The sequence below is a fragment of the Halomonas tibetensis genome, from assembly GCF_042643535.1.
Taxonomy (GTDB): Bacteria; Pseudomonadota; Gammaproteobacteria; order Pseudomonadales; family Halomonadaceae; genus Halomonas; species Halomonas tibetensis.
This window is the reverse complement of the sequence record NZ_JBHRSQ010000008.1, coordinates 170736-227804: the sequence shown is the minus strand read 5'-3', so window position 1 is coordinate 227804 and position 57069 is coordinate 170736. Positions and strand designations below refer to the sequence as shown.

General features: G+C 64.1%; 52 protein-coding genes (2 of these 52 running past the window's edge). 12 read left to right on the top strand and 40 right to left on the bottom strand.

Annotation, left to right across the window (positions count from 1 at the left end):
* The 5 genes in view from moaE to mobA are tightly spaced (at most 10 nt apart) and all read right to left on the bottom strand, a layout consistent with a single transcriptional unit that may run on beyond the window.
* Positions 1-310, bottom strand: partial view of a molybdopterin synthase catalytic subunit MoaE gene (gene moaE / locus ACFODV_RS06095; RefSeq protein WP_379756188.1) — the 5' portion only. The gene continues 170 nt to the left of window position 1, outside the view; 310 of the gene's 480 nt are visible here — the first part of the coding sequence; it begins with the start codon at positions 308-310; its stop codon lies off the left edge, out of view.
* A 4-nt stretch (positions 311-314) separates the two neighbouring features.
* Positions 315-1157 carry a cyclic pyranopterin monophosphate synthase MoaC gene (moaC, locus tag ACFODV_RS06090; protein ID WP_379756185.1) on the bottom strand — a complete coding sequence of 281 codons (843 nt, stop codon included), beginning with the start codon at positions 1155-1157 and terminating at the stop codon, positions 315-317.
* 10 nt (positions 1158-1167) lie between these two features.
* Positions 1168-2463: a molybdopterin molybdotransferase MoeA gene (gene moeA / locus ACFODV_RS06085; RefSeq protein ID WP_379756182.1), complete on the bottom strand. Its 1296-nt coding sequence runs from the start codon at positions 2461-2463 to the stop codon at positions 1168-1170.
* Positions 2460-3056 (bottom strand): molybdopterin-guanine dinucleotide biosynthesis protein B, encoded by a 597-nt coding sequence (gene mobB / locus ACFODV_RS06080; protein WP_379756179.1) that lies wholly within the window; start codon positions 3054-3056, stop codon positions 2460-2462. Before mobB ends, moeA begins: the two co-directional genes overlap by 4 nt.
* A 10-nt stretch (positions 3057-3066) precedes the next feature.
* Positions 3067-3681 carry a molybdenum cofactor guanylyltransferase MobA gene (gene mobA / locus ACFODV_RS06075; protein ID WP_379756176.1) on the bottom strand — a complete coding sequence of 205 codons (615 nt, stop codon included), beginning with the start codon at positions 3679-3681 and terminating at the stop codon, positions 3067-3069.
* 178 nt (positions 3682-3859) lie between these two features.
* Here mobA and ACFODV_RS06070 point away from each other — a divergent pair, with 178 nt between their 5' ends.
* Positions 3860-4462 (top strand): cupin domain-containing protein, encoded by a 603-nt coding sequence (locus ACFODV_RS06070; protein WP_379756173.1) that lies wholly within the window; start codon positions 3860-3862, stop codon positions 4460-4462.
* Here ACFODV_RS06070 and ACFODV_RS06065 read toward each other — a convergent pair.
* The 21 genes from ACFODV_RS06065 to leuC all read right to left on the bottom strand — a co-directional run bounded on the left by ACFODV_RS06065 (position 4453) and on the right by leuC (position 28399).
* Positions 4453-5748 (bottom strand): MATE family efflux transporter, encoded by a 1296-nt coding sequence (locus ACFODV_RS06065; protein ID WP_379756308.1) that lies wholly within the window; start codon positions 5746-5748, stop codon positions 4453-4455. The two genes, ACFODV_RS06070 and ACFODV_RS06065, sit on opposite strands and share 10 nt — an antisense overlap.
* A 115-nt stretch (positions 5749-5863) precedes the next feature.
* Positions 5864-7690: a putative bifunctional diguanylate cyclase/phosphodiesterase gene (locus tag ACFODV_RS06060; protein WP_379756170.1), complete on the bottom strand. Its 1827-nt coding sequence runs from the start codon at positions 7688-7690 to the stop codon at positions 5864-5866.
* 206 nt (positions 7691-7896) lie between these two features.
* Positions 7897-8496: a PAS domain S-box protein gene (locus tag ACFODV_RS06055; RefSeq protein WP_379756166.1), complete on the bottom strand. Its 600-nt coding sequence runs from the start codon at positions 8494-8496 to the stop codon at positions 7897-7899.
* Positions 8497-8611: 115 nt separating this feature from the next.
* Positions 8612-9196 carry a YceI family protein gene (locus ACFODV_RS06050; RefSeq protein ID WP_379756163.1) on the bottom strand — a complete coding sequence of 195 codons (585 nt, stop codon included), beginning with the start codon at positions 9194-9196 and terminating at the stop codon, positions 8612-8614.
* A 70-nt stretch (positions 9197-9266) separates the two neighbouring features.
* Positions 9267-9821, bottom strand: a complete 555-nt coding sequence (locus tag ACFODV_RS06045) for a cytochrome b (protein WP_379756160.1) — start codon at positions 9819-9821, stop codon at positions 9267-9269.
* A 111-nt stretch (positions 9822-9932) separates the two neighbouring features.
* The gene (locus ACFODV_RS06040; RefSeq protein WP_379756157.1) at positions 9933-10616 is read right to left on the bottom strand and encodes a type 1 glutamine amidotransferase domain-containing protein; all 684 of its coding nucleotides are present in this window, start codon (positions 10614-10616) and stop codon (positions 9933-9935) included.
* Positions 10617-10750: 134 nt separating this feature from the next.
* On the bottom strand, positions 10751-11977 hold the full coding sequence (locus ACFODV_RS06035) for an O-succinylhomoserine sulfhydrylase (protein ID WP_379756154.1): 1227 nt from the start codon (positions 11975-11977) through the stop codon (positions 10751-10753).
* Positions 11970-13490: an amidophosphoribosyltransferase gene (gene purF / locus ACFODV_RS06030; protein WP_379756151.1), complete on the bottom strand. Its 1521-nt coding sequence runs from the start codon at positions 13488-13490 to the stop codon at positions 11970-11972. The genes ACFODV_RS06035 and purF overlap by 8 nt, the downstream gene beginning before the upstream one ends.
* A 74-nt stretch (positions 13491-13564) precedes the next feature.
* Positions 13565-14134, bottom strand: coding sequence for a CvpA family protein (locus ACFODV_RS06025; RefSeq protein ID WP_379756148.1), 570 nt, complete (start codon positions 14132-14134; stop codon positions 13565-13567).
* Positions 14135-14136: 2 nt separating this feature from the next.
* Complete coding sequence (locus tag ACFODV_RS06020) at positions 14137-14790, bottom strand: SPOR domain-containing protein (protein WP_379756145.1); 654 nt, start codon at positions 14788-14790, stop codon at positions 14137-14139.
* The gene (gene folC, locus ACFODV_RS06015; RefSeq protein ID WP_379756142.1) at positions 14787-16109 is read right to left on the bottom strand and encodes a bifunctional tetrahydrofolate synthase/dihydrofolate synthase; all 1323 of its coding nucleotides are present in this window, start codon (positions 16107-16109) and stop codon (positions 14787-14789) included. Before folC ends, ACFODV_RS06020 begins: the two co-directional genes overlap by 4 nt.
* A gap of 4 nt (positions 16110-16113) precedes the next feature.
* Positions 16114-17139 carry an acetyl-CoA carboxylase, carboxyltransferase subunit beta gene (gene accD, locus ACFODV_RS06010; protein ID WP_379756139.1) on the bottom strand — a complete coding sequence of 342 codons (1026 nt, stop codon included), beginning with the start codon at positions 17137-17139 and terminating at the stop codon, positions 16114-16116.
* A 79-nt stretch (positions 17140-17218) separates the two neighbouring features.
* Positions 17219-18034 carry a tryptophan synthase subunit alpha gene (gene trpA, locus ACFODV_RS06005; protein ID WP_379756305.1) on the bottom strand — a complete coding sequence of 272 codons (816 nt, stop codon included), beginning with the start codon at positions 18032-18034 and terminating at the stop codon, positions 17219-17221.
* Positions 18035-18049: 15 nt separating this feature from the next.
* Positions 18050-19264: a tryptophan synthase subunit beta gene (gene trpB, locus ACFODV_RS06000; protein WP_379756136.1), complete on the bottom strand. Its 1215-nt coding sequence runs from the start codon at positions 19262-19264 to the stop codon at positions 18050-18052.
* 90 nt (positions 19265-19354) lie between these two features.
* Positions 19355-19993, bottom strand: a complete 639-nt coding sequence (locus ACFODV_RS05995; RefSeq protein ID WP_379756133.1) for a phosphoribosylanthranilate isomerase — start codon at positions 19991-19993, stop codon at positions 19355-19357.
* Positions 19990-20910: a tRNA pseudouridine(38-40) synthase TruA gene (gene truA, locus ACFODV_RS05990; RefSeq protein ID WP_379756130.1), complete on the bottom strand. Its 921-nt coding sequence runs from the start codon at positions 20908-20910 to the stop codon at positions 19990-19992. The genes ACFODV_RS05995 and truA overlap by 4 nt, the downstream gene beginning before the upstream one ends.
* A gap of 7 nt (positions 20911-20917) precedes the next feature.
* Complete coding sequence (locus ACFODV_RS05985) at positions 20918-23683, bottom strand: FimV/HubP family polar landmark protein (RefSeq protein ID WP_379756127.1); 2766 nt, start codon at positions 23681-23683, stop codon at positions 20918-20920.
* A gap of 266 nt (positions 23684-23949) precedes the next feature.
* Positions 23950-25062: an aspartate-semialdehyde dehydrogenase gene (gene asd / locus ACFODV_RS05980; protein WP_379756124.1), complete on the bottom strand. Its 1113-nt coding sequence runs from the start codon at positions 25060-25062 to the stop codon at positions 23950-23952.
* Between the two features lie 116 nt (positions 25063-25178).
* On the bottom strand, positions 25179-26258 hold the full coding sequence (gene leuB / locus ACFODV_RS05975; protein WP_379756121.1) for a 3-isopropylmalate dehydrogenase: 1080 nt from the start codon (positions 26256-26258) through the stop codon (positions 25179-25181).
* A gap of 26 nt (positions 26259-26284) precedes the next feature.
* Entirely contained in the window at positions 26285-26932 is a 648-nt protein-coding gene (gene leuD, locus ACFODV_RS05970) for a 3-isopropylmalate dehydratase small subunit (RefSeq protein ID WP_379756118.1), read from the bottom strand.
* A 3-nt stretch (positions 26933-26935) separates the two neighbouring features.
* A complete protein-coding gene (gene leuC, locus ACFODV_RS05965; RefSeq protein ID WP_379756115.1) occupies positions 26936-28399 on the bottom strand; it encodes a 3-isopropylmalate dehydratase large subunit in 1464 nt (487 codons plus the stop codon).
* A gap of 130 nt (positions 28400-28529) precedes the next feature.
* Here leuC and ACFODV_RS05960 point away from each other — a divergent pair, with 130 nt between their 5' ends.
* Positions 28530-29426 (top strand): LysR family transcriptional regulator, encoded by an 897-nt coding sequence (locus ACFODV_RS05960; protein WP_379756112.1) that lies wholly within the window; start codon positions 28530-28532, stop codon positions 29424-29426.
* A 42-nt stretch (positions 29427-29468) separates the two neighbouring features.
* Positions 29469-30812: a hypothetical protein gene (locus ACFODV_RS05955; protein WP_379756109.1), complete on the top strand. Its 1344-nt coding sequence runs from the start codon at positions 29469-29471 to the stop codon at positions 30810-30812.
* A gap of 4 nt (positions 30813-30816) precedes the next feature.
* Here the strand turns inward: ACFODV_RS05955 and ACFODV_RS05950 are convergent, their stop codons facing one another.
* A complete protein-coding gene (locus ACFODV_RS05950; protein WP_379756106.1) occupies positions 30817-31341 on the bottom strand; it encodes a zinc ribbon-containing protein in 525 nt (174 codons plus the stop codon).
* Between the two features lie 210 nt (positions 31342-31551).
* Between ACFODV_RS05950 and leuS the strand changes: the two genes are divergently transcribed.
* The 6 genes from leuS (at position 31552) to ACFODV_RS05920 (ending at position 37742) form a co-directional block, all read left to right on the top strand.
* On the top strand, positions 31552-34185 hold the full coding sequence (leuS, locus tag ACFODV_RS05945) for a leucine--tRNA ligase (protein ID WP_379756103.1): 2634 nt from the start codon (positions 31552-31554) through the stop codon (positions 34183-34185).
* 26 nt (positions 34186-34211) lie between these two features.
* Positions 34212-34694, top strand: a complete 483-nt coding sequence (locus ACFODV_RS05940) for an LPS-assembly lipoprotein LptE (protein ID WP_379756100.1) — start codon at positions 34212-34214, stop codon at positions 34692-34694.
* A gap of 38 nt (positions 34695-34732) precedes the next feature.
* The gene (gene holA, locus ACFODV_RS05935) at positions 34733-35791 is read left to right on the top strand and encodes a DNA polymerase III subunit delta (protein WP_379756097.1); all 1059 of its coding nucleotides are present in this window, start codon (positions 34733-34735) and stop codon (positions 35789-35791) included.
* A gap of 155 nt (positions 35792-35946) precedes the next feature.
* On the top strand, positions 35947-36342 hold the full coding sequence (locus tag ACFODV_RS05930) for a PA2779 family protein (RefSeq protein ID WP_379756302.1): 396 nt from the start codon (positions 35947-35949) through the stop codon (positions 36340-36342).
* A 12-nt stretch (positions 36343-36354) separates the two neighbouring features.
* Complete coding sequence (locus ACFODV_RS05925) at positions 36355-37314, top strand: PA2778 family cysteine peptidase (RefSeq protein ID WP_379756094.1); 960 nt, start codon at positions 36355-36357, stop codon at positions 37312-37314.
* 2 nt (positions 37315-37316) lie between these two features.
* A complete protein-coding gene (locus ACFODV_RS05920; protein WP_379756091.1) occupies positions 37317-37742 on the top strand; it encodes a DUF488 domain-containing protein in 426 nt (141 codons plus the stop codon).
* A gap of 69 nt (positions 37743-37811) precedes the next feature.
* On the opposite strand, the gene sthA is transcribed toward ACFODV_RS05920, so the two are convergent.
* The 10 genes from sthA to ACFODV_RS05870 form a co-directional block, all read right to left on the bottom strand.
* Positions 37812-39203, bottom strand: coding sequence for a Si-specific NAD(P)(+) transhydrogenase (gene sthA / locus ACFODV_RS05915; RefSeq protein ID WP_379756088.1), 1392 nt, complete (start codon positions 39201-39203; stop codon positions 37812-37814).
* Positions 39204-39240: 37 nt separating this feature from the next.
* Entirely contained in the window at positions 39241-39495 is a 255-nt protein-coding gene (gene nqrM / locus ACFODV_RS05910) for a (Na+)-NQR maturation NqrM (protein ID WP_379756085.1), read from the bottom strand.
* Positions 39496-39509: 14 nt separating this feature from the next.
* Positions 39510-40229: a hypothetical protein gene (locus tag ACFODV_RS05905; protein ID WP_379756082.1), complete on the bottom strand. Its 720-nt coding sequence runs from the start codon at positions 40227-40229 to the stop codon at positions 39510-39512.
* A gap of 35 nt (positions 40230-40264) precedes the next feature.
* The gene (nqrF, locus tag ACFODV_RS05900) at positions 40265-41497 is read right to left on the bottom strand and encodes an NADH:ubiquinone reductase (Na(+)-transporting) subunit F (protein ID WP_379756079.1); all 1233 of its coding nucleotides are present in this window, start codon (positions 41495-41497) and stop codon (positions 40265-40267) included.
* Between the two features lie 67 nt (positions 41498-41564).
* Positions 41565-42182: an NADH:ubiquinone reductase (Na(+)-transporting) subunit E gene (gene nqrE, locus ACFODV_RS05895; RefSeq protein ID WP_379756076.1), complete on the bottom strand. Its 618-nt coding sequence runs from the start codon at positions 42180-42182 to the stop codon at positions 41565-41567.
* A gap of 1 nt (position 42183) precedes the next feature.
* Complete coding sequence (locus ACFODV_RS05890; protein WP_379756073.1) at positions 42184-42852, bottom strand: NADH:ubiquinone reductase (Na(+)-transporting) subunit D; 669 nt, start codon at positions 42850-42852, stop codon at positions 42184-42186.
* A gap of 2 nt (positions 42853-42854) precedes the next feature.
* A complete protein-coding gene (locus tag ACFODV_RS05885; RefSeq protein WP_379756070.1) occupies positions 42855-43670 on the bottom strand; it encodes a Na(+)-translocating NADH-quinone reductase subunit C in 816 nt (271 codons plus the stop codon).
* On the bottom strand, positions 43670-44893 hold the full coding sequence (locus ACFODV_RS05880) for an NADH:ubiquinone reductase (Na(+)-transporting) subunit B (RefSeq protein ID WP_379756067.1): 1224 nt from the start codon (positions 44891-44893) through the stop codon (positions 43670-43672). Before ACFODV_RS05880 ends, ACFODV_RS05885 begins: the two co-directional genes overlap by 1 nt.
* Before the next feature lie 2 nt (positions 44894-44895).
* Entirely contained in the window at positions 44896-46245 is a 1350-nt protein-coding gene (locus ACFODV_RS05875) for a Na(+)-translocating NADH-quinone reductase subunit A (protein WP_379756064.1), read from the bottom strand.
* A gap of 291 nt (positions 46246-46536) precedes the next feature.
* Entirely contained in the window at positions 46537-48000 is a 1464-nt protein-coding gene (locus tag ACFODV_RS05870; protein ID WP_379756061.1) for a glyceraldehyde-3-phosphate dehydrogenase, read from the bottom strand.
* A gap of 187 nt (positions 48001-48187) precedes the next feature.
* Here ACFODV_RS05870 and mfd point away from each other — a divergent pair, with 187 nt between their 5' ends.
* Entirely contained in the window at positions 48188-51637 is a 3450-nt protein-coding gene (gene mfd / locus ACFODV_RS05865; protein ID WP_379756299.1) for a transcription-repair coupling factor, read from the top strand.
* A gap of 195 nt (positions 51638-51832) precedes the next feature.
* Positions 51833-52858 carry a L,D-transpeptidase family protein gene (locus tag ACFODV_RS05860; RefSeq protein ID WP_379756058.1) on the top strand — a complete coding sequence of 342 codons (1026 nt, stop codon included), beginning with the start codon at positions 51833-51835 and terminating at the stop codon, positions 52856-52858.
* 103 nt (positions 52859-52961) lie between these two features.
* On the opposite strand, the gene ACFODV_RS05855 is transcribed toward ACFODV_RS05860, so the two are convergent.
* Both ACFODV_RS05855 and ACFODV_RS05850 read right to left on the bottom strand, forming a co-directional pair.
* A complete protein-coding gene (locus tag ACFODV_RS05855; RefSeq protein WP_379756055.1) occupies positions 52962-53225 on the bottom strand; it encodes an Lpp/OprI family alanine-zipper lipoprotein in 264 nt (87 codons plus the stop codon).
* A 179-nt stretch (positions 53226-53404) separates the two neighbouring features.
* Positions 53405-54019 carry a L,D-transpeptidase family protein gene (locus tag ACFODV_RS05850; RefSeq protein WP_379756052.1) on the bottom strand — a complete coding sequence of 205 codons (615 nt, stop codon included), beginning with the start codon at positions 54017-54019 and terminating at the stop codon, positions 53405-53407.
* A gap of 191 nt (positions 54020-54210) precedes the next feature.
* On the opposite strand from ACFODV_RS05850, the gene ACFODV_RS05845 reads away from it, so the two are divergent.
* Positions 54211-56613, top strand: a complete 2403-nt coding sequence (locus ACFODV_RS05845) for a phosphoketolase family protein (protein WP_379756049.1) — start codon at positions 54211-54213, stop codon at positions 56611-56613.
* Positions 56614-56675: 62 nt separating this feature from the next.
* Here the strand turns inward: ACFODV_RS05845 and ACFODV_RS05840 are convergent, their stop codons facing one another.
* Positions 56676-57069, bottom strand: the final stretch of a protein-coding gene (locus ACFODV_RS05840; protein ID WP_379756296.1) for an ABC-F family ATPase. Its footprint extends 1217 nt past the window's final position; the window shows 394 of its 1611 coding nt (coding positions 1218-1611); the start codon falls outside the window, past its right edge; the stop codon is at positions 56676-56678.

Sequence of the window (57069 nt, the reverse complement as noted above, 5' to 3'; positions counted from 1 at the left end):
CCAATACGATAGGGTCTCCGGGGGCCAGTCGTCCAATGCGGTGGATCACGCGCACGCCGTCCAGAGCCCAGCGGCCCTGAGCCTCGGTGACGATGGTTGCCAGCGCCGACTCTGTCATGCCGGGATAGTGCTCCAGGGTCAGGGCGTTGATTTCCGGGCGTTCGTTGAAGTCGCGCACCAGGCCGGTGAAGCAGACCACCGCGCCAATATCGGTGCGCCCGGCCAACAGCGCATGCTGTTCGACACCGGCATCGAAGGGCGCCTCCTGCACGCGAATGGTCGAGTCATAACGTTCGGTGTCATCAGCCATGCAGTCAGCCTCCCGTGACGGGCGGAAAGAAGGCCACCTCGTCATCATCAGTGATCGGTGTGTGATCCCCGGCCATCACCTGATTTACCGCACACAGCACACGCCCCTCATCGAGGCCCGCCAAGCGCGGGTCCAGGGCCTTGAGGGCTACCTTGAGGCCGCCAACATCGTGCCGAGCCAGATCGGAGAGCGGTACAGAAAGTTCGCCGATACCGAGCCGTTCGCGCAGTTCCGCCAGACACTTGACGCGGATACAGGGCGAGGCGATATCACAGCGGCTCCCCACGGCCACCTGGCCATCGTGTCCCTGGCCGGTAACAATGGGACCCTCGGCGCCGGTGACGACTGTCATATCCGCTGTCTCGCCAATACCGCCTCCTCGGTGATAGCTGCCGGATTTGCCGCCGGTCTTGGTATCCAGGCGAATCGCGTCAATCACCATGCCATTGTCCACCGCCTTGCACATATCATAGAGGGTCAGACAGGCCACCGAGACGGCGGTGAGTGCCTCCATCTCCACGCCCGTGCGGCCGTTGAGCCGGCAGGTGGCGGTGACCTCCACGCAGCTCTCCACTTCGTTGAGGGCGAAGTCGATGGCCACCTTCGACAGCGCCAGGGCGTGGCAGAGAGGGATCAGCTCATGAGTCCGCTTGGCAGCCTGGATACCAGCGATGCGCGCCGTGGCCAGCACATCGCCCTTGGGCAGGCCGCCCTCGGCGATCAGCGCCAGGGTGTCTGGCAGCATGGTGATGCGCCCGGAGGCGCTCGCTTCCCGACGGCTCTCCGGCTTGTCGGCGACGTCCACCATATGGGCTTCGCCGCGGGCGTTGAGATGGGTCAGTGACATGGTCAGTGCCTCACGGATAACGGAAAAGGGGTTGGATGGTCACCGCCTCACCGGCGGCCACGGACACGCGGTGGGCGGCGATCTCGATCAGGCAATTGGCCTGGACCATGGAGGAGAGAATGCCGGAACCCTGGGCGCCGGTTCCGGCGACCCATAGCCGACCGTCGGCGTCGCTGCGATAGATCCCTCGCAGATAGTCGACGCGCCCGGTGCGGCTCTTGAGCGCATGCTCGGCCACGGCAACCAGTTGGGGCGTCTCCACCGTCACTCTCCCCTGCAGGCTGGCCAGCAGCGGAGCGGCAAACTGCAGGAAGGTGACCATGGCCGCCACCGGGTTACCGGGCAGACCCAGGAAGGGCACGCCGCGGGGGCCCAGACGGCCGCAGGCCAGCGGGCGTCCGGGACGCATGGCGATCTTCCAGAAGCCCAACTCGCCCTGAGCCGCCAGGGCCGCCCGGGTGTGATCGGCGTCGCCCACCGAGACGCCGCCGCTGGTGATCACCAGGTCCGCTTCGGCGGCGGCTCGCCCCAGGGCATCGGCAATAGCGTTGCGGGTATCAGGCAGAATGCCCAGGTCGAGCACCTCGGCGCCGTGCTCGGCCGCCAACGCCATCAGGCTGTAACGGTTGGCATCATAGATGCCCGCCTTGGGCAGTGGCTGCCCCGGGGCGGTGACCTCGTCGCCGGTAGAGAAGAGCGCCACCCTGGGGCGACGATGGACCGCCACCTCGGCGCGGCCCAGGGAGGCCAGCAGGCCCAACTCCGGCGCGCCGAGCCGGGTGCCGGCAGTCAGCGCCAACGCACCTCGGGCAATATCCTCGCCGGCCTGGCGCACGTTCTGGCCGCGCTTGACCCGGCCGGGGGTATCGATGATGGCCCAGCGTGCACCGTCGGCACTCTCTTCTTCTGCCAGCTGCTCGCGCATGATCACGGTATCGGCGCCGGGCGGCAGCGGCGCACCGGTGGTGATGCCGGCACACTCGCCGGGAGCCAGCGGAGCCGTGGGCGCCTGGCCGGCGTGGATTTCCATCATCCGACGAAAACGCACCGTTTCCGGGCTTTTTTGGAAATCGTTCTTCTCCACGCCCTCGTCGGGCCAGGCCAGGGCGATGCCGTCCATGGCGGCGTTGGTACACTGGGGCACGTCATGAGGCGAGACGGCGTTCTCGGCCAGCACACGCCCGTGAGCCAGAGCCAGGGGCAGGTACTCAGGGGGCATCGGACCGGCGACAAGCGAGAGCACCGCCGCCCGAGCCTCCTCCACGGCCAACATGCGCTCGCCCAACTCGAAACAGGAGAGGGTCATGGTGAAGACAACCGATCGGCTTCAGAGCGCGGCTTGCGCTCTTGCGCCCAGCGCGCCGGCCAGGCGGCAATCCAGTCGGACAGCGCCGCAACATCGTTGAGGTCCAACGTCTCGACACCGGCCGGCAGCGCCAACGGCTCATCGCTGGCCACCGCCCTCACCCAGAGATCCTCTGCCACACGCAGCGGCTTGCCCAGGGCCGCACGATAAAGCTCGAGCTTGGGCAGGGGCCAGGCCTTGAAGCCCTCTACCAACACCAGATCGGGCCGCTGAGTGGCCACCAGCGCCACCAGCTGAGCCAGATCGGGTTCTTGCTGGCCAGGGGTCTCCATCATCATCGCCAGCCGCGCATGGGAGGCCACCAGCATGGGAGCGGCGCCGGCCTGGCGCAGCCGGTGGCTGTCCTTGCCGGGCTGGTCGACGTCGAAAGTGTGATGGGCGTGCTTGATGACTGCCACGCGCAGGCCGCGCTCGGACAGGCGCGGGAGCAGCGCTTCGAGCAGGGTCGTCTTGCCGGTGCCGCTCCACGCCGCGATGCCAAGCAGCGGCAGCGATGTCTCCAGCAACAGCGGTGCCTGGTCGTTCGGGTTCATAGGGCAGCGCTCATCGGTCGGGGCTCATGAATCCGGGTGCATAGCACAGCGCCGCTTCAAGGCGCTGCCTCTCTTCATCAGTATTGAGGTTCGCAAAGGCCGCCGGACAGTCGGAGAAATCTACCCGGCGCCAGTTTTGACGGGTGTACCAGCGATCGATCTTGCGCTCGCCACCCGCCAGCGCGGCGCCCAGGTCATCGGCCAGGGCGGTGCGAATCAGCGCCACCACCGGATGCAGACGCTCCCCGTCGCAAGCCACGGCGATATCGGCATCGCCCAGGCCGGCCACCAAACGCGTCACCAGGTCCTCAGGCAGCGCAGGCGTGTCACAAGGCACCACCACTAACCAGGGGGTAGCGGCGGCTCGCAGGCCACTGTAAATGCCCATCAGCGGCCCCTGAAATCCCCCTTCGGCATCCTCGATGACGCGATCCGCCAGCGGGGCATACTGGTCCTGGCTGCGATTGGCATTGATCAGCACTTCGGCAACCCGCCCGGCCAGGCGCTCGCCAACATACGCCACCAGAGGGCGACCATGAAAGGCCACCAGCCCCTTGTCCACTCCACCCATGCGGCGGCCCTGGCCGCCGGCCAGGATCAGGCCGGTGAGTTCGTGTTGCACCATCGTGCCCCCTCCTGTGATCTGCCCCCATGATGCCTGAGCAGTGCGCGAGGTGCCACGCTGCGCCGCCGCGCAAGCCCTTGTCGTGACTAGGGTCAAAGTGGCCTTACCCCCAGATGCGGGAGCCGGTATCCTATGTGCAGTTTTCTTGACAGACGTTTTCTTGACAGGAGCCACCCCCTTGACCGAATCCAGCCCGGACGCCGGTTTCAACGTCGGCGGCAGACTGCGTCAGCTTCGATTGGATCGTAGCCTCTCCCAGCGGGAGCTGGCCCGTCGAGCCGGCGTGACCAACAGCACCGTTTCGCTTATCGAACAGAACAGCGTCAGTCCATCGGTGAGCTCGTTGAAGAAGATTCTTGATGCCTTGCCGGTGTCCATCAGTACCTTCTTCGCCGGCGACGAACCGGGCACGCCGCGGGCCTTTTACTACCGCGCCGAGGAGCTCACCGAGATCGGCGACGGGCGCCTCTCCTTCCGGCTGGTCGCGGCTCGCCAGGCCGAACGAAGCATGTCGATTATCCACGAGCGCTATCCCCCCGGCGCGGACACCGGCGAGGAGATGCTCGAACACGACGGAGAGGAAGGCGGCGTAGTGGTGGCCGGCGAAATCGAGATCACAGTGAGCGGCGAGGTAGCCGTGCTCAAGGCTGGCGACGCCTACTATTTCGATTCACGCCTGCCCCATCGCTTCCGCAACCCGGGCACGCAGGAATGCGTTATTGTCAGCGCCAATACGCCGCCCACCTTCTCCGACGGCGGACGTGAACTGCATCACGCCTGAGCGTTACCTTGGGTGGCACGGCGACGAGGGCTTGCCAGAACGCGACGCAGCACACGCCAAGCGGCCAGACCGGCCAGCAGGTTGCCCACCGCGGCACCGGCGGCGAGCCCCGCCAGGCCGCCAAGGTACGCCCCCAGCCACAGGCAAGGCAGATAGAAGATGAAGAGCCGCGCCGCGGACATCAGCATGGCGCGCAGGGGCCAGCCCAGGGCGTTACCCGCCGAGACCACGATCATGCAAACCCCCAGCGCCGCATAGCTAGGCAGCAGGAAGCGGATCAGCATCGCCAGGTCATCCTGCACCTCGGGGTTGCCAGAAAGCGCCAGCGCCAGCCAGGAGGCTCCCAGGGCCATGACCAGGCCAAGGACCAGCTGCCACACCACGATTACCTTGAGAGCCAGGCGCAAAAGACGGTGGATCTGGGCCCAGTCACCGGCGCCGTAACAGCGCCCCAGCCAGGGCGGCAGCGACATGGTCATGGCCAGAACCACCATCAGGGAGAGGGTCTCCAGGCGGCTGGCCAGGCCCCAGGCCGCCACCGAAGTCTCGCCCAGGCTCGCCACCGCCGTGATCGCCAGCATGGCGGCTAGCGGCGGCATCAGCTGCCCGATCATGGCCGGCCCGGCGATGCCGGCGAAGGGCCTCGCCGAGGCTCGCGCTTCCAGGCCCAGCCCCTGCCAGCTGAGCCAGTCGGTCTCGCGCAGCCGTCGTCCCAGCACCAGCAGGCCGCAGGAAAAGGCGATGGCGGTGGCCCAGGCTGCCCCCGGCAGCCCCAGTCCGTCCCAGTCTCCGATCCCGAAGATCAACAGCGGGTCCAGAACCAGATTGACCAGACTGGTCACCACCATCATCTTGCCGGGCAGCCAGGTGTCGCCGTGGGCGCGAAACAGGCTGTAACCGAAATAGAGCCCCGCCCCCAGCCAGGCCGCCAGCAGCTGTGGTGCCCAGTAGCCGCGGATCAGTTCACGGGTGGCCGCGTTGGCCCCGAGGCTGGCAAACACCGGCGTCTGGATCGCCCACAGCAGCAGCGTCAAAAAGGCAATGGTGGCGGTGCCGATCAACAGCACAAGGCTGCCCAGGCGCCGTGCTCGCACCTCCTGCCCGGCGCCCAAGGCCCGGGAGATCATCGCGGCGATGGCAATGCCGAGCCCCACCTGGATGCCGATGATCAAGAAGGAGAGCGGAAAAGTGAAGGACTGGGCGGCCAGCTGCGCGGTGCCCAGACGGGCAACGAAAGCGCTATCCACCAGTTGGAAACCGAGCAGCGCCAGCACGCCGATGGCCATGGGCCAGGTCTGCCGCCAAAGAGTGACGCCGAGGGCGTCGGGAGAACGGGGTTGCGTCACTGAAGATCCTGAGCCGTAAAAAGACGTTCTATTCTACGCAAAAGCGCGAGCCGTCTCAGCCCGAGAGATCACGACTGTCCCTTACCGTGTCGGCCAACAGTCGCTCGATGCCCGGGGCGGCCATGGGTCGAAAAAAATAAAACCCTTGAACCATATCGCAGCGCATCTCGCGGGCCAGCTCGAGCTGCTCGCGGTTCTCAACGCCCTCGGCAACCACCTCCAGCCCAAGACGGTGACCAATAAAGACGGTGGCTTCCATGATCGCCCTGTCCTCGGATTGCTTCGGCGCATCGCGCACGAAGGCTCGATCTATCTTCAGGGACGTGACGGGAAAAAGTTTGAGGTAGCTAAGCGATGAGTAGCCGGTGCCAAAATCGTCGATGGCGATGCGAAAGCCGCGGTCATGGAGACGGCGAAGCCCTGCCAGGGTGCCGTCGTCGGCCTCGATCAACACGTTTTCGGTAAGCTCGATACCGATATCCCTCGGTCCCAGCCCATAGCGCTCCACACAGGCTTCAAAGTGATCGAACACCCCGGATCGCTTTATCTGCCGACCTGAGAAGTTGATGTCGATACGCCCCAGCACAACACCGGAAGCTCGCCACTCGGCTCGTTGCCAGCAGGCTTCTTCCAGCACCCAGTCGCCGATACGGTGTATCAGCTCAGAACGCTCGGCCAGTGGGATGAATTCGGCGGGAGACACCGGCAGCCCCTCCGCCGGTATCCAGCGCAGCAGGGCCTCGAGGTGCTCGATCCGGCCACTGATAGCCGACACCTGGGGCTGGTAATACAGGCAGAGCTCTCCCACCTCAACCGCTCGCTCCAGCCGTTCGGACAGACGATGCTGATGAAGCAGCTCATCGTGGAGTTGCTGATTGAAATAGACGACCTGGCCCTTCCCGGAAAGTTTTGCCCGATTCTTGGCCACATCGGCGTTCCGGATCAACTCGCCGGCCGTCTCACCGTTGTCGGGAAAAATGGCAATACCCAGACAGGCGCTCAGCTTGCAGCGACGTTCTTCGAGAACAAAAGGCGCCCGCATGACGTCTTCCACCTTACGCACCAGGCGAGGGATGTCATCCAAATCATGGATACCTGGAAACGCTATGATGAATTCGTCGCCGGAAACGCGCGACAGGATATCGGTAGCGCGACGGTCTCGATTCAACCGATTGGCCAGGTCCACCAGCAGCAAGTCCCCCTGGTCATAGCCCAGCGCCTCATTGATCTCAACGAAATGATCGACATCAAGGTGAGCCAGCACCAGAGAACTCGCTTGGCGACGGCACTCCGCCAGAGCCAGATTAAGTTGCTCCTCCAGGCTATGCCGGTTCAGCAGATGGGTCAGGCGATCATAGCGGTTGGCAAAATCCAGTTCTCGATGTGCACGTTTCTGAACGGATAGATCAACGTCCACACAGAACATCAGCGGTTCATTCGTGTATTCATTGAGCATCACGTGATGTGAAAAAACCGGTACCAGCTCGCCGCTACTGTGCCGCAACTCTATCTCATCGGCGGGGATTTCATTTCCCTGCTCGATCCAGTCGCGATGGGCCTGGATGACTCTCTCTCGCAATGGCGCCGGGATGATCAGATCTTCCAGGAGGCGCCCCTGGGCTTCTTCCGGGGTGTAGCCATAAAGGCGGGTGCTGGCGTCGTTCCAGTAGATCACACGCCGATTTCGGTCATACCCCTGAACCGCGACCCTCGGCAAACTCTCAAGCAAAGCTCGGAAGCGCTGTTCGCTGACCAGAAACTGGTGACGAAGAAGATCAGGACAAACCGATCCGGCTTCCTCCTCGCGCTCCGCTTCACGTATCGGCAGGAGGCGGGGCTGACGCCTGATCACACTGATCTTTTGCAAGATGCGTCTTAGCATGCGCTCCCTTCCCGCCGTGAATCTCCATGGCAGCAGTGACACGCCACCGTGTTGAGCCGCCTCACGGGTATAGTGAATCACGCGACTCAACGTTGAAACCCCAGTATGGCACATCGCGATCAATGAGCTTCCTGCCGGCCACCTCGGTAACAGGAGGGCCGCTCGGCGCCCCCCTATAAACTCAAAGTGAGAATACCCGGCGACCGTCAGCGCGACAGAGAAGAAGAGGGGGCCAGACGGACGTCGACGCAGAACATGACCGGTTCAGCCGTGTGCTCATCCAACATGACATGATAGGAGTAGACCGGCACGGGCTGTCCGTCCCGGTCTCGAAGTTCCAGCCGAGCGGGCGGGATCGCCCTGCCCTCCTGAAGCCACGCCTCGTGGTCTCGTATTACCTTTTTGCGCATGGCCTCGGGAATGATCAACGACTCGAGCCGACGACCGCGCACCTCCTCGTAGCGGTATCCGTAGAGTCGCTCACTTTCTTCATTCCAGAAGACCACTCGGCGCTGACGGTCATAGCCCTGGACGGCAATGTTCGGCAGACTTTCCAGCATCGCACGGAAACGCCGCTCACCGAGACGTGTTTGGAGATGCGCACTGTCGACAGGGGACACCGAGTCCCGCATGAGGCGCTGCCACTGCCAGGCGGCAAGTCCGATCAGCGCCAGAGCGGCCACCAACAGCCCAGCCCCCAGGAGTCGCGAATCCACCAGCACAGCCGTGACCAGCAGCCCCACGGCGACGAGAGCTATGCCGATGATCAAATAACCGGGCACCAAACGCTTCCGCAGGGCTGGCATGGCGACACGACTCCTGCAATCTTGCTTTATGGATAACGACCGTATGACGCCACCCCCCCAGTGTAACCGGGGGGTGGCGTCATACGGTTTTCAGGCGTTCCGTACGGGGTCAGGCTTACTGACGCACGCCCTCGAAGGTGACATAAAGCTCGAGTTCATGCATCACCTCCGGCAAGCCACTCATGTCGATATTGAAGTCGCTCAGGGTCAACATTGTGCTGCCTTCGAAGCCGGCGCGGTAGCTGCCCCAGGGGTCTTCGCCCTCGCCCACCATCGTCACCGGCATCTCGATCGACTGGGTCTCACCCTTCAGCGTCAGGTCACCGGTCAACACGCCTTCTGCGTCGCCTGTGGGTTCGAAGCCGGTGGAGACGAAGGTGGCGGTCGGATAGTCGCCGGCGCTGAGGTAGTCATCGCTCAGGATATGCCGGTCACGCTCGGCGTGATTGCTGTTCAGGCTGGTGACGTCGACCTCCATCATGAGGCTTGAGGCCTCGAGATTTTCCGGATCGTAGTGGAACTGCCCGGAAAACTCTTCGAAGTTGCCGAGAATGTAGGAGTAGCCGAGGTGGTTGATCTTGAACTGGATGAAGGCGTGCTGACCTTCGATATCCACCTTGTAATCATCCGCCTGGACCTGGCTGATACCCACCAGTGCGGTGGCGGCCAGGGCGGTGGCGAGTGCGGTTTTCTTGAACATGGAGTTCTCCTTTCCAGTTTCCATCAAAGGGTGTCGAACAGGCACGCGGTGCCTGCCGGTTGGCACGCGCTCACTGGCGCCGGGAACGCGCCGGGTTGAGCATGCGGGTCAGGGTGTCCTGTCGATCCAGAACATGGTGCTTGAGGGCAGCCAGCAGGTGGCCAACGGCCAGTACCATGAGGGTCACGGCGGCATACCAGTGTATATCGCCAGCGATGCTCTCCTGGTTGGGCAGACGGCTGATCAGTGCCGGCACCTCGAACCAGTCAAACACGCTGATGCTGCGGCCACGAGCCGTGGAGATCAGATAGCCGCTGAGCATCACCACCAGCAGCAGCACGTAGAGCAGCGTGTGCCCCACACGGGCGGCCAGGCGCTCGAGGCGGCTACCATGGGCTGCGGGGGTAGGGTTCATGAAGCGCCAGATCAGGCGCAGCAGGGTGGCGAAGAACAGCAAAAGTCCGATGGAGCGGTGCCACCAGGGGGCCAGGTTGTACCAGGGATCGAGATACCCCAGGTCGGTCATCCACCAGCCCAGCGCAAAGAGACCCACGATGGTCAGGGCGCTGAGCCAGTGCAGCAGGATACTGACGGTGCCCCAGCCGTAACGGGTATTGCGCCACATGGCGATGTCCTCATGATCTCGATGATGGACAAAGCTTACCCCAGCGCATCATCAGCATCTGCTGAAAAAAGGCGAACCAACCTTTCGTAAAAACCGCTCTCGTAACAAGCGTTAGCTGCCAAGCAGCTCCAGCAGCAGCTTCGCGGTGGGCCCGCTGGAGGCCGGGTTCTGGCCTGTGATCAACAGGCCGTCGCGGATCTGGAAGGGAGCGAAGTCGTCGCGACTGCGCTGGTAATCCGCCCCCTGCTCCTTGAGGGCGTCCTCGAGTAGGTGCGGCACCACATCGCTGAGCCCAACGGCGTCTTCCTCACTGTTGGCAAAGCCGGTCACGCGCCGACCCTTGACCAGCGGATCGCCATCCTCGGTACGCGCCTGCAGCAGCACCGTGGGAGAGTGACAGACTGTCGCCACCGGGCGATCAACGGCCAGGAAGCCCTCGATCAGCCGCTTGGCGTCGGCATCATCGGTGAGATCCCACAGCGGGCCGTGGCCACCCGGGAAGAAGAGCGCATCGAAGTCGTCGACCTGAACATCGGCGAGCTTGTGCGTGGCGGCCAGCTGCGCGTTGGCCTCGGCATCGGCCTCGAAGCGCCGTGTCTCCTCGGTCAACGCCTCATCGGACAGGGAGTTGGGATCCACCGGAGGCTGTCCACCCTTGGGAGACGCCAGGGTGATCTCAGCGCCAGCGTCCTTGAAGACGAAATAGGGAGCAGCGAACTCCTCGAGCCAGAAGCCGGTCGCGTTGCCGGTATCGCCCATGCGGTCGTGGGACGTCAGTACCATCAGAATCTTCATCGTTACCCTCCTCGGGTAAAAGTCTTGCGTGCCCTGTTGAGATGGCGACGTTCGATGAGAGTTCAAGGGGAGACACGACAACGCCCGCCCCACCGATGGCGGGACGGGCGTCGCGCAAGGCCCTCACCGAAGGACTAGAGCTGGGCGTCGAGGCCCCGGGCCAGGTCGGCACGAATATCGTCAATGGCTTCCAGGCCCACCGCCACGCGGATCAACCCTTCGTTGATGCCGGCGATGGCCTTCTGATCATCGGAGAGACGGCCATGGGTGGTGGTGGACGGGTGGGTGATGGTGGTCTTCACATCGCCCAGGTTGCCGGTGATGGAGAGCAGCCGGGTGGCGTCGATCACCGACCAGGCCGCCTCGCGGGCGCCTTTCGCCTCTCCGCCCATGACTTCAAAACCCAGAACCGCGCCGAAGCCCTGCTGCTGGCGAGCGGCGAGCGCATGCTGGGGGTGGCTGGCAAGGCCGCTGTAGTAGACTCGCGCCACCACCGGATGCCCCTCTAGCCACTCGGCCAGACGCTGGGCGTTGTCGCAATGGGCACGCATCCGCAGGCTGAGGGTCTCGAGCCCCTTGGTGAAGATCCAGGCGTTGAAAGGGCTCAGGCAGGGGCCGCAGGTGCGCACCACGCCGAATATCTCCTCCAGCTCCTTGTCACGGCCCACCACGGCACCGCCGACCGCCCTGCCCTGACCGTCCAGATACTTCGTGGCGGAGTGAATCACCAGGTCCGCGCCCAGCGCCAGAGGCCGCTGCAGCGACGGGGTGAGAAAACAGTTGTCGATGGCAAGCCACGCCCCGTGGCGATGGGAAATCTCGGCCAGCGCCGCGATATCCACCACCTCGGAGAGCGGATTCGACGGCGTTTCGGCGAACAGCAGCCGGGTAGCCGGCGTGATCGCCGCCTCCCAGGCAGCGAGGTCGGAGAGCTCGACGTAGCGGGTGGTGATACCGAACTTGCTCAGGTACTTGTCAAATAAGCTGACGGTGGAGCCGAACAGCGAACGCGAGGCAACGATTTCGTCGCCGGCCTGGAGTAGCGCCAGCGCCGTGGCGAGGATCGCCGACATGCCGGAACTGGTGGCCACGCAGCGCTCACCGCCTTCGAGGGCTGCCAACCGACGCTCGAAGGTGCGCACCGTAGGGTTGGTAAAGCGCGAGTAGACGTTGCCCGGCTCCTCGCCGGAGAACTTACGAGCGGCCTCGGCCGCGCTGGCGTAGACGAAGCTCGAGGTCGGGAAGATCGGCTCGGCGTGCTCCTGCTCATGGGTGCGATCGTGGCCGGCGCGGATCGCCAGTGTCTCCAGCGCCCAGTCGTGCTCGGGGGATGAGTGCGGATCCATGGGGGCGTCAGTCATCGATGTCGTCCTGGTTGTGCAGGCCAACCAAGGCGTGGTCGCCGGCGCTCTGCTGCTGCCTGGCGCCGTCACTGCGTGAGGCTTCCAGGTCCGCCAGATAGGCGTCGTCGATGTCGCCGGTGACGTAGTTGCCGTCGAACACCGAGCAGTCGAAGGCCTCGAGCTTGGGGTTGACGTTGCGGCAGGCGGTCTTCAGATCCTCGAGGTTCTGGTAGAAGATGCGATCGGCGCCGATCAGCTCCCCCACCTCGGCCTCGCTGCGACCATGGGCGATGAGTTCGCTGGCCGCCGGCATGTCGATGCCGTAGACGTTGGGATAGCGCACCGGGGGGGCGGCAGACGCGAAGTAGACCTTGCGGGCGCCGGCCTCACGGGCCATCTGGATGATCTGCTTGCAGGTGGTGCCTCGCACGATGGAGTCGTCCACCAGCAGCACGTTCTTGCCCTTGAACTCCACGGCGATGGCGTTGAGCTTCTGGCGCACTGACTTCTTGCGCTGGGTCTGGCCCGGCATAATGAAAGTCCGCCCGATATAGCGGTTCTTCATGAAACCCTCGCGATAGGTCACCCCCAGATGCTGGGCGAGCTCCAACGCCGAGGTGCGTGAGGTGTCCGGGATCGGGATCACCACGTCGATGTCGTGCTCCGGCCATTCGCCCTGGATTCTGTCGCCGAGTTTGCGGCCCATCTCCATGCGGGTGCCATAAACATAGGCGCCGTCGAGGATGGAATCGGGGCGCGCCAGGTAGACGTGCTCGAAGATACAGGAAGCCAGCCGGGGAGCATCGGCACACTGCTGGGTATGGATCTGGCCGTCCATGTCGACGAAGATCGCCTCGCCCGGATCCAGGTCGCGGTGCAGCTCAAAGCCACCCACGTCTAGGGCTACCGACTCGGAGGCAATCATCACCTCCTGACCGTGACCCTCGTCGCGGGTGCCAAACACCACCGGGCGGATACCGTTGGGGTCACGGAAGGCCACCAGACCCACCCCGTTGATGATGGCCACCGCCACGTAGCCACCCTTGCAGCGACGATGCACCCGGCGCACGGCGTCGAAGATGTCGCCAGGCGCCAGATGCAACCCCTGCTTACCCAGTTCGTGGGCAAATACATTGAGCAACACCTCGGAGTCGGAGCTGGTGTTGATGTGGCGCAGGTCCGAGGTGAACAGCTCCTGCTTGAGCTGTTCGGAGTTGGTCAGGTTGCCGTTGTGGGCCAGAGAAATCCCGTAGGGAGAGTTGACGTAGAACGGCTGGGATTCCGCTTCACTGGACGAGCCGGCGGTGGGGTAGCGCACGTGACCGATACCCACGTTGCCCCTCAAACGCGTCATGTGGCGAGTATGAAAGACATCGCGAACCAGCCCGTTGCTTTTGCGCAGCAAGAAGCGGCCCTCGTGCCAGGTCATCATGCCGGCGGCGTCCTGTCCGCGATGCTGAAGCACCGTCAGGGCGTCATAGATGCCCTGGTTCACCGCCTGCTTGGCCATAAGGCCCACGATACCGCACATTCCACCTTACCTCGCTTGCCTGGATGTTGCTTTGAAGAGTCTGGGCGGCACCGGCTGACCGGGACGCCCGAACGTCACCCGTCAGGAGTTGTTACATCGTCGCCGGGCGCCTCGTCGCGCCCGGGAAAAGAAATCTCGCTCAGGGAGCCGGGGGTCTCGGGTATCTGCCCGTCCCAGGCCTCGAACTGGGTGACCGCCCAGTCGCGCAGCTGCTCGAAATGGGGCCTAAGCTGGGCGTCGCGCCAGGCCTCGAGCTGGGCCAGCGGGGTCAGGCCAATAATGATGGTGGCCAGCACCAGGATCGCTGCACCCTTGGCGGCACCGAATGCCGCCCCCGCGATCCGGTTGAACAGGCCCATGCCGACCCACTCCACCGCGGCATGGACCAGGCGAATGACGATGCCGCACAGCAGCACCACGCCAAAGATCACCAGCACGAAAGCCAGCACCAGGCGGCCATCGGGATTGTCGATCACCCCCGCAAGAAAGTCCGCCACGGGCTGAGCCAGCAGCCGGGCGGCCATCAGCGCAATCACCCAGGCTGCGAGGCCCAGGGCCTCGCGGATCAGACCACGCATGAAACCGGTGATCGCCGTGACGGTCAGCAGGGCGATAAAGATCCAGTCCAGCCAGGTCAGTGCCATGCTCAGTTCCTCTCCCGAACCAGTAGGCCCTGCAGGTTGATCCGAGACTTGAGTTCATTCATGGCACGCTCGCCGGCCTCAGAGGAGTCGTAGGGGCCAGCGTAGACCGTAGTCAGGTTGTTGTCGCGAGGCCGGCTGTAGGCCGGAAACCCCTCCTCACGCAATTGCTCGAGCAATCGTTCGGCGTTGCCCGGTTCGCCGAAGCTACCCACCTGCACCGCCCATTCGCCACCGGGGACGGCGGATGCCGGTGCGGAAGAGGACTGGCTGCGTCGCGCACTTTCGGCAAGCCGCTGATCAGCGGCTCGGGCCAGTTCGGCGATAGGATCAGAGACCGGCTCATTGGCCGGCGTCGATTCGGCGGTAGCTTCGGAGCGGCCCGAAGGCTCGGCGACTTCTTCGACGGGCACCTCTTCGTCGAAAACCTGCTCGAGTTGGGGCGTCTCCGTGGGGGCACCCAACTCCTCGAGGCTTGCCGGCGGCTGTGGCTCCGGCACCTCTGTCCGCGGCACTTGGACGGGCTGCTCGATGGTCAGCACCGGCTGAGGCCGTTCGCTGCGGGGCTCAGGTTCACTCAACAGCAGCGGTATAAAGATCACCCCCAGGGCAATCACGATCACCGCGCCGCTGACGCGTTCACGCCATCCGTATTTCATCGGGCTTCCTCGCTGACGCTTGTATCATCCACAGTCTGCCCCGTGGTCGGGTCATGCGCCAACCACTCGAGCACCTCCCCCACGGTCAAGAAGGAACCGCATACAAGCACGCGATCCTCCGGTGCCAGCCGTTCGGCCAGCCAGGCGGCACCCGCGCTGGGCGTGGCGGCGCGGTGGAGCACATCGGCCCCCCGCCCGGCCAGACGTGCGGCCAGGTCATCAGCGCTGCGCGCCCGCCCGCCGGCGAGACTCGCGGTCACCCAGCCGTCCACCACCGGCGTCAGGGCAGCGATCACCCCCTCGGCGTCCTTGTCGCCGAGCATGGCAAGCAGCGCGAAGGTCCGCCCGGCACAGGGGCGCGAGGCAAGACGCCCGGCCAGATAGCCGGCGGCATGGGGATTGTGGCCCACGTCCAGGCACCACTGGCCCAGCCACTGCATGCGCCCAGGCAACTGGACACTGGCCAGGGCCCGTCGACAGGCCGCGGCTTCGAGGTTAACGCCGGCCAAGGCCAGGGCCTGCAGCGCCGTGGCAGCGTTGTCCAGAGGCAGGCCGGGGTCCGGGAGGTCCGCAATAGCGATATCAGGGATATGACCCCAAAAGCGCCAGCCCTCATTCTCCCCTTCACGACCAAAGGCCTCGCCCAAGGCATGGACCTCGGCACCGAGAGCTCCGGCCACCTCCCTCACGCTGGCGGGCAGCGAAATGCTGCCCAGCACCGCAGGACGGTCGGAACGAAGGATACCGGCCTTCTCGCGGCCGATTTGCTCGAGATCGGTGCCGAGGAAGGCGGCGTGGTCCTGGGCCACGGTGGTCACCACCGCCACGTCGGGATCTATGATATTGACCGCATCCAGTCGTCCGCCGAGCCCCACCTCGAGAAACGCGATGTCGGCCGGTCGCCGGGCCATGGCCCACAGCGCCCCTAGGGTAGCCACCTCGAAGTAGGTCAGACTGACCGCTTCTCCGTCCTGGCGTGCGCGCTCCACGGCGGCAAAGCCTGACATCAAGGTGACGTCATCGGCCTCCTCACCGTTCAAACGAAGCCGCTCGTTGTAGCGAACCAGATGCGGGGAGGTGTAGGTAGCAGTGGTGAGTCCATGCGCCCGAGCCAGGGCCTCGAGCATTGCCACGGTGGAGCCCTTTCCGTTGGTGCCAGCGACCGTGACCACTCGACCGGCAATGTGCACGTCAAGCAATCCCATGCGACGGGCAACCTCGGCAACCCGTTCAAGGCCGAGATCGATGCCCACGGGATGGGCGGCTTCCAACCTAGCCAGCCAGGCATCGAGGGTGATGGGCAGCGCCGCGTTGCGCATCGGCTCAGCGACGGCCGTCGTCCTGAACGCCGTCAGTGTCGGGCTTGGGTGTTGCCTCGTCACCACCCGGCGCCTGAGGCAAAACAGTCGCTTCGAGGGCCTGTTCGACCTCGGCTTGCTCAGCAACATCCACCAGGTCCGGCTCGTCGGCAGGCAGCTCAGGGGGCCCCAGAGCAGGCTGATGGGTGAGCTTGCGCAGCATCGCTCCCAGGCGGTCGCGCATTTCGCTGCGCCGCACGATCATGTCGACAACGCCGTGATCAAGCAGAAACTCGCTGCGCTGGAAGCCCTCGGGGAGCTTCTCACGCACCGTCTGTTCGATGACCCTGGGGCCTGCGAAGCCAATCAGCGCGTTGGGCTCAGCCACGTTGAGGTCGCCCAGCATGGCAAGAGACGCCGAAACGCCGCCGAACACCGGGTCGGTGAGCACCGAGATGTAAGGCACGCCGGCCTGCTTCAGCTTTTCCAAGGCGGCGGAGGTCTTGGCCATCTGCATCAGCGAAAAGAGCGCTTCCTGCATGCGCGCTCCGCCGGAGGCGGAGAAGCAGATAAGCGGGATGCCCTCTTCGTGGGCCAGGGTGGCGGCACGGACGAACTTCTCGCCGACCACCGCGCCCATGGAGCCCCCCATGAAGCTGAACTCGAATGCCACCACCACCACCGGCAAGCCATCTAGCCGGCCGCGCATGGCAATCAGGGCGTCTTTCTCTCCGGTCTCCTTTTGGGCCGCCACCAGCCGGTCCTTGTACTTCTTGGAATCGCGGAACTTGAGGCGATCGACGGGCTCAACGTCGACGGCCAATTCCTCTCGGCCATCCTTATCGAGAAACCAGTCGAGACGTTTGCGCGCCGTGAGCCGCAGGTGATGGTCGCACTTGGGACACACATTGTGGTGCTTATCGAGTTCAGGCAGGTAGAGCACCGCCTCGCACTTGGGGCACTTGCGCCAGAGGCCGTCGGGCACGCTGGCCCTGCGGTCCTTGCGCTGAATACGACCCATGGAGGGTACGATTTTGTCTAGCCAGCTCATGTCAGAAAGGGTTCCGTCATGTGGTCGGCGTCCGGCACAAGCCGGGCGCATAGGTCGAATACGGTGGTGAAAGCCTCGCTCAGCGTTGGCTCAGGGCATCCAGGGCCAGGCGCATCTCGCTAAGCACCGCCTTGAGCTCGCCGGGAATAACCTCTGGGCGCTCGGTATTCTCTGCGATGCGGGTGACAAGCGCCGATCCGACGATGACGCCATCGGCCACCTTACCCACTTCGGCGGCCGAGGCGCCGTCTCGAATCCCGAAGCCAACGCAAAGCGGCAGATCGGTCATCTCACGCAGCGGCGCCAGATGGGCAGCCACATCGTCGGCGTCCAGGATGGCAGAGCCCGTCACACCCTTGAGCGACACATAGTAGAGATAGCCCTCACCATGGGCGCATATTGTAGCGGCCCGAGCTCTGGAAGTGGTAGGCGCCACCAAGAAGATTGAAGCCAGGCCGTGGGACTTGAGCAGCGGGCCAACCTCTTCCGCTTCCTCCGGGGGCATATCCACGGTCAACACGCCATCGACGCCGGCCGCAGCGGCCTGCTCGGCGAAGGCGGACAGACCGATACGCTCCATGGGGTTGAGATAGCCCATCAGCACCACCGGCGTGGCAGTATCGGTCTGGCGAAACTCACGCACCATTTCGAACAGGTGGCTGAGGCGCACGCCATGTTTCAGCGCCCTCTCGCAGGCCTTCTGGATCACCGGGCCATCGGCCATGGGATCGGAGAAGGGGACGCCCAGTTCGATCACGTCGGCCCCGGCCTCTACCAGGGCATGCATGAAGCCCACGGTGTGCTGAGGCGCCGGATCGCCAGCGGTGATAAAGGGAATCAGGGCGCGCCGGCCCTGAGCCTTGAGATCGGCGAAGCGTTGGTCAATACGATTCATGGTCTGGGCCGTCATTTAGAATTCGATCCCGTCGATCTTTGCCACGGTCATGATGTCCTTGTCACCACGACCGGAGAGGTTGATCACGATGTTCTGGTCCGGGCGCATGGTCGGGGCCAGCACCTTGGCATAAGCCAGGGCGTGGGCAGTCTCTAGCGCCGGCATGATGCCCTCGACCTGAGTCAGCTCGCGGAAGGCCTCGAGCACCTCCGTGTCATTGGCGGCCACATACTTCACCCTCCCTGCATCCTTCCACATGGCGTGCTCGGGGCCGACGCCCGGATAGTCAAGGCCGGCGGAGATGGAGTGGGTATCCGACACCTGGCCGCCCTCATCGGACATCAGATAGGTGCGGTTGCCGTGCAGCACGCCCCGCGGGGCGCCCGACGCCAGAGGCGCGGCGTGACGGCCGGTCTCGACGCCATCGCCACCCGCCTCGACGCCATACATTGCCACCTCGTCATCCTCGACGAAGGGATAGAAGAGGCCCATGGCATTGGAGCCGCCCCCCACACACGCAATCAGCGCATCGGGGAGCTTGCCGAACTCTTCGAAGGACTGGCGGCGGGCCTCGCGCCCCGCCACCGCGTTGAAGTCGCGTACAATCATCGGATAGGGGTGCGGACCGGCGACGGTGCCAATGATGTAATAGGTGGTGTCGACATTGGTCACCCAGTCGCGCAGCGCCTCGTTCATGGCGTCCTTGAGCGTGCGGGTACCAGACTCTACTGGGATCACGTTAGCGCCCAACAGGCGCATGCGGTAAACGTTGAGCTTCTGCCGCTCCACATCCGCAGCACCCATATAGACGTCGCACTCAAGACCCAGTCGGGCCGCCACGGTGGCAGAGGCTACTCCGTGCTGCCCTGCCCCAGTCTCGGCGATCACCCGCGGCTTTCCCGTCTTCTTGGCTAGCAGCGCCTGACCGACCGTATTATTGACCTTGTGGGCGCCGGTATGATTCAGGTCCTCTCGCTTAAGCCAGATCCGCGCGCCACCGATCTGATTCGACCATCGCTCTGCAAGATAAAGCGGCGAAGGACGACCCACAAAATGGGCCAGGTCGTAGTCGAATTCCGCCTGGAAGGCTGGATCGTCGCGAAGACTCAGGTAGGTCTTGGCGAGATCGTCCAGGGCGAAGCTCAGGGTCTCGGAGACGAACCGGCCGCCGTAGGCACCAAAATGGCCGCGGACATCCGGCAGTCGGGTCAGGTCACTGAACTTGCTCACGAAAGACACCTCACTAGATCGCCAGAAGGCAAGGGGAAAAACAATACCAGCGCGTGATGACAGGCGCCAAACCTTTACTGGGAGAACGGGTCAGCGCAAAAGACGCGCCCCATCTCCTCGACTCACAGCCGCGAAGAAGGCCGCTATATAGTCGGCATCCTTGATGCCGGGCGAGGCTTCCACGCCGCCGGAAACATCCACCGCGAAGGGCGCTACGGTAGAAACGGCCCAGGCCACATTATCGGCATCTAAACCTCCAGCGAGGATAACAGGTTTTGCCAGCCCTGCGGGGATTCGGGACCAGTCGAACGTCTCACCGGTGCCGCCCGGCACGCCGGGGCGATAAGCATCCAGCAACAGCGCCTGAGCGCCCCGGTAAGCCTGGGCGGCGGCATGTAGGTCGAGGTCGTCACGCATACGCAGCGCCTTGATCCAGGGGCGATCGAAGCCCGCGCAGTAGGCCGGCGATTCGTCACCGTGGAACTGCAGCAGATCCAGATGCACGGCGCAGCGCTCGATCAGCGCCGGGTCCTGATCGACAAACAACCCCACCCGAGTGACGAAGGCCGGCACGCGAGCCGCCAAATCGGCCAAGCGTTCCTCATCCACGGCGCGTCGACTGCCGGGCCAGAGCACAAAGCCCAAGGCGTCGGCGCCGGCTGCCACCGCGGCATCAACGTCCTCGGGGCGGGTCAGGCCGCAAAGTTTTACGCGGGTCCGCCGGATCATATCCCCTCTCCTTCAACAGCCACCGGCCGGCCACGACGGAAATCGATAATGGGACAATCGGGCAGTGCACGCTCGCCGGTCCATTCGCCGAGGAAAGCCAGCAGATTGGGCCCCAGCAGCTCCCGGGGCAGGCCCCAGTGGTCATCGTAGAGAGAATCAACGAAGTGCAGGCCACAGGCCGGCGCGGTGACGTTGCCCTGGGTGCGATCCTTGAGCGCCATCAAGTCTGATAGGTAGTCGTCATCGCGTTCACCGCGGCCCACGGCGACCAGGGCGCCGACGATATTGCGAATCATGTGGTGAAGGAAGGCATTCCCCTGCACGTCCACCACCACCAAGGGACCGTGACGGTGCACCTCAATGAAGTGCAGATGGCGCCAAGGAGTCCTGGACTGGCAGCCGGCGGCACGGAAACTGGAAAAGTCGTGCTCCCCGACCAAGGCCTGGGCGGCGCGGTGCATAGCATCAGCGTCCAGCGGGTCGCGACACCAGGTGACATTGGCGCGCTCCAGCACCGGGCGGCTGGGCTGATTGAGCAGGATGTAACGGTAGCGGCGCGCCAAGGCCTTTAAACGAGAGTGGAAGGTCTCAGGCACTTCCTTGACCCAGCGCACGGCGATATCTCGTGGCAGATTGGCATTCACGCCGAACACCCAGGCCTTCTGAGAACGCGGCACGGGCGTGTCGAAGTGGACGACCTGGCGAGTGGCGTGCACACCAGAATCGGTGCGGCCGCTGGCATGAACGCGAATCGGCTGGCTGGCCACCTTGGTCAGGGCCTTCTCGAAAGCGGCCTGCACGGAGGGCGAGTGTTTGAGGAATTGGTAGCCACAGTAGGCGCTGCCGTCATACTCGACTCCCATGGCCAAGCGTCCGGCCAGGGGGGTGTGGTCATCCAGGAGTGTTAAAAGGGTCATGCGGCGGTCAGGCATCCAGTCGTCTGAGCAGCGCCACCGCCTCGTCGCGAATGGCCGGATCGTCGCTGCTCTTCAACTCGTTGAGCAGCTGGCGTGCCCGACCCCCATCGCCTGCCTCGACCCGCCGACGGGCTTCGGCCAGGCTTTCCGGAGCGGCGCTGGAAGAAAAAATATCATTATCCGCCTCCAGAGACGGGAAGGAAACCTCCTCTACCTCCCACTCATGGGGAAGCGCCTCGTCGACGGCGTCATCGTCCCCCGCCTCCGGGCGATCCAGGCTCGCCCCATCGTCGAACCCGGCACCCTTCTCTGCCAACCCGAGATCATCGGAAGAAAAATCGATGCCGGGCTGCATGGGGGTCTCTTCCCTGGGGGCCGGCGAAGGGTTCAGCGTCGGAGGACGATAGTCGATGATCTCTCGGCCGTCCTCCTGGCGCCGGGTGGCTACCTCAGATGCCTCGGGCTTGTCGGGCTCTGGCTTGACCGTCTCTGGCTTGACCGTCTCTGGGTTTACGGGCTCTGGCTTGACCGGCTCTGGCTTGACCGGCTCTGGCTTGACGGGCTTGGGCGTCGGCGCCTCGTCTGGAGGCGTCGAGGGTTCATCCATGGATTCCGGGCGACGATAGGCGGCCGCTTCAGGGCCCTTGTGAGCCGGGTTGGGCACGTGAGGCGCACCTGCGGTGTCCTTGTCACTTTGCCTCTCATCTTCTGAGGCCTGCTCCGGCGAGTCGGACTCCGGGCCAGTCGTATCGTCGAACATTCGCGGAGGAAGCTCCGCGGGCTTGTTGAACACCGCACGCTCTCCAGCGGCAACAGCAGCGACAGAGGCACCGGTTGCGGCAGACGCCAGGCCATAGCGCGTGAGCAGGCGCTCCACCTCGTCGCGCACAGCAGGGTTATCCCCATCGCGCAGCCGGACAGCCTCGCGTTCGGCTTCCTCTCGGCTACCCTGCTCCAGATGAACATTGAGCAATTTGAGTCGCAGATCATCACGCTCAGGCTCGCGGGCAAGATTTGCCTCAAGAAGCTCGCGGGCCTGGTCGTAGCGTCCATAGGCCATAAAGATATCGGCCTCGCTTATCGCTTCGGCCTGGGGCAGAGAGCCCTGTACCGAAGGCGCGGCGGGCACGGTCGGCGCCAAGCTTGCGCTCTCGTGCTGCCCTGGCGCCTGGGCGCCCGGCACGGCAACCCTCACCGTGCCCGCCCCGCCCGCGGTGGGTCCGGAATTTTCTCGACGACGACGGCGCACCGCAACCCAAAGCGCTAATAAAGCAGCAAGGCCAGCACCGCCCAGCATCAGATTGCGGTCGACATCGCCCTGGTAGATAGCGCCCCACCAGGGGCGCTCTCCCGATGATCCCTCCGGGGCAGTCATTCCACCGGCCCCAGGACCATCCATCCCTACGCCGCCGGCGGCGAGCGAGGCTAGCTGCTCACGCAACGCCGCCAGTTCGTCGCGCATCTCGGAAAGATCTTCCTGGAGCTGGTCGCGCTCTCCCTGGACCGCTTCAAGGGTGTCACGACGCTCCAGCCATTGGTTTTCCAGGCGAACAAGGCGCTCGTCGCTGGTCAACTCGCCGTCGCCGTAGAGTTCGGCCAGCAGGTCGGAGTCGGCCATGGCCCGAGAGGAGCCCGTGGTCTCGCCAGCCTCGTCGAGACCATCGCCCATATCGTTATCGTCGGAATTATCGCTGATAGCGCCGCTGGCGTCCTCCTCGTCGCTGCCTTCGGCAGCTTCCGCGGCCACCTGAGCATCGGTGAGCAGGGTGAGGCGCGGTGTTTCGAGGGCTTCCTCGGACTCGGCAAGGGGGGCATCGGCGTCGCCAGGCTCGGATGCTTCCGGCGATTCGGCCGACGTTTCGTCGGCAGGAGACGGAGATACCGCCTGAGGCGAGGCAACCGCCGCTTCGGTCGGCGCCACAGCGACGGAAGCGGGCTGACTAGCCGACGGACTCCCCATCGCTACCCTTGCCGGGGCACCACCGCCGCGATTAGCCCAGGCCCGATTCATCTCCGCAACGATCCGGCCAGCATCATCCCCGGAGCGGGCGGCAATCGCTTCGCGGCTTGGGACCACCAGGTTGAAGCCCGCGCGCATGGCGTTAATATTGCCAGAAGGGAAGGCCTCGGGATTCGCCTCCACCAGAGAGACCATCATCTGGTTCATGCTGATGCCGCTGTCCGGACGCAGGCGCCCCGCGATGGCCCACAGGGTGTCGCCGCTGCGCACCATGGTGGGGTCGCCGCTGCGGGCGGGTGCCGCAGAGGGCCGAGGCGCCGCGACCTGTGCCGGCGCAGCGTCCCGGGGTGATGGCGCCGAGACACTGACAGGCGCAGACGCAAGGGGCCGACTGCCCACCACCAGTGCGGGCATTTGGTCATAGTCCGGTGGGTCGAGCAGCAGGGTCACCTCGCGCAGCTGCTGCCCCCCCGGCCAATCAAACCGCAGCAGCAGGTCCATCCAGGGCTCGCGAACTGGTCTCTCTGTGGTGAGGTCGACCACCAGGCGCCCCTGTCGCTGCTCCACCGTCAATCGGACACTGGCCGCCAGCGGGGTTCGAGGCAGCCCGGCCGCGACGAAGGCGCGCTCATCGGCCACAGAGACGTTAAGCAAACCGGCCTGGATGCCCGCGGCATCGGTCAGCGGCAGAGTGGCACGCAACGGTGCGTTTAGCGTGGAGCGAACGTCTGCATCCCCAATCCCCAGGGCCAGCGCCATAGGGCTCGCGGCGGAAAGCGAAAGCAGCATGGCGAGTGTCAGCTTGCGTTTCATGGAGGTCCCTTGCGTCCGTCGGCTGGGCCGCGCGTCAATCTCGCGGCACCTCTGCCATATCGTAGTGTCGTTATGTTACCTGTGTACCATATTCGCCGTCTCAACGCCCCTGGGCGGGGTCATGCCAGTCGTCATACCTTCAACGTAAGCTATTGATCCAGACCCTGCGAATCAACGGCCCACTCATGCAAAACGGGGCGTCTCCCGAAGGAGACGCCCCGTTATCACTGGCCTCGGGCGATGTTGGCGAGGCCGAGCATGGCGCTTTACTGCTCGCGCAGGATCTTGAGCATCCGCTTGAGCGGCTCGGCGGCGCCCCACAGCAGCTGGTCGCCGACGCTAAAGGCGGAGAGGTATTCGCCGCCCATGGCCAGCTTGCGCAGGCGACCCACCGGAACGGTGAGGGTGCCGGTCGCGGCGGCCGGGGTCAGGTCGCGGATGGTGGCCTCCTTGTCGTTGGGCACCACCTTGACCCAGTCGTTGTGCTTCGCCAGGCGATCCTCGATCTCGTCGAGGGGCACATCCTTCTTCAGCTTGATGGTGAAGGCCTGGCTATGAGAGCGCATGGCGCCAATGCGCACGCAGAGGCCGTCGATGGGAATGGGGTTGTCCTGCAGGCCGAGGATCTTGTTGGTCTCCACGGTGCCCTTCCACTCCTCCTTGCTCTGGCCGTTGTCGCGCTTGACATCGATCCACGGCAGGAGGCTTCCGGCCAACGGGGCGCCGAAATTCTCGGTGGGAAACTCGCCCGATCGCATGGCCGCGGTGACCTGGCGGTCGATGTCGAGGATGGCGCTGGCCGGATCAGCGAGCTCATCGGCCACGCTGTCGCGCAGGGTGCCCATCTGGTTGAGCAGCTCGCGCATATGCTTGGCGCCGGAACCGGAAGCGGCCTGGTAGGTCATGGAAGTCATCCACTCGATCATGTCCGCCTCGAACAGGCCGCCCAGCCCCATCAACATCAAGCTGACGGTGCAGTTGCCGCCGACGAAGGTCTTGGCGCCACTCGCTAGCTGGGCATCGATGACGTGACGGTTGACCGGGTCGAGAACGATGGTGGCCTCGTCTTTCATGCGCAGCGTGCTGGCGGCGTCGATCCAGTAGCCCTTCCAGCCGCCGCTGCGCAGGTCACCGTAGACCTTCTCGGTGTAGTCGCCGCCCTGGCAGGTGACGATGACGTCTAGCGCTTTGAGGGCGTCGAGGTCGAAGGCGTCCTTGAGGGGAGGCACATCCACGCCGACGTCGGGGCCGGCCTGACCGGCCTGGGAGGTGGTAAAGAAGATCGGCTCGATGCCGTTGAAGTCACCGTCCTCTACCATTCGCTGGACCAGCACCGAACCGACCATCCCGCGCCAACCGACGAAACCGACTTTCAACATGTGAAGTCCTCCAATAATCGAATGTGGGACATATTATACAGAAACCGGGCCCGCCTCGCAGGCGGGCCCGGCATGGCCATGCTCAACAACAGATTAGCGCACAGCAGCCGACGGACTCAGAGTGCCTCGAAGGCCGCCAGAACCGCGTCGCCCATCTCCGCAGTAGAGACGGTGCGGGTGCCCACCGAGGCAATATCGGCGGTTCTCAACCCATCGTCCAGCACTTTGCCGACGGCGTCCTCGATGCGATTTGCCAGCGCCGGCTCGTCCAGGGAGTAGCGCAGCATCATGGCGACCGAGAGGATGGTCGCCAGCGGGTTGGCGATACCCAGGCCGGCGATGTCCGGGGCGCTGCCGTGGCAGGGTTCGTACATGCCCTGGCCGCTCTCGTTGAGCGAGGCGGAGGGCAGCATACCGATGGAGCCGGTGAGCATGGCGGCGGCATCCGACAGAATGTCGCCGAACATATTGCCGGTGACCATGACATCGAACTGCTTGGGCGCCCGCACCAGCTGCATGGCGGCGTTATCGACGTACATGTGGGAGAGCTCGACGTCAGGATACTCCGGCGCCAACCGCTCCATCACCTCGCGCCACAGGATGGTGACCTCGAGGACATTGGCCTTGTCCACGGAACAGAGCTTCTTGCCCCGCTTTTGCGCCATCTCGAAGGCAACGCGACCGATGCGCTCGATCTCGCTCTCGGAGTAGACATAGGTATTGAAGCCCACCCGTTCGCCGTTGCGCTCCTCGATGCCGCGGGGCTGGCCGAAGTAGATGCCGCCGGTCAGCTCGCGCACGATCATGATGTCGAGGCCGGCGACCAGCTCCGGCTTGAGGCTGGAGGCATCGGCCAGCTGCGGGTAGGTGATGGCAGGGCGCAGATTACCGAAGAGCCCCAGGTTCTTGCGCAGGCCAAGCAGGCCCTTCTCGGGGCGCTTGGCGAGGTCCTCGAGGGTGTCCCACTTCGGGCCGCCCACGGCACCCAGCAGGATGGCCCGAGCGGCCTTGGCCTTCTCCAGGGTCTCGGTGGGCAGCGGCTCGCCATGCACGTCATAGGCGCTGCCGCCCACCAGGCCCTCTTCCACCTCGACGTCCAGGCCGCGGGCCTGGCAGGCCGCCAGGATACGACTGGCCTCGGCGGTAATTTCGGGGCCGATGCCGTCACCCGGCAATACCAGAATCTTCTGAGTCATTGCTTCGTCCTTGTTCAGGCCCTTGTTTAGGCTGAGTCGCGGAAGAGCCAGGGGCGCGCGACGCGGTGCTTGGCCTCGAAAACGCGGATGGCGTCTTCGTCCTGCAGGGTGATGCCGATATCGTCCAGGCCGTTGAGCAGGCAGTGCTTGCGAAAGTCGTCCACCTCGAACTCGAGGATCTCGCCGGAGGGCGTGGTAACGCGCTGGCTCTCGAGATCCACATCGAGCCGATATCCCTCCCTGGCCTCCGCCTCGGCAAACAGCCGGTCGATGGTCTCCTCGGGAAGGGTGACCAGCAGCAGGCCGTTCTTGAAGGCGTTGTTGTAGAAGATATCGGCGAAGCTCGGCGCGATCACCACCCGGAAGCCGAAGTCCTCCAGTGCCCAGGGGGCGTGCTCGCGGGAACTGCCGCAGCCGAAGTTGCGGCGGGTCAGCAGGACGCTGGCTCCCTGGTAGCGCGGCTGGTTGAGCACGAAGTCGGGGTTGAGAGGACGCGTCGTGCAATCCTGCCCCGGGTAGCCCTCGTCGAGGTAGCGCAGCTCGTCGAACAGGTTGACGCCGAAGCCGGTGCGCTTGATCGACTTCAGAAACTGCTTGGGAATGATCAGGTCGGTATCGACGTTGGCCCGATCGAGCGGAGCGACGAGGCCTTCGGTGCGTTCAAACTTGTTCATGGTTCAGGCCTCCTGACCCTGGGCGTTGTCGTTGGCGGCGCCGTGGTTTCCCACCCCTCTCACGTCCACGAAGTGGCCGGCAATTGCGGCAGCGGCGGCCATGGCAGGGCTCACCAGATGAGTGCGCCCGCCGTAGCCCTGGCGGCCCTCGAAGTTGCGGTTGGAGGTGGAGGCACAGTGCTCGCCGGCGCCGAGCTTGTCGGCATTCATGGCCAGGCACATGGAGCAGCCCGGCTCACGCCACTCGAAGCCCGCCTCGGTGAAGATCCGATCCAGGCCCTCGGCCTCCGCCATGCGCTTCACCAGGCCGGAGCCCGGCACCACCATGGCCAACTTGATGGAGTCCGCCACCTTCTTGCCGCGGGCCACCTTCGCCGCTTCGCGCAGGTCTTCGATGCGCGAGTTCGTGCAGGAGCCGATAAAGACCTTGTCGAGACGGATATCGGTGATCTTCTGCCTCGGGGCGAGCCCCATGTACTCAAGGGCCCGGGTATAGCCGCTGCGAAGAGTGTCGTCGGTCTGCTCGGCGGGATCGGGTACCTCGCCCGAAATGCCGGTGACCATCTCGGGGCTGGTGCCCCAGGAGACCTGCGGCTCGATCTCCGCGGCATCGAGCACCACCACCTTGTCGAACTCGGCACTGTCGTCGGAGACCAGACCACGCCAGTCGGCCACGGCGGCCTGCCACTGTTCACCCGTGGGCGCAAAGGGACGCTCGGCGAGGTAATCGATGGTGGTATCGTCCACAGCGATCAGACCGACCCGGGCGCCGGCCTCGATGGCCATGTTGCACACCGTCATGCGGCCTTCCATGGAGAGGCTCTGGATGGCGCTGCCGGCAAACTCGATGGCGTAGCCGGTGCCACCGGCGGTGCCGATCTTGCCGATGATGGCCAGCACCACATCCTTGGCGGTGACGCCCACCCCGAGCTCACCCTCGACGCGCACCTGCATGTTCTTCATCTTCTGGGCCAGCAGGCACTGGGTGGCGAGCACGTGCTCCACCTCGGAGGTGCCGATGCCGTGGGCCAGGGCCGCGAAGGCACCGTGGGTGGCGGTATGGGAGTCACCACAGACCACGGTCATGCCTGGGAGAGTCGCGCCCTGCTCCGGCCCCACCACGTGGACGATGCCCTGGCGCGGGTCGTTGATCTTGAACTCCTCGATGCCGAACTCGACGCAGTTATCGTCGAGGGTCTGTACCTGAATAAGCGACACCGGATCCTTGATCCCGGCGTTACCCTCGGCGCGCTCCTTGAGCGTAGTGGGCACGTTGTGATCGGGCGTTGCCAGGTTAGCGTCGAGGCGCCACGGCTTGCGGCTCGCCAGTCGCAGACCCTCGAAGGCCTGGGGCGAAGTCACTTCGTGGAGCAGCTGGCGGTCGATGTAGATCAGCGCGGTGCCATCGTCGCGTTCCTTGACGAGGTGCTGTGACCACAGCTTGTCATAGAGTGTCTGGCCTGACATATCGCTCTCCCGGGCCTGTGGCCCATGATTACCTATTTGATTCAGTGCAGTCTCCCGCTCCTGGCTCATAAAATCAATTCATGTTATTTATGGATTGCATTCCTATTAGGAATACTTTAGTGGAGGCGCCATGGATACCCAGAGCCTGCAGGCCTTCCTGGCCGTGGCCGAGAGCGGCAGCTTCTCCCGAGCCGCGGAGCAACTGCACCTGACCCAGCCGGCGGTGAGCAAGCGCATTGCTGTCCTTGAGACCCAGATCGACGCGCGGCTGTTCGATCGCATCGGCCGAGGCATCAGCCTGACCGAAGCAGGACGATTACTGCTGCCTCGAGCGCGGCAGATTCTGGTGATGGTGGACGATAGCCGTCGGGCGCTGGGCAATCTGGAAGGCAGTGTGGGCGGCAGCCTGACACTGGCCACCAGCCATCATATCGGCCTGCACCGATTGCCGCCGCTGCTCAAGGCCTATACCCACGCGCATCCCGAGGTGCGACTGGACCTGCACTTCCTGGACTCCGAGGAGGCGTATCAGGGGGTACTCGACGGCTCTCTGGAGATCGCCGTGGTGACGCTCGCTCCCCACCCCGACCCTCAGCTCGAGGTCGTGCCGGTATGGGTCGACCGCCTTGTCTTCGTCTGCGCCTCGGACCACCCGCTGGCCTCCCGGGGGCAACTGGCCCTGCATGAGCTTTGCGAGTTCGACGCCGTACTGCCCGGCCCGCTGACCTTCACACGGGGCCTGATCGAGGCGCGTTTCGCCGCTGCCGGCCTGCGCCTGCCGGTGGCGCTCTCCACCAACTACCTGGAGACCCTGAAGATGATGACCGCCATAGGCCTGGGCTGGAGCCTGCTGCCGGAGCGCCTGGTGGCGGGCGAGCTTCATGAGCTGACCATCGACCACCCGCCGATCCATCGCCCCCTGGGCTATCTGGCCCATCGCAGCCGCACTCTCTCCAACGCCGCCCGCGCCATGCTGGAACTGCTCGAGGCGGCCCGGGAGCTGCCGGCCAGGGCACCTGAGCGGTAAATTCGTTAGACTGCTCAACGTCTTCGCCAAGAGTTTGCTTTCGTGTCGCCGCCATCCTCCTCGCTGATACCCTCCTCGACGATATCGCCTCGCCAGGCCCTCGCCGGAAGCCTGATCCTGCTCGGGCTGGCCCTGCAGGTGCTGCGCCTGGCCGGCCTGCCGATTGCCTTGCCGGCGGTCAGCTACGCCTTCTGGCTGGCCGTGCTGCTGCTGTGGCCAGACCTCAAGCGCGGTAATCGTCGCCAGGCCGGCATCCTGGCGGGGCTTGGCCTAGTCCTGACAGTGGTCGCAGTCCTGGGCTTCGGTGCAGAGATCGCCTGGCATCGGCTGCTGGACGGCAATAGCTATGTGGTGGCCATGCTGGTGGGGGTCAGCTTCATCGGCCTGATCGGCACCCACCGAGGGCACGCAGCCCCGCCCGGCAGCGCCGTGACCGGCCGGCGCGGCACCGCCGGCACCTGGCTGGGCGTGCACCTGCTCGGCGCCATCCTCAATCTCTCCACGGTGTTCATGGTGGGAGATCGGCTGAAGCGCCACGGTGAGCTGAGCCTGCCGCAGCTGCTGGCCCTAAATCGCGGGCTTTCCAGTGCGGCGCTGTGGTCGCCCTTTTTCGCCTCCATGGGCGTGGTAATGACCCTGGCGCCTGAAATGCGCTTCACGACAATCCTGGTCATTGGCCTGCCGCTGGGGATGCTGGCAGGCACGCTCTCGCTGCTAGACCTGTCACGGCGCTTCGACCTCTCCGACGTTGCCGGCTACTCGCTCTCGCCGAAAAGTCTTCTGATGCCGGTGGGCATGGCGGCCCTGGTGCTGCTTTTCCACTACGGCCTGACGCCGGGACTCTCCATCGTCAGCATCATTACCTTCCTGCTGCCGGCGGTGGCGCTGACGAGCAACCTGCCCCAGGGGCCGCTCTGGGCCCTGCGGCGGGTGCGCAGCCACACGCTGGAGCGGCTGCCCGCCATGCGCGGCGAGATCTCACTGTTCCTTTGCGCCGGCCTGCTGACCCAGGGGCTATCGGCCTTGATCGGCGCCGCCACCGGCAACCAATGGGCGCTGTTCGCCCACTTCGGCGCCCCCCAGGCGGTGGCCAGCTTCCTGGCCATTGTGGCAAGCGCCGTCATCGGGCTGCATCCGATCATCGGCGTCTCGGTACTGGCCTCGATGCTGGAGGTCAGCGGCGATCGTCAGACCCTGTTCGCCTTCGTGGCGCTGACCTCCTGGGCAGTAGGCACCAGCGTCGGCCCGCTCTCCGGCATCAACCTCTCCCTGCAGGGACGCTATGGCATCAGCGGCACCGTCATGATGCGCCAGAACCTAGGCTATGCGGGCGCACTCTCCGCTCTGGTGGTGATCGCCATCGTGGGGCTGGATACTTGGCTCTAGCCCACTACAACGACGCCATCGACGCCCGCTTGAAGTAGCGGTGACCGCACTGATGGCAGGGGTCGATGCGAGTCAGCTCGGGCAGCTCCACCTCGGCGCCGCAGTGAACGCAGGCCATGCGGCCGGGTACCGCCATTTCACCTTCGCAGTAGTCCGCCTGGGCGGCTTCCAGGTCCTCCTCGAAGCGCTCACGCTCCACCACGCTTCGGTCGGCGATGGAGAGAAGCGATTCGCTGACCTTGCGCGACAGCGCCGAGAGATCGATGCCGAGCCATGCTGCCACTCCCTCGCCGCCGGCACTCAGATAGCGACGCATGTCCTTCAGGTCGCGCTCGACCCAGGCGCGCAGCAGCGACAGTTCATCCTTGGTGAACTCCTCAAGTTCTGATTCGAACTCCACGGCGTCATCAAGCTCCTGCTGCAGGTTCTCCCATGTCAGTTCCTGGGCCCCTTCGCGGAGGCGTTCAAGCATGCGCTCGTAGCCGTCGCGCAGGCGGTTGTCCCGATGGGATTGCGGCGATTCGCTCATGTTCTGATCCTTTTACTGCGGTGAGCCGGCGGGGCCGGGCATAGCCGGGCCGGGCCGTGCTGGGGTATCCTTGCTTACCATTTAGACGACTTCCTGCCGGCAGTTCAACGTCTTGTCGCCATACTGGCCCCAGGACATGACGCCGGACAAGCCACGACCGCGCGTTACCACCGGTTGGCGCGCCAACTTGCAAGGTATCCACAGACAGCGATGGACGCACAGTACAAGCCCCAAGAGATCGAACGCGACACCCAGCAGTTCTGGGACAAAAACCAGTGCTTCAAGGCGGTGGAGGATGCCAGCCGCGAGAAGTTCTACTGCCTGTCGATGTTCCCTTATCCCAGCGGCAAGCTGCACATGGGGCATGTGCGCAACTACACCATCGGCGACGTGGTCTCGCGTTACCAGCGCATGCAGGGCAAGAACGTGCTGCAGCCCATGGGCTGGGACGCCTTCGGCATGCCGGCAGAGAACGCCGCGATCCAGAATCGGGTACCGCCGGCCAAGTGGACCTACGACAACATCGACTACATGCGTCAGCAGCTCAAGGCGCTAGGCTTTGCCTACGACTGGAGCCGCGAGTTCGCCACTTGTGATGTGAGCTACTACCGCTGGGAGCAGTGGTTTTTCACCAAACTGGTGGAGAAGGGGCTGGTCTACAAGAAGATGTCTACGGTCAACTGGGATCCGGTGGATCAGACCGTACTCGCCAACGAGCAGGTAATCGACGGCCGTGGCTGGCGCTCTGGTGCGCTGGTGGAGCGCAAGGAAATTCCGCTGTGGTTCCTGCGCATCACCGACTACGCCGAGGAGCTGCTGGCCGATCTGGACACCATCGAGTGGCCGGAGCAGGTAAAGACCATGCAGCGCAACTGGATCGGCAAGTCCCGCGGCGTGGAAATGACGTTCGACATCAAGGACGCCAATGGCGCACCCGGCAAGCCGCTGTCGGTCTACACCACCCGCCCCGACACCCTGATGGGCGTCACCTACATGGCGGTGGCTGCCGGCCACCCGCTGGCCAAGGCGGCCGCCAAAGGCAACGAGGCGCTTGCCGCTTTCTGTGAGGAGTGCACCCGGGGCGGAACCTCCGAAGCCGAGCTGGCCACCCGCGAGAAGAAGGGCATGCCCACCGGCCACCTGGCCGTGAATCCCCTCTCCGGCCGCGAGGTGCCGGTCTACGTCGCCAACTTCGTACTGATGGAGTTCGGTACCGGTGCAGTAATGGCCGTGCCCGGCCACGACCAGCGCGACTGGGAGTTCGCCACCAAATACGGCATTCCCATCGAGGCGGTGATCGCCGACGAGAACGGCCAGACACCAGATCTCTCCGCAGGCGCCCACGACGACTACGGCACCCTGATCCACTCCGGCGAGTTCGATGGCCTGGACTTCGAGGCGGCGTTCGACACCATTGCGGCCAGGCTCAAGAAGCTCGGCCGCGGCGAGGTCAAGACCCACTATCGCCTGCGGGACTGGGGCGTAGCCCGCCAGCGCTACTGGGGCGCGCCGATCCCGGTCAAGTACGGCCCCGAGGGTCAGACGGTGGCGCTCTCGGACGAGGAACTGCCAGTCGCCCTGCCCATGGAAGTCACCGTGGATGCCTCCGGCTCGCCGCTCAAGCGGATGCCGGCGTTCAGCGACCTGGGCGAGGGCTGGATGCGTGAAACCGACACCTTCGACACCTTCATGGAGTCCTCCTGGTACTTCGCGCGCTTCTGCTGCGCCGACAACCAGGAGGCGATGCTCGATGAGCGCGCCGACTACTGGCTGCCAGTGGATCTCTATATCGGCGGCATCGAGCACGCCATCCTGCACCTGCTCTATGCGCGTTTCTTCACCAAGCTGATGCGCGACATGGGCCTGGTCAACGTCGACGAGCCCTTCCAGCGCCTGCTCACCCAGGGCATGGTGATCGCCGAGACCTACTATCGAGAGACCGCGAACGGTGGCAAGCAGTGGTTCAATCCCGCCGACGTCGAGGTCAAGCGCGATGAGAAGGGACGCCCAATCAGCGCCGTGCTGATCGAGGACGGCGCGCCGGTAGTGATGGGCGGCATCGAGAAGATGTCCAAGTCGAAGAACAACGGCGTCGACCCCCAGTCCATGATCGACCGCTTCGGCGCGGACACCGTGCGTTTGTTCATGATGTTCGCCGCCCCGCCGGAGCAGTCACTGGAGTGGTCCGACTCCGGCGTCGAGGGGGCCAGCCGCTTCCTCAAGCGTTTGTGGCGCATGGTGTCTGACCACCTCGAGGCCGAGCGCCTGGCGGGCGGCAAGCCTGGCAGGCTCGACGTCGCGGCGCTGACCGAGACGTTGACTGAGTCCCAGCGCGAGCTGCGCCGCAAGACTCACGAAACGATCGCCAAGGCCAGCGACGACATTGGACGGCGCATCACCTTCAACACCGCCATTGCCGCAGTGATGGAGCTGACCAACGCCATCGCCCGCTTCCCGCAAGCTGGTGACGATGCCTCGGTCCAACACTCGGCCCAGGACCTGGCCGTGGCTCGCGAGGCGGTAGAGGCCTGCGTACTGTTGCTCGCCCCCATCGTGCCCCATGCCTGCCATGCCCTGTGGCACGAACTGGGCCATGACGAGCCGGCCATCGATGCTAGCTGGCCGGCAGTGGACGAGTCGGCGCTGACACGCGACACCATCGAGCTGGTGGTGCAGGTCAACGGCAAGCTGCGCGCCCGCATCGAGGTGGCCGCCAACGCCGACAAGGCCACCGTCGAGGCCTCGGCACTCGCCGCCGAGAACGTGCAACGTCATCTGGAAGGCAAGACAGTACGCAAGGTGATCGTGGTACCCGGCAAGCTGGTCAATATCGTGGTGGGCTGAGCCCCAACCTGTAAAGGGAGTGATCCATGCAGCGACGCACCTTTCTCACCCTGGGCCTGACAGGCATCGCCAGCCTTGCACTCTCCGGCTGCGGCTTTCAGCTGCGCGGATTCGATGAGCCAACCTCAGGGATCGATGAGCTGGCCCTAAGCGGGTCGGACAGCGATCTCTCCCGACTCACTCGTAAGCGGCTCGAGGACAGCGGCACCCGCGTACATGACGGCGCCGTTCGGGTGCTCAACCTGGGCCAGGAGGAAACCCAGCGGCGCAATCTCAGCGTGCTCGACTCCGGCCCGCGGGAGGAGGAAATAACACTGATTGTTCCCTTCTCGGTGCAGCGCCGCCGCGACGGCGCCTATCTGTTCGATCAACAGCAGTTGGAGGTTTCCACACGCTACACGGTGAGTGACGCCAACCTGCTGATTCAGGACGACCTGCGCGAGGAGGCCAGGCAGGAGTTGCGCGAGGCTGCCGTGCGCCGGCTTCTCGACCGGCTGCGCAGCCTGTGAAGGTGCTCTTGTGAAGGTGCTCTTGTGAAGGTGCTCTCTTGAAGGTCTTCCCCGACAAGCTCGCCGATGCCCTGGCGAAGAAGCTGCCACCGGTGGTGATCGTCGCCGGCGAGGAGCCGCTACAGCACATCGAGGCCTGCGACGCCGTGCGGGCCGCGGCCCGCGCCAAGGGCATCGAGGAGCGTGAGATCCTCCACGTGGAGGGCAACTTCGCCTGGGGGCGGCTCCATGAGGCTTCGGCCAGCCTGTCGCTGTTCGCCAGCGCCAAGCTGATCGAGCTGCGTCTGACTGGCAACAGCCTGGGCCAGGAGGGGGGCAAGGCACTCAAGGCCTATGCCGACCAGCTCAAGGGCAACGACAATGTGTTGCTGCTCGCCATGGGCAAGCTGGACTTCCGCCAGCAGAAGAGCGCCTGGTTCCAGGCCCTCGACAAGGCCGGGCTCTTCGTGCCGGTGTGGCCGGTGGACGCCTCGCGACTGGGCTTCTGGCTGCGCGACCGCGCCGAGCGTCACGGCCTGACCATCGACATGGACGCCGCCCGCCTGCTCGGCGAGCGCACCGAGGGCAACCTGCTGGCCGCCGACCAGGAACTGCAGAAGCTCGCCCTGCTGATGCCGCCAAACACCCGCGTCTCCCCCAGAGACGTGGCGGGCGGCGTCGAGGACAGCGCCCGCTATGATGTCTTCACCCTGGTCGATGCCTGTCTCCGGGGGGAACGTGCGCGGGTGTCGCGGATCATGGTCGGCCTTCGCGGCGAGGGCGTGGAACCGCCGATCGTACTCTGGGCCCTGACCCGGGAGCTGCGCACCCTGCTCTCGCTGCACCAGCACATCGATCAGGGCCAGAGCTTCGAGCACGCCTGCAAGGCTCAGAAGCCCTCGATCTTCGAGAAGCGCCGCCCCGCCTATCAACAGGCCATCGGCCGATTGCCGTTGAAACGACTTCATAAGCTACTGCTGTTCGCCCAGCGCCTCGACCTGGCCATCAAGGGCGCTGCCGCGCTGCCGGTGCAGGACGGCCTGCACGACCTGGCCCTGACGCTCGCCGGTGGCCGTGGCCTACTCGCCGAATTGCCCTCTTCCTATCGTATCGGTTAAACACCCCGCCCTTGATTTCCAAGAGCATGAAATTTCGACCCATTTTAACCTATACTGGGTGAGTATCATCGTGACGTCACACCCGATCGCCAGGAAGCGACGCGTGGATTATCAAGAAGACAGACGCCCACTCGAAAAAAAGGAACACCGACATGATGAAGAAGATATACCGTATTCTGAGCCCGCTGATGATTGTCGCCCTGGTTCTGAGCAGTGTCTCCGTGGCCGCCGCCCCGATCGCGCCAGGCAGCGATCTGATCACCACCCAGGCCGCCCTGAACGCGGAGCATGGCCAGGCCGACCGCGAGCGAATCCACGAGATTCTCGCCCGCGATGATGTGCGCGACCAACTGATCGAACAGGGCGTTGACCTGGCCGAGGTCGAGGCCCGCGTAGCGGCACTCTCCGACGCCGAAGCGGCCCAGATGGCCGATCAGCTCGAGCAACTGCCCGCCGGCGCCAGCGTGATCGGCGCCCTGTTCGCCGTCTTCGTGATTCTGCTGGTCACCGACATTCTCGGCCTGACTAACGTCTTCCCCTTCACCCGCTAAGCGGGGAGCCTCATGAGATCACGCCGATTCCGGCACACGTGGAACGCCCGCCCTGCGGGCGTTCTCGCGTTGGTGCTGCTGATGCTCACGCTGGCCGGCTGTGCCAGCACCCCGCGCCTGGCCGAGACCACCGAGGACCGTCTGCCCCGCCAGGCTCTGCTCGACGATGTCCCCTTCCACGCCCAGCGCGACTACCAGTGTGGCCCGGCGTCGCTGGCCATGGTGCTCAACGACGGCGGTGTCGACGTCGAGGTGGAGACCCTGATTCCCCAGGTCTTCCTGCCCAGCCGTAAAGGCAGCGTTCAGCCCGAGATGCTGGCCACCGTGCGCCGCCATGGCCACATCCCCTTCGTGATCGAGGGCCGCCTCGACGCCCTGCTCACCGAGGTAGGCGCCGGGCATCCCGTGGTGGTGATGCAGAACCTCTCGCTGCCCGCCTGGCCCATGTGGCACTACGCGGTAGCTATCGGCTTCGACCTGGATCGCAACGAGCTGATCCTGCACAGCGGCGAGGAGCCGCGTCGGGTCGAGTCCTTTCGCCGCTTCGATGCCACCTGGGCGCGCAGCGACCGCTGGGCGTTTGTTGCCCTGCCCCCCGGTGAGTTGCCTGCCGACGTGAGGCCCCATCGCGCCATGGAGGCGATCAGCGACTTCGAGAGGCTCCAGGGAGCCGCGGCTGCCCTGCCCGCCTGGGACGCCCTGGCCGAGCGCCTCGGGGATAACGGCCTGGCACACTTCGGCCTGGGCAACGCACGCCATGCCACGGGCGACGCCATGGGTGCCATCACTGCCTTCGAGCGAGCCGTGGATGCCCAGCCCGGACTGGCCGTCGCCTGGCTCAACCTGGGCCTGGCCAGGCGCGATCAGAGCGACGCAGTTGGCGCCAGGAGAGCGCTGGAACAGGCCGCCGCACTGCCTGGCCACTGGCAACCCCATGCCCGGCAGGCCCTGGAGACACTGGAGGAGAGATAGCCATGGCCTACGACATCGCACTCAAGCGCATCTATCTACCCATCGAGGCCGAGGATGGAGCACGGGTGCTGGTGGACCGACTATGGCCCAGGGGTAAGCCCCGCGAGGCGCTATCGCTGACAGACTGGTATCGTGACGCCTCCCCAAGCCCTACTCTCCGTCGTCAATACCATCAGCAGGAGATCAGCCACTTCGTGTTCGCCGTCCGCTATCGCGGCGAACTGCGCGACCATCCGGAACACCTGGTGCCGCTGATGCGCCATGCCCGACGCAGACGCCTCACCCTGCTCACCGCTGCGCGAAACATCGAAGAGTCCCACCTTCCTGTCCTGCGCGAGGCGCTGCTCAAGGCGCTTCGCGATGAGGATGCGGCCGACCTCGAGCTCGCCTCGCCGCCCTGCTATGCACATTTGCCAATAAAAACGTGACGCTTTAACGTCGAACCCCGCAGCCTGGAGCCGCGGGGATCAACGCGAAGATATCGCAGCGAGAACGTTTCAGAACACCCGGTTCAACCCATTCTGGGCGGCAACCCGGTAGGCCTCGGCCATGGTAGGATAATTGAAGGTGGTGCTGACGAAGTATTTCAATGTGTTGGCTTCCCCTTTCTGCTGCATGATCGCCTGGCCGATGTGAACGATCTCGGAGGCCTGATCGCCAAAGCAGTGGATACCATAGATCTCCAGGGTATCCTGGTCGAAGAGGATCTTGAGCATGCCCACGGTGTCACCGGTGATCTGGGCCCGGGCGGTGTCCTTAAAGAAGGCCTGAGCCACTTCATAGGGTACCTTGGCCTCGGTGAGTTCGCGCTCGTTGCGACCGAAGGAGCTGATCTCGGGAATCGTGTAGATTCCGGTAGGCACTTCGGTCACGTAGCGGAAATCCTCGCCAAGTATTTCGCTGGAGGCATTGAGGCCCTGGTCATAGGCGGCGCTGGCCAGGCTCGGCCAACCGATCACATCTCCCGCAGCATGAATGTGCGCAATGGCCGTCCGGTAGTGTTCATCTACGGCGAGCTGGCCGCGGTCATTGGCCTCCAGGCCGATGTTCTCGATACCCAACTGATCGGTATTGCCAGTGCGACCGTTGGCCCACAGAAAGGCATCGGCGCGCAGTCGCTTGCCGGACTTCAGGTACACCGTGACCCCCGACTCGTCACCCTCGACGCGATCATACTCCTCGTTGTGACGGATCAGCACGCCGTGCTTTCGCAGGTGATAGGAGAGCGCGTCGCTGATCTCGTCATCCAGAAAGCTGAGGAGGCTATCGCGGTTGTTGATCAGGTCGACCTTGACGCCCAGCCCGGAGAAGATCGAAGCGTATTCACAGCCGATGACTCCCGCCCCGAAAATGAGCAGGGTCCGCGGCGTATGGTTGAGGCTGAGAATGGTGTCGGAGCAGTAGATGCGCGGGTGGCGGAAGTCGATGTCCGCCGGGCGATAAGGCCGGGAACCAGTGGCAATAACGATCTTCTGGGCGACCAGTTCATCCATGCCCTCGTCGCTGTCGCGCACCAGCAGGGTGTGCTCATCCTTGAAGCGGGCCACGCCGCTGAAAAGATCGATGCGGTTGCGGGCATAGAAGTTCGTGCGCATTACCACCTGCTGGTCGATGGTGGCTCGGGAGCGCTCCATGACCTTCGGAAAGGAGAACCAGCGCGGCTCGCCGATATCGCGGAACATGCGGTTGGTGTTGAACTGCATGATCTGCTTGACCTGATGACGCAGGGCCTTGGAGGGAATCGTCCCCCAGTGGGTACAGTTGCCACCCACCAGCGGCTGCTTCTCGACTACCGCCACCCGCTTGCCGTGCTTGGCGGCGTTGATGGCGGCACTCTCCCCGGCCGGCCCGGTACCGATCACCACCACGTCGTAATTATGGACTGCCATTGGCCGTTTGCTCTCCTTGTCTGTCCGCGTTTACCCATCAGCGCCGTGTCGCGTCATAGCCCAGGTCGGCGCCGCTGCTTTCGTCACTGCGACGACGCTGGCTGCCGCGCTTGCGGTTTTCCTCCTCGCACACCTCATCCTTGCCGCCACACACCTCGCAGCCTTCCTTGAGGCCGAGCTGGTTGAGGCCGCCGCAGGAACCGGCGATGGGCTTGCGGCCGAAGATGACGCCGACGGCCATGGCGGCCATGATCAGCATCATGAAGGCAAAGGCAATAATCCAGATGGTCATGTCGTTCTCCTCGCTTAGCGCTCGAGCAGCGGCTCGAGGGCAGATCCGGTATGTGATTCCAGGCCCTGTAGTGTGAGGACCACAAGGCGCACAGGGTGTTCCAGAGTATCATCTGGAGCGGCGGCGAGCAGACTCCGGGCCAGACGGTCGGCCGCCTCGGCGCTTGACGCCACCGCACTCACCGCGAGGATACGGGCCGTGGTCGGTGCATCAACCCCCGCGGGACGAGGCGCCGCGCGGGTCACGAGGGCGGCATCCTGAAGGCGCAGAACCGGCTCCGATGCATCGCCAAGGCCACTACGCGGCAGGCGCACGCGCCAGGGGTGACGTCCGTAAGTCCCGCTGGCACGCTGCACTCCCCCGAGCTCAACCATGGCATGGGCGATACCGAAATCGTCGAACACCCGAAACAGACGATCCACCGACAGGGCCTGTAGATGCTCGCGCAGAATCTCGCCGGTGACGCCTACCGGCAGTTCAGCGAGAAGCGGTAGCCGGGCGGCCTCCAGCAGGACCTCGAAGGCCTGGATCTGACTATCGAGGCTGGCCAGTTCACCCTGGATGGCGGCCTCGACCAGGGCGGGTTCGCCCTCGGCCAGGTCGCCATTCAGCGTGATGTGGTAGCCGGTACCGAGGGCCACGCCCTCCAACTGGTGCCATTCCCCCTGCTGACGACAGCCCGCCACCAGGACCAGCGGCATCAACAGGGCGAACAGAAAGAGGGCTGGCCGCATGGCCAGCCCCGAGTGTCGCCTCGTAGCGAGGGAGATCACCCGCCGAAGTCGTCCAGCATGATGTTCTCGGGTTCAACACCCATATCCAGCAGCAGCTTGATCACCGAGGCGTTCATCATGGGCGGTCCGCACATGTAGTACTCGCAGTCCTCGGGTGCCGGATGGTCCTTGAGGTAGTTCTCGTAGAGGACGTTGTGAATAAAGCCGGTGGGGCCTTCCCAGTTGTCCTCGGGCTGCGGGTCGGAGAGCGCCAGGTGCCATTCGAAGTTCGGGAACTCCTCGGCCAGCTGGTCGTACTCGTCGTTGTAGAAGGTCTCGCGCCAGGAGCGCGCGCCATACCAGAACGTGATCTTGCGATCGGAGTGCAGGCGCTTGAGCTGATCGAAGATATGGCTGCGCATGGGCGCCATGCCGGCACCGCCGCCGATGAAGACCATCTCTGCATCGCTATCCTTGGCGAAGAACTCGCCAAAGGGCCCCATCACGGTGATTTTGTCACCCTTCTTCAGGCTGAAGACGTAGGTAGACATCAAGCCCGGCGGATAGTCGGTGTTGGGCGGCGGCGTGGCGATGCGAATGTTGAACTTGAGCATGCCCACTTCTTCGGGGTAGTTCGCCATGGAATAGGCGCGAATGACTTCCTCGTCATTCTTGTGGGAGATGTCGAAGAGTCCGAACTTCTCCCAATCACCCCGATACTCCTCCTCGATGTCGAAATCCTTGAAGGCGATGTTGTAGGGCGGTGCCACCAGCTGCACGTAGCCGCCGGCACGAAAGTCGACGTTCTCGCCTTCGGGCAGCTTGAGGTTGAGTTCCTTGATGAAGGTGGCGACGTTGGGGTTGTCGATGACCTCGCATTCCCACTGTTTGACGCCGAAGACCTCCTCGGGCACCTCGACCTTCATGTCCTGCTTCACCGGCACCTGACAGGAAAGGCGCCAGCCATCCTTTTTCTCGCGCATGGTGAAGTGGGACTCCTCGGTGGGCAGGATCGCCCCACCGCCCTCTTCCACGCGGCACTTGCACTGGGCGCAGGAGCCGCCGCCGCCGCAGGCGGAGGAGAGGAAGATGCCGTTGGCAGCCAGGGTGTTGAGCAGCTTGCCGCCGGCCTGTGTAGTCATGGTGTGTTCGGGGTCGCCGTTGACCTCGATGGTCACGTCCCCGGTGCTGACGAGCTTGCTGCGGGCGGCCAGGATCACCAGGGTCAGACCGATGACGATCACGGTGAACATGACCACACCGAGCAAGATGACGGATGTTTCAACCATGTCGGTTTCCTATTGCTTCAGGTTGTCGGGTACCCGGCGGCAGGCCACCGGGTAAACACGAACTGACTCAGAGCTGGATGCCAGAGAAGGACATGAAGCCCAGCGACATCAGACCCACGGTGATGAAGGTGATGCCCAGGCCCTGCAGGGAGCCGGGAACGTCACTGTACTTCAGCTTCTCGCGGATGCCTGCCAGGGCCGTGATGGCCAGCGCCCAGCCAACCCCGGAGCCGAAGCCATAGACCACGGACTCACCGAAGTTGTAGTTACGCTCGACCATGAACAGCACGCCACCGAGGATGGCGCAGTTCACGGTGATCAGCGGCAGGAACACACCCAGCGCGTTGTAGAGCACGGGCACATACTTGTCGAGAAACATCTCGAGGATCTGCACCAGCGCGGCGATAACGCCGATGTAGCTGAGCAGGCCCAGGAAGGAGAGATCGATGTTCTCGGCACCGCTGATGCCGGTCCAGGAGAGCGCCCCTTCAGCCAGCAGCAGGCTGAAGACCAAGTTATTGATCGGGACGGAGATGGTCAGCACCACGATGACCGCGATGCCCAGGCCGAAGGCCGCGGAGACCTTCTTGGATACCGCCAGGAAGGTACACATGCCGAGGAAGAATGCCAGGGCCAGGTTCTCGACGAAGACCGAGGCAACAAACAGGCTTAGATAGTGTTCCATGTTACACCGCCTCCTTCGGTTCGGTGTTGTGCTTCATCTTGAACTCGTTCTCCTCGATCTGCTCCGGGTTCACGCTGCGCAGCACCCAGATGATCAAGCCGATGATGAAGAACGCGGACGGCGGTAGCAGCAGCAGGCCGTTGGGCACGTACCAGCCGCCGTTCTGCACGGTCTCCAGCACCGTGAAGCCGAAGACGCTGCCGGAGCCGAACAGCTCGCGGAAGAAGCCGACGATCATCAGGATCAAGCCGTAGCCGATGCCGTTGCCGATGCCGTCGATGAAGGACATCTTCGGGCTGTTCTGCATCGCGAAGCCTTCCGCACGCCCCATGATGATGCAGTTGGTGATGATCAGACCCACAAACACCGAGAGCTGCTTGGACATCTCATAGGCGTAAGCCTTGAGAATCTGATCCACCACGATCACCAGCGAGGCGATGATGGTCATCTGCACGATGATGCGGATAGACGACGGAATATGATTCCGGATCAGCGACACGAACAGGTTCGAAAAGGCACAGACGAAGATAACCGCCAGGGTCATGACCAGCGACACGCTCATGCTGGTCGTTACCGCCAGGGCGGAGCAGATGCCTAGCACCTGCAGCGCGATGGGGTTGTTCTTGAAGATCGGCGCCGTGAGGACGCTTTTCGGAGATGCATCCGCCATGATCAGGCTCCTTCCACTTCGAGTTCGACGTCGGCGTCTTGGGCGTCATCCTGATCGACGCCGCTGCGGAACATGGCCAGGTACTCGCCAAAGCCTTCCGGGCTCAGCCAGAACTGCAGCATGTTGGTGACGCCATTGGCGGTCAGGGTGGCACCGGAGAGGCCATCGACCTCGTGCTCATTGCTACCGCTGCCCTTGACCACACGGATGGCCGGATTCAGATCGCCCTCTTCGTCGAAGATCTGCTTGCCTTCCCACAGGGCCTGCCAGCGCGGATTGTTGACCTCGGCACCCAGGCCGGGAGTCTCGCTGTGCTCGTAGTAGGTAATGCCGACGATGGTGTTCCCGTCACCTTCGACAGCGAGGTAGCCGCGCATCAGGCCCCACAGACCCTGGCCACGAATGGGCAGGATGATCTGGTCGGGGTCGTCGGGGTCACCAACCAGATAGACGGTGACATAGTTCTCGACGCGAGAGAGGCCTGCGATATCGCGATCACCGGAGAGCGTCCGCCCGGTGGCCGGATCACGACGAGCCTCGAAGTGATCGAAAGTGTCCGGGTCGAACTGATCGGTGTACTCACCGGTACGCGCATCGACCACCCGCGCTGTGATCTCGCGGAAGGCCGCTTCCACGTCCATGCCGCTCTCGTAGAGGTTGGCGACGCGCAGGACGTTGGTCTTGCGGTCGAGTTCCTGGTTGAGCTGCTGCATGGGACGCAGTGCCACCGCGGCGGTGGAGACGATAACCGAACACACGATACAAAGTGCGAACGCCACCCCCAGGATCTTCTTGATGGAGTTGTTGCTCTGTGCCATCAGGCAGTCTCCTCGGCCGGCACACCGGTGCGCTGCATGCGGCGCTTGATGTTGGCCTGTACGAACATGTGGTCGATCAGCGGGGCGAACAGGTTGGCAAACAGGATCGCCAGCATGATGCCCTCGGGGAACGCGGGGTTAACGACACGAATCAGCACGGTCATGAGGCCGATCAGCGCGCCGAATAGCAGGCGACCCTGATTGGTCATGGCGGCCGACACCGGATCGGTGGCCATGAACACCATGCCGAAGGCGAAGCCGCCAACGACCAGGTGCCAGTACCAGGGCATGGCGAACATCGGGTTGCTGTCAGAGCCGATCAGGTTGAACAGCGCGCTGGTAGCCACCATGCCGAGAAACACCCCGAGCATTATTCGCCACGAGGCGATACGGGTCCAGAGCAGCACCACTGCACCGATCAGGATCGCCAGAGTAGAGGTCTCACCCACCGAGCCGGGAACGAAGCCGAGGAAGGCATCCCACCAGCTGAAAGTGCTGGCCAGGGAAGCCATGCCGTCCTGGAAGGCGATGGAGAGCGCGGTCGCGCCGGAGTAGCCATCGGCCGCCACCCACACCGCGTCGCCAGAGATCTGCGCCGGATAGGCGAAGTAGAGGAAGGCTCGACCGGTCAGCGCCGGGTTGAGGAAATTCTTGCCGGTACCGCCGAAAATCTCCTTACCAATCACTATGCCAAAGGTGATGCCGAGTGCCACCTGCCACAGCGGGATGGTGGCGGGCAGGATCAACGCGTATAGCACGGAAGTGACGAAGAAGCCTTCGTTGACCTCGTGGCCGCGCTTGACCGCGAACAGCACTTCCCAGAAACCACCAACGGCGAAAGTCACCAGGTAGATCGGCAGGAAGTAGGTCGCGCCGAGCACGAAATTGGCCCACAGGCTGCCGGGATCATGCCCTCCCGCCAGGACCATCATGATCGCCTCGCGCCAGCCGCCCATGGAGGCGTAGCCGGCATCAATGGCGGTGTTGGCCTGCCAACCAGCATTCCACATGCCAAAGAGCATCGCCGGGAAGGTACACATCCACACGGTGATCATGATGCGTTTGAGATCAACGCCATCACGCACGTGTGCGGTGGTCTTGGCCACATTGGGGGGAGCGTAGAAGATAGTATCCACCGCCTCAAAAAGCGGATAGAACTTCTCGTACTTGCCCCCCTTGTGGAAGTGAGGCTCGAGATTATCGAGTGTCTGTCGAATTGGCATGATCAGGCCTCTTTCTCGATCAGGGTGAGATTATCACGCAGGATGGGGCCATATTCGTATTTGCCAGGGCACGCATACGTGCACAGGGCCAGGTCCTCTTCATCCAGCTCCAGACATCCAAGCTGCATGGCAGTCTCGATGTCACCTACGATCAACGAACGCAGCAGCTGCGTGGGGAGGATATCCAACGGCATTACGGTCTCGTAGGCGCCAACAGGCACCATGGCGCGCTCGGAGCCGTTGGTAGACGTCGTTGGCGCATAGTCCTTGAGACCGGTGATTCTTGACAGGTAGATACCCATCACCGAATGACGATCCTTGCCCGGCGACAACCACCCCATGAAGAGACGCTTATTGCCCTCCTCGAGGAGGCTGAACTGCTGATGAAAGCGGCCCAGATAGCGCAGACTGCCCTCACAAGCGGAGCCGGAAAAGACCGAACCGGAGATCACGCGAGTGCCTTCCGGGTCGACCACTTCGCCGGCCAACAGTTCCTCGGTGCTAGCGCCAATGCGAGTGCGAAGTAATCGCGGTTTCTCGGCGCGCGGCCCGCCCACTGCCACCACCCGGCTCATCGCAAGCTTGCCCTCGGCGAATAGTTTGCCGAAGGCGATGACGTCCTGGTAGCCGATGTGCCAGACGCGCTTGCGCAGATTCACCGGCGAGAGGAAGTGGATGTGGGTACCAACGAGGCCGGCCGGGTGCGGGCCGCCGAACTCCTCGACCTGTACGCCCTTCACGTCACCGCCGGGAAGGCGGGCGTTAGCGCCGGCACACAGGTAAACCTTGCCCTCAGTCAAACGCGCTAGCACTTTCAGGCCATCTTCGAAGGCCTGGGGCTCCTCATTAATGATCACTGCGGGATCGGGGCATAGCGGATGGGTATCCACGGCAGTGACAAAGATATCCGTCGGGGTGCCATCGATGTCCGGCGTGCGCGAATAAGGACGAGTACGCAGTGCGGTCCAGAGGCCTGAATCGACCAGCTGGTCAACCACTACCTGACGCTCCAGGCCCTCAAGCTTGTCACGCCCATGAGCCTTGAATTCAACGGCTTCCTCGGTCTCATCGACCTTGATCACAACAGAGAGCAGGCGACGCTTTTCGCCGCGATTAATGGCTACCACCTCGCCAGCGGCCGGCGCAGTGAAGCGCACGCCATCGATCTTCTTGTCGGTAAAGAGCAGTTGGCCCAACTTTACCTTGTCTCCCTCCTTGACTTCCATGGTCGGCTTCATGCCGACGTAGTCGGTTCCAAGGACCGCCACGTGACGCACCGGCCGCGCATCCTCGATGCGCTGCTCAGGCGCCCCCGTGATGGGGAGATCCAGGCCTTTCTTGACTTCGATCATAGTCTCGCCCAGTTGATGGATCGGATAGATGGAGGAACCGGCCCGAGCCTGGCTCGAACCACCCCGAAAAATCTCGTACATTATAAAGACAAGGCAAGTAAATGACCACCTGAGCGAAGGTCGCAACTCATGGCATGGGGCAGGGCAAAAATGCCGCAGCAACATGCCATGAACCGCGCACCCGAGACGAAGCAACCATTAACGTAAGAGCCCTGCGGGCCGAGCCTGCAGGGCTACTTGTCTATCATCCGTGGGTCCAGGTCATTGCGTCTTGACACTGGGCCAGGAGCCTCAGGCGCTGGCGCGCGGTAGCTTTAGGAAGTGCACGTTGGACATGTGCTGAAGAATCCGCACGACCTGGCAGCTATAGCCGAATTCGTTGTCGTACCAAACGTACAGCACCACGTTCTTACCGTTAGCGATGGTCGCCTTGGCATCAACGATGCCGGCGTGACGATTGCCGACGAAATCGGTGGAAACCACTTCAGGGGAGTCGACGTAATCGATCTGCTTCTGGAACGGCGAATCCAGGGACATGTGGCGCAGAAAGTCGTTGAGGGCATCGGCGTCGGTGTTCTTCTCCAGGCGCAGGTTGAGTATCGCCATGGAAACGTTCGGGGTCGGTACGCGGATGGCGTTGCCGGTAAGCTTGCCGGCGAACTCCGGCAGTGCCTTGGCTACCGCCTTGGCGGCGCCGGTCTCGGTAAGCACCATGTTGAGCGGCGCACTTCGGCCTCGGCGATCACCCTTGTGGTAATTGTCGATCAAATTCTGGTCGTTGGTGTAGCTGTGCACCGTCTCCACATGGCCATGCTCGACGCCGAACTCGTCGTTGAGCACCTTGAGCACCGGTACAATGGCGTTGGTGGTGCAAGACGCCGCCGAGATGATGCGATCATCGCTGCTCAGGGCATCGTGGTTGATGCCGAAGACGATATTCTTGATGTCGCCCTTGCCTGGTGCTGTGAGCAGCGCCTTGGCCACCCCCTTGCACGCCAGGTGCTGGCCGAGGCCAGCCTCATCACGCCAGATGCCGGTGTTATCCACCACCACGGCGTTATCGATGTCGTAGTCGGTGTAGTCGATCTCCGCAGGCGAATCTGCATAGATCACCTGGATGACGTTGCCGTTGGCGGTGATAGTGCGGGCTTCCACGTCGACACTGATAGTGCCGTTGAAGGGCCCGTGGACGGAGTCGCGGCGCAGCAGGCTGGCGCGCTTCTCCAGATCCTTGGCGATGTCGCCACGACCGCGCACCACGATGGCACGCAGGCGGAGCAGGTTGCCGCCTCCGGCCTTCTCGACCAGCACCCGCGCCAGAATGCGGCCGATACGCCCGAAGCCGTAGAGCACCACGTCCTTGGACTCGCCGTTGCCGCCGCTGGCATCGTACTTGTCGACGATTTCGGCCAATTCCTGGCGAAGGAAGGCCATGGCGTCGCCGCCGCCCTGATTTTTGAAGGCCACACCCAGCTTCCCGACATCAACGTGGGCCGGGGCCAAGTTGAGCTCGCCCATGGCCTGAACCAGCGGGAAGGTGTCCTGCACAGAGAGCTCGGTCCCCTCGACCTTCCGCACGTAGCGATGGTCTTTCAGGATACGAATAACGCTGCGGTTAAAGAGCGACCGCCCGTAGAGGGTGGTGACCACGTTGTTATGACGGTAAAGCCTACCGATCATCGGGATCATCTGCTCGGCAAGCGCCTGGTTGTCGTGCCATTCCTGGAAGACGACATCGGTGGGTTGCTGACTCACGTGCGGCCTCGCTGGTGGTAATAAAAGATATGCCTATTATCCGGAGCCCGCCCCCCGGGTCAATCGAAGGATAGTCGCAGCCGCTGTAGCGGCATTACACAAAGACGTCGACAAAAGACCAACCGGCCGGCCAGCCGTCTGGATCTGCTATCATGCGCGTTTCGGAAGATAGCCGACCGACGTGACTATGCCCAATTTCTCGCCGCTGGATCCGCCACGCCCCGAAGGCGTGCGCGACACCCTCTACTGGCAGGCCCCTCAGGGGAGCGCCGCCGCTCTGGCGTTGGCCCGCCTGTCCGAGGATGCTCCGCTGCTGGTGATCACTGCCGACACCGCCCAGGCGCTGCGTCTGGAAAGTGAGCTCGCCTTCTACAGCCGGGTGCCAGTGCTGCCCTTCCCGGACTGGGAAACCCTGCCCTACGACAGCTTCTCCCCCCACCAGGACATCGTCTCGGCGCGATTACGCACCCTGCGACGTTTGCAGGACGGTGAGCATGGCATCGTCCTGGTGCCAATCAACACCCTGATGCAGCGCCTTCCGCCGGTTGAGTATATCGCCGGACGGGTACTCACCCTGGAGGTGGGCCAGCGGCTCGATCGCGAACGCTTCCGGGAAGCGCTATCCCGGGCCGGCTACCGGGCGGTGGAGACCGTCTTCGAACCCGGTGAGTATGCCCTGCGCGGCGCCATTATCGATCTCTTCCCCATGGGCACGGATGCGCCGCTGCGCATCGACCTGTTCGATGACGAGATCGACACTTTGCGCCGCTTCGACCCGGACACCCAGCGCAGCCAGGAAAAGGTCGAGCGCGTCGATTTGCTGCCGGCCCACGAATATTCGCTCTCACGCAGCGCCATCGCCTGCTTCCGCGAGGGCTTCGAGACGCTGTTTGACGTCGACCCGCGCCAGTGCCCGCTCTACGTGGATGCCCTCAAGGGCATTCCCTCGCCGGGTCTGGAGCAGTACCTGCCTTTGTTCTTCGAAGAGACCGCGACGCTCTTCGAGCACCTCGCCGAAGGCACCCGAGTCGCTCTGCTGCCCGACGTGCATGGCGCTGCCGAGCACCACTGGGCGGCCATCGAGAGCCGTTTCGAGAACCTCGGCGTCGACCCCGCTCGACCGCTGCTGCCCCCCCACCGCGCCTTCGTGCCGGTCGCCGAGGTATTCGGCGCCATCAAGCGCCACTCACGGGTGGAACTGACCGAGGACACCGAGCATCGCCATGCTCTCACCCCGGCCAGCCTGTCGCCGCCAGAGGTAGGCATCAACGCCCGCGGCAAGGAACCCCTGGCGGCGCTGACCCGCTTTCTGGAACAGCATTCAAAAACTCGGGTGCTGCTTGTGGCCGAGTCCCGCGGTCGCCGCGAGGCTTTGGAAGAGGTCCTGGCGCCCCTGCGCCTAAGCCTGCCCCACGTGGCGGATTTCGCCGACTTCCTCGCCACTGATAGTGCCATGGCGATTACCGAGGGTGAGCTCGAAGCCGGCCTGTGGCTTACCGAACCCGATCTGGCGGTGATCAGCGAATCGGAACTTTACGGCGACGTGGTGCGTCAGACCCGCCGCCGTGAAAAGGCGACCGACGCCGACGAGTTAGCCATTCGCCACCTCTCGGAGCTGCGACCTGGCTCTCCCGTGGTCCACCAGACTCACGGCGTGGGCCGCTACAAGGGACTCGAGACCCTGGAAGCCGGCGGCCAGGCTGCAGAATTCGTGACCCTGGAATATGCCGAGGGCGCTCGTCTCTATGTGCCGGTGGAAAGCCTGCACCTGATCTCCCGCTATGCAGGCGCGGACGATGAGCTCGCCCCGCTGCATCGTCTCGGCTCCGACCACTGGGAGAAGGCTCGAAAAAAGGCCGCAGAGAAGATCCGCGACACCGCCGCCGAACTTCTCGATATCTATGCCCGTCGCGAGGCCCGGGAAGGCTTTGCCTACGCGCCCCCCGATGCCGAGTACGCCCGTTTCGCCGCGGGCTTCCCGTTCGAGGAGACCCCGGACCAGCGCGCCGCCATCCATGCAGTGATCGACGACATGACCGCGCCGCGGCCCATGGATCGGGTGGTATGCGGCGACGTGGGCTTCGGCAAGACCGAGGTCGCCATGCGCGCCGCCTTCCTGGCCGTGCACTCCGGGCGCCAGGTGGTGGTCCTGGTGCCCACCACCCTGCTCGCCCGCCAGCACTTCGAGAACTTCCGCGACCGTTTCGCCGATACCGCGGTACACATCGACCTGGTGTCCCGCTTCACGGCAGGCAAGGGCCAGGCGGCCGCCATGAACCGGATCGAGGAGGGGCGCGCGGATATCGTCATCGGTACCCACAAACTTCTTTCGAAGACGATGAAGCTGCCGAAAATGGGCCTGCTCGTCATTGACGAAGAGCACCGCTTCGGCGTGGCCCAGAAGGAGCGCCTTAAGCACCTGCGCGCCGAAGTGGACATTCTCACCATGACGGCCACGCCGATCCCGCGCACCCTCAACCTGGCGATGAGTGGCATCCGTGACCTCTCCATCATCGCCACCCCCCCGGCGAGGCGCCTGTCGGTCAAGACCTTCGTGCAACGTCGCGAGGAACCCATCATCAAGGAGGCGATCCTGCGAGAGATCCTGCGCGGCGGTCAGGTCTACTTCCTTCACAACGAGGTCAAGACCATCGAGACCGCGGCAGAGAAGGTACGCGAACTGGTGCCAGATGCACGCGTCGGGGTAGCCCACGGCCAACTGCCGGAACGGGCACTGGAGCGCATCATGTCGGACTTCTACCACAAGCGCTTCAACGTACTGGTTTGCTCTACCATCATCGAGACCGGCATCGACGTGCCCAGCGCCAACACCATCCTGATCGAGCGCGCCGACAAGTTTGGCCTGGCTCAGCTGCACCAGCTACGTGGACGGGTCGGGCGCAGCCACCACCAGGCCTATGCCTACCTGCTGACGCCACCGCCCAGGGCCATGACGAAGGACGCCATCAAGCGCCTGGACGCCATCGCCGGAGCCGATGCATTGGGAGCCGGCTTCACCTTGGCCAGCCACGACATGGAAATTCGTGGTGCCGGAGAGCTACTTGGTGAAGAGCAGAGCGGCCAGATGGAGGCGATCGGCTACGGTCTCTACATGCAGATGCTCGACCGCGCCGTGGCGGCGATTCGCGCAGGCAAGACGCCCAACATCGAGGCACCGCTGGATGAGGGCGTTGAGGTGAGCCTCAGTCTTCCGGCCCTGATCCCCGACGATTACCTGCATGATGTCCAGCAGCGCCTGGTCATGTACAAGCGCATCTCAAGCGCCAACGACGAAGCGGCGCTCAAGGAGTTGCAGGTGGAGATGATCGACCGCTTCGGACTGCTACCGTCGCCGGTCAAGACCTTGCTGCGCCAGACCAAGCTGCGTCTGCGCGCCGAGCGCCTGGGCATCGTCAAGCTTGAGGCGGGATCCGAACGCGGCCGGGTCATCTTTGGCGGCGACACCCGAGTCGATCCGCTGACACTGGTGGAGCTTATTCAGCGCGAGCCTTCGCGCTACCGGCTCGACGGTGCCGACACCCTGCGCTTCGAGGCGACCATGGACAACGCGGAAGCCCGCTTTCAGGCCGTAGAACTGCTGCTCGAGACGCTCAACCGCAAGGCTGAAGCCGCATAAGTCGCCCCTTCGGAATCTGCCCCCGCGGGCTCGCAAGGACTAGCGAACCCCCGCGGCTCAGGGCACTCTATAGTCTCGGGCAGGCAATTCATCGCCGCCGATAGCTGATGGCGCCAGGCAAGGATGGCCGGGCACCCGAAACGATGGTCGACGTTGGCCCTCAGGTCGATGCCCCACACGAGAAGAATGACGTTGATGAACATCACGACACTGACAAGGCACACCGCCCGTTGCGCCATTACCCTGGGCCTGACCGCCCTCATTGCCACCGGCGCCCAGGCCGAAGAGCAGGACAGGCAGCGAGGCCACTTCTCGCTGCCCGAGTCCGGCAATGTGATCGGCAAGAACATCACGGTCACCGTCCAGGAGGGCGACACCCTGATCGATCTGGGCCGCACTCACAACGTGGGTTATGAAGCCATCCGCATGGCCAACCCCGACGTCAGCATCTGGGCACCCTTCGAGGGTACCGAGGTCGTGATCCCTGACCAGCATATTCTGCCAGACACGCCGCGCGAGGGCATCGTCATCAACCTCTCGGAAATGCGGCTCTATTACTACTCTGCCCCCGGGGTCGTGGAGACCTACCCCATCAGCGTGGGCCGTGACGGCTTTGCCACCCCGGTAGGCGTGACTCGCACCACCGTGAAGGTAAAGGACCCGGCCTGGTCGCCGCCGAGTTCCATGCGTCGGGAAGCCGCCGCCCGAGGCGAGCCGGTCCCCTCGGTGGTGCCACCCGGCCCAGACAACCCGCTGGGCCGCCACGCCATCCTGCTCGGTATCCCCAGCTACCTGATCCACGGCACCAACCGTCCCGACGGCGTGGGTATGCGAGTCAGCCGCGGCTGCATCCGCATGTTTCCGGAAGACATCGAGTCACTCTATGAGCGTGTGCCCAGCGGCACCCAGGTCAACATCATCGACCAACCCTTCAAGGCTGGCTGGGCCTCGGATGGCACCCTCTATGCGCAGTCCTTCCCACCCCTGGAAGAGAACGAAGGCAGCTTCGAACCGCTGCTCAATGCCATCGAGACAGTGGCCAGAGCCTTCGGCGACGAGAAGCCTCCGGTGGACTATGCCAGACTGCGCGACCTGGTCGAGCAGCCCGATGGCATGATTGTTTCGCTGCTGCACACCGCCAGTGAAGCCCCTACCCCTACCGAACCATCACCGGAGGTGGAGAGCCTGTTCGGCGGCGAGCTGGAGCTCAGCACGCGGTAAGCGCCAAGCCGAGGCATAAAAACAGGAAAGCCCCGCTTTAGCGGGGCTTTCCTGTCTTGCAGAACCATCGCTGCCGGAAGGCAGCGCCGGCACTCCGGCAGAATTACTTCTGCATGGAGCGCTGGAACATGCGGTTCATTTCGTCGCGGTTCTGCTCGGACATCTGCATTGCCGCACGAGCGTCGCGCTGTGCCTGATTCGCGGTGTTCTGAGCCTGGGTGGCGATGCTGCGAGCTTCTGCAGCGTCAGCCTGTGCTGACTCAGCGGTCATGCGAACGTCTTCCAGCGCGCCAGTAGAGGCACAACCGGCCAGAATGGCCAGCGAGGCTGCTGCGGCGGTCAGCTTCAGAGTAGTCTTCAGAGTCATGGTGTTCTCCTTGAGTCTTCCTTGGGTACTGCGTTGGTAATTGCCTGACAGTCAGGCTTACTGCATGAGGACACTATCTTTCAGCGACTTGTGCGGCTTGGCACAGGAGTCAAACGCTGTTTTATAATAGACAAACGCGCTTGTCCATCGCTTTGATCTTCCCTTGCGTAAGTAACAGCCTAGCGGATCACGACGCGGGTGCCAATCCCGATCAGCGAGGCGAGCCGCTCGATCTGCTCATCGGTCACCGCCACGCATCCCTGGGTCCAGTGAAACTGCTGATGGACCTCGGGATCACCCTTGCCGACCCCATGGATGCCAATGAAGCCACCCAGAATGGTCTGCTGGGGCGGATATCCCTGGCGCCGATAGTAGTCGTAGTAGTCATCGTAGTCCTGCTGGGTGAAAACACCCTCCTCCAATGCCATCCGCGCATGGGTCGGCGTCGGGTAATCCAGCCCGATAAAGATGTGCCAGTCGCTCTCATGATTGAAGCGATTGACCCGAAACTCGCCCAGGGGCGTCACGTTGCTGCCGCGCAGCCGCGCCGGTTTGGCGCCGCCTCGGCCAAGCGAGATCGGGGCAAAATGGTCCAACTGACGGTTGCCGCGATAAAGAGTAAGCGTCGCCTCGCGGTCGTCCACAAGCACCCATACCTCGTTGTCATGGCGAGGCACATGGGCTCGGGACAACAGCGTGTCGATCAGGGTCGCTGACGCTTGCTGGGTGCCGAGCAGTGCCAGGGGGGCGCCAAGAGCCATCAGGGTAAAGCGGCGGCGAGAAACGGGGGTCATCGGGATACCACTCGACATGAGGCCATTAGAATGCTCGTCATCGTTTATAGCGCACCCTCCCCCCTTTTGTCAGGTAACAACTCTACTAGACGTCAGCGCTGACCCGGGGCATGGCTGCCAGTGGCGCCGGCATCTAGGCTGTGATGAACGGCAGGCTACTCCGCCTTACGCGTCCGCACAAGGAATCCCGCATGACCCGGTCGAATCATCCCGTTCTACCCGCCGCCTTCGCCAACGACCCGACCTTCGCCACCTGGGCCAAAGGTTACGGCGTGATCTGTCACGAGCCGTTAACGGTGGAGCGCATTGCCGGGCTGCTCGACCGTCACGCCCAGGACCCGACGCAGCAACGGGCCTGGCTCGAGCGTCTGATTGCCGCCGACCGCCTCAGCTGCATGGGTATGTGGCTGGTTGCCCACATGACCTATGCCCGGCGTGTGCGCCTGGACGGCGAGCCGCTGGCCCCAGAGGACTTCAAGTCCAACCCCGAGGGGCATACTGGCGGCGCCCTCAACATGGTGCCGGCCTACGTGGGGTATCTCGCCGCCAACGCCATGAGCGAACAGACCCGCAGCTGGCTGATGGGCCAGGGGCACTGTGTGGCGGCCATCGACGCACTGAACGTGATGGTGGACAACATGGGGCCCGCCCACACGGAGCGCTACGCCCTGGATGACGCCGGCCTGACGAGGCTGGTCAACGACTTCTACCGCTGCGCTGTAGACCCCGACGGCTTTCCCATTTCACCGCTGGGCAGTCACATCAATGCCCATACTGCCGGCGGCACTGGAGAAGGCGGTTATCTTGGCTTCGCCGGGCTGCAGTATGTGCACATGCCGCTGCCCAACCAGCACCTGGTGGCCTTTCTCAGCGACGGCGCGTTCGAGGAGCAGCGCGGCAGCGACTGGGCCTCGCGCTGGTGGCGCGCCGAGGACTCGGGCCCGGTGGTGCCGGTGATGATCGCCAACGGTCGACGCATCGACCAGCGCACCACCATGAGCCAGTCCGGCGGCACAAAATGGTTCGAGGACCATCTGGTGCTCAACGGCTTCACACCGCTGACCATCGACGGCCGCGACCCCGCCGCCTTCATCTGGGCGATCCTGACCGCCGAGGCGGAGTTGGCCAACCAGGCCGAGCAGGTCCTCGCCGGACGTGGCCGCTACCCGCTGCGCCTGCCCTATGTGATCGCCGAAACGGTCAAGGGCTTCGGCTTCCCCGGGGCAGGCACCAATGCCGCCCACAACCTGCCGCTGGGCGGCAACCCCTCAGCAGATGCCGTCACCCGCACTGCCTTCAACGAAGGCACACGAGCGCTACACGTGCCCGAAGAGGAACTGCGCGCCGCCATCACTGCGCTCAACAATCATGCCGCGAGCGGCCGCACCCGCGAGCGCGACCATCCCCTGGCGGACCCGAACCCTGACCTGCCCATCCTTCCCGAGCTGCCCGGCTGGCGTCTGGGTGAGGCCGTCTCGCCCATGGCCGCCATCGACGAGGCTTTCGTGGCGCTGGTGGACGCCAACCCCAACCTACGGGTGCGGGTCGGCAACCCCGACGAGATGCGATCGAACCGCCTCAACCACACCCTGGATCGCCTGCAGCATCGGGTGACCGAACCCGAGGAGGGCGTGGCAGAGGCGCTGGACGGGGCAGTGATTACCGCGCTCAACGAGGAAGCGGTGATCAGCGCGGCGTTAGCCAACAAGCACGGGCTGAACCTGGTGGCCAGCTACGAGGCTTTTGCCGTCAAGATGCTCGGGGCCATGCGCCAGGACATCATTTTCGCCCGCCACTGTCGCGAGGCAAACCGACCCCCCGGCTGGATCTCGCTGCCCGTGCTGGTCAGCTCCCACACCTGGGAGAACGGCAAGAACGAGCAGTCCCACCAGGACCCGACACTTTGCGAAGCGTGGCTGGGCGAGATGGACGATATGGCACCGACGCTGTTCCCGGTCGATGCCCCCAGCGCCGTCGCCGCCCTGCTCGCGCTCTATGTCAGCCGCGGACGTATCGCGGTGATGGTGGTACCCAAGAATCCGGTTCCGGTGACCCTAAACGCAGAACAGGCCACACGGCTCGCCGAGGATGGTCTGCTCTGCCTGCGCCATGACGAGTCACCGCAACTACAGCTGTTTGCTGTGGGTGCCTACCAGCTCCTGGAGATGGAGCAGGCACGCGCGCGTTTGACCCGCGCCGGTGTTGCGACGAGCCTCTTTATCATCCAGGCGCCGGGCCAGCTGCGTGAGGCTCGTGACGAGGGCGAAGCCGCAGCGGTCCTCAGCCAGTGCCGACTCAGCACCCTGGTACCGGAGGTGTCCGCCCGCGTGTTTCTCTCGCACTGCCGCCCGGAGCCGCTATCGGGTGTTCTGCGCCCGCTAGATACCGGGGTGCATTCGCGTTTTCTGGGCTACCGCAACCGCGGCGGCACCCTGGATACCTTTGCCATGCTGTTTGCCAACCGTGCCACCTGGGCCCATGTGCTGGAGGCGGCGAGCGAAGTGGCCGGCCTTGACCTCGACGCCCTGCTCAGCACAGCGGAGCGAGACGCCCTGGCCGGCGAAGGCGACCCGGAGGTGCTGCGCTACCCCTGATGCTATGCGCAGCGATCGCAGCCGCCAACGGTCGCACGCGCGCCTCACTCGATGGCCAGGCCTCAGCCGGACAGGCCCATGCTTCTCAGATAGTCGTCGTAGCTGCCGCTGAAGTCGGTGATCCCCGTCTCGCTCATGTCGAGGATACGAGTGGCCAGAGAGCCGACAAACTCGCGGTCGTGGCTGACGAAGATCAGGGTGCCTGGGTAGTGTTCGAGGGCCAGGTTGAGCGCCTCGATGGACTCCATGTCCAGGTGGTTGGTGGGCTCGTCCATCAGCAGCACGTTGGGCCGGGTCAGGATCAGTTTGCCGAACAGCATGCGCCCCTGCTCGCCACCGGAAATCACCTTGACCGACTTGCCGATGTCATCGCTGGAGAAAAGCATCCGACCCAGGGCGCCGCGGACCACCTGCTCACCGCCGGTGGTCCACTGGGCCATCCACTCGAACAGGGTC

What these genes read in the sequence shown, in the direction of transcription:
- moaC (WP_379756185.1), bottom strand. Translation starts at nt 1,157, where the DNA reads ATGTCACTGACCCATCTCAACGCCCGCGGCGAAGCCCATATGGTGGAC.
- moeA (WP_379756182.1), bottom strand. Translation starts at nt 2,463, where the DNA reads ATGACCCTCTCCTGTTTCGAGTTGGGCGAGCGCATGTTGGCCGTGGAG.
- mobB (WP_379756179.1), bottom strand. Translation starts at nt 3,056, where the DNA reads ATGAACCCGAACGACCAGGCACCGCTGTTGCTGGAGACATCGCTGCCG.
- mobA (WP_379756176.1), bottom strand. Translation starts at nt 3,681, where the DNA reads ATGGTGCAACACGAACTCACCGGCCTGATCCTGGCCGGCGGCCAGGGC.
- ACFODV_RS06065 (WP_379756308.1), bottom strand. Translation starts at nt 5,748, where the DNA reads ATGGCCATCGGCGTGCTGGCGCTGCTCGGTTTCCAACTGGTGGATAGC.
- ACFODV_RS06060 (WP_379756170.1), bottom strand. Translation starts at nt 7,690, where the DNA reads ATGCTAAGACGCATCTTGCAAAAGATCAGTGTGATCAGGCGTCAGCCC.
- ACFODV_RS06055 (WP_379756166.1), bottom strand. Translation starts at nt 8,496, where the DNA reads ATGCCAGCCCTGCGGAAGCGTTTGGTGCCCGGTTATTTGATCATCGGC.
- ACFODV_RS06050 (WP_379756163.1), bottom strand. Translation starts at nt 9,196, where the DNA reads ATGTTCAAGAAAACCGCACTCGCCACCGCCCTGGCCGCCACCGCACTG.
- ACFODV_RS06045 (WP_379756160.1), bottom strand. Translation starts at nt 9,821, where the DNA reads ATGTGGCGCAATACCCGTTACGGCTGGGGCACCGTCAGTATCCTGCTG.
- ACFODV_RS06040 (WP_379756157.1), bottom strand. Translation starts at nt 10,616, where the DNA reads ATGAAGATTCTGATGGTACTGACGTCCCACGACCGCATGGGCGATACC.
- ACFODV_RS06035 (WP_379756154.1), bottom strand. Translation starts at nt 11,977, where the DNA reads ATGACTGACGCCCCCATGGATCCGCACTCATCCCCCGAGCACGACTGG.
- purF (WP_379756151.1), bottom strand. Translation starts at nt 13,490, where the DNA reads ATGTGCGGTATCGTGGGCCTTATGGCCAAGCAGGCGGTGAACCAGGGC.
- ACFODV_RS06025 (WP_379756148.1), bottom strand. Translation starts at nt 14,134, where the DNA reads ATGGCACTGACCTGGCTGGACTGGATCTTTATCGCCCTGCTGACCGTC.
- ACFODV_RS06020 (WP_379756145.1), bottom strand. Translation starts at nt 14,790, where the DNA reads ATGAAATACGGATGGCGTGAACGCGTCAGCGGCGCGGTGATCGTGATT.
- folC (WP_379756142.1), bottom strand. Translation starts at nt 16,109, where the DNA reads ATGCGCAACGCGGCGCTGCCCATCACCCTCGATGCCTGGCTGGCTAGG.
- accD (WP_379756139.1), bottom strand. Translation starts at nt 17,139, where the DNA reads ATGAGCTGGCTAGACAAAATCGTACCCTCCATGGGTCGTATTCAGCGC.
- trpA (WP_379756305.1), bottom strand. Translation starts at nt 18,034, where the DNA reads ATGAATCGTATTGACCAACGCTTCGCCGATCTCAAGGCTCAGGGCCGG.
- ACFODV_RS05995 (WP_379756133.1), bottom strand. Translation starts at nt 19,993, where the DNA reads ATGATCCGGCGGACCCGCGTAAAACTTTGCGGCCTGACCCGCCCCGAG.
- truA (WP_379756130.1), bottom strand. Translation starts at nt 20,910, where the DNA reads ATGACCCTTTTAACACTCCTGGATGACCACACCCCCCTGGCCGGACGC.
- ACFODV_RS05985 (WP_379756127.1), bottom strand. Translation starts at nt 23,683, where the DNA reads ATGAAACGCAAGCTGACACTCGCCATGCTGCTTTCGCTTTCCGCCGCG.
- asd (WP_379756124.1), bottom strand. Translation starts at nt 25,062, where the DNA reads ATGTTGAAAGTCGGTTTCGTCGGTTGGCGCGGGATGGTCGGTTCGGTG.
- leuB (WP_379756121.1), bottom strand. Translation starts at nt 26,258, where the DNA reads ATGACTCAGAAGATTCTGGTATTGCCGGGTGACGGCATCGGCCCCGAA.
- leuD (WP_379756118.1), bottom strand. Translation starts at nt 26,932, where the DNA reads ATGAACAAGTTTGAACGCACCGAAGGCCTCGTCGCTCCGCTCGATCGG.
- leuC (WP_379756115.1), bottom strand. Translation starts at nt 28,399, where the DNA reads ATGTCAGGCCAGACACTCTATGACAAGCTGTGGTCACAGCACCTCGTC.
- ACFODV_RS05960 (WP_379756112.1), top strand. Translation starts at nt 28,530, where the DNA reads ATGGATACCCAGAGCCTGCAGGCCTTCCTGGCCGTGGCCGAGAGCGGC.
- ACFODV_RS05950 (WP_379756106.1), bottom strand. Translation starts at nt 31,341, where the DNA reads ATGAGCGAATCGCCGCAATCCCATCGGGACAACCGCCTGCGCGACGGC.
- leuS (WP_379756103.1), top strand. Translation starts at nt 31,552, where the DNA reads ATGGACGCACAGTACAAGCCCCAAGAGATCGAACGCGACACCCAGCAG.
- ACFODV_RS05940 (WP_379756100.1), top strand. Translation starts at nt 34,212, where the DNA reads ATGCAGCGACGCACCTTTCTCACCCTGGGCCTGACAGGCATCGCCAGC.
- ACFODV_RS05930 (WP_379756302.1), top strand. Translation starts at nt 35,947, where the DNA reads ATGAAGAAGATATACCGTATTCTGAGCCCGCTGATGATTGTCGCCCTG.
- ACFODV_RS05925 (WP_379756094.1), top strand. Translation starts at nt 36,355, where the DNA reads ATGAGATCACGCCGATTCCGGCACACGTGGAACGCCCGCCCTGCGGGC.
- ACFODV_RS05920 (WP_379756091.1), top strand. Translation starts at nt 37,317, where the DNA reads ATGGCCTACGACATCGCACTCAAGCGCATCTATCTACCCATCGAGGCC.
- sthA (WP_379756088.1), bottom strand. Translation starts at nt 39,203, where the DNA reads ATGGCAGTCCATAATTACGACGTGGTGGTGATCGGTACCGGGCCGGCC.
- nqrM (WP_379756085.1), bottom strand. Translation starts at nt 39,495, where the DNA reads ATGACCATCTGGATTATTGCCTTTGCCTTCATGATGCTGATCATGGCC.
- ACFODV_RS05905 (WP_379756082.1), bottom strand. Translation starts at nt 40,229, where the DNA reads ATGCGGCCAGCCCTCTTTCTGTTCGCCCTGTTGATGCCGCTGGTCCTG.
- nqrF (WP_379756079.1), bottom strand. Translation starts at nt 41,497, where the DNA reads ATGGTTGAAACATCCGTCATCTTGCTCGGTGTGGTCATGTTCACCGTG.
- nqrE (WP_379756076.1), bottom strand. Translation starts at nt 42,182, where the DNA reads ATGGAACACTATCTAAGCCTGTTTGTTGCCTCGGTCTTCGTCGAGAAC.
- ACFODV_RS05890 (WP_379756073.1), bottom strand. Translation starts at nt 42,852, where the DNA reads ATGGCGGATGCATCTCCGAAAAGCGTCCTCACGGCGCCGATCTTCAAG.
- ACFODV_RS05885 (WP_379756070.1), bottom strand. Translation starts at nt 43,670, where the DNA reads ATGGCACAGAGCAACAACTCCATCAAGAAGATCCTGGGGGTGGCGTTC.
- ACFODV_RS05880 (WP_379756067.1), bottom strand. Translation starts at nt 44,893, where the DNA reads ATGCCAATTCGACAGACACTCGATAATCTCGAGCCTCACTTCCACAAG.
- ACFODV_RS05875 (WP_379756064.1), bottom strand. Translation starts at nt 46,245, where the DNA reads ATGATCGAAGTCAAGAAAGGCCTGGATCTCCCCATCACGGGGGCGCCT.
- mfd (WP_379756299.1), top strand. Translation starts at nt 48,188, where the DNA reads ATGCCCAATTTCTCGCCGCTGGATCCGCCACGCCCCGAAGGCGTGCGC.
- ACFODV_RS05860 (WP_379756058.1), top strand. Translation starts at nt 51,833, where the DNA reads ATGAACATCACGACACTGACAAGGCACACCGCCCGTTGCGCCATTACC.
- ACFODV_RS05855 (WP_379756055.1), bottom strand. Translation starts at nt 53,225, where the DNA reads ATGACTCTGAAGACTACTCTGAAGCTGACCGCCGCAGCAGCCTCGCTG.
- ACFODV_RS05850 (WP_379756052.1), bottom strand. Translation starts at nt 54,019, where the DNA reads ATGACCCCCGTTTCTCGCCGCCGCTTTACCCTGATGGCTCTTGGCGCC.
- ACFODV_RS05845 (WP_379756049.1), top strand. Translation starts at nt 54,211, where the DNA reads ATGACCCGGTCGAATCATCCCGTTCTACCCGCCGCCTTCGCCAACGAC.